Annotated in this window: 50 protein-coding genes, 2 tRNA genes and 1 riboswitch (1 of these 53 running past the window's edge); of the genes, 19 read left to right on the top strand and 33 right to left on the bottom strand. The window is 71.5% G+C overall.

Features of this window, described 5'->3' with window-relative positions:
- The 4 genes from rplK to ABD093_RS16410 form a co-directional block, all read right to left on the bottom strand.
- On the bottom strand, positions 1-383 hold the 5' portion of the coding sequence (gene rplK, locus ABD093_RS16425; protein ID WP_193116776.1) for a 50S ribosomal protein L11. 49 nt of this gene lie to the left of the window's left edge; the window shows 383 of its 432 coding nt (coding positions 1-383); its start codon is at positions 381-383; the stop codon falls past the left edge of the window.
- A 197-nt stretch (positions 384-580) separates the two neighbouring features.
- A complete protein-coding gene (nusG, locus tag ABD093_RS16420) occupies positions 581-1,555 on the bottom strand; it encodes a transcription termination/antitermination protein NusG (protein WP_193116775.1) in 975 nt (324 codons plus the stop codon).
- A gap of 73 nt (positions 1,556-1,628) precedes the next feature.
- Positions 1,629-1,901, bottom strand: coding sequence for a preprotein translocase subunit SecE (gene secE, locus ABD093_RS16415; RefSeq protein WP_193116774.1), 273 nt, complete (start codon positions 1,899-1,901; stop codon positions 1,629-1,631).
- A gap of 63 nt (positions 1,902-1,964) precedes the next feature.
- Positions 1,965-2,037: transfer RNA gene (locus ABD093_RS16410), tRNA-Trp, on the bottom strand.
- A 475-nt stretch (positions 2,038-2,512) separates the two neighbouring features.
- Between ABD093_RS16410 and ABD093_RS16405 the strand changes: the two genes are divergently transcribed.
- Complete coding sequence (locus ABD093_RS16405; RefSeq protein WP_193116773.1) at positions 2,513-3,757, top strand: pyridoxal phosphate-dependent aminotransferase; 1,245 nt, start codon at positions 2,513-2,515, stop codon at positions 3,755-3,757.
- A gap of 39 nt (positions 3,758-3,796) precedes the next feature.
- On the top strand, positions 3,797-4,873 hold the full coding sequence (locus ABD093_RS16400; RefSeq protein ID WP_193116772.1) for an adenosine deaminase: 1,077 nt from the start codon (positions 3,797-3,799) through the stop codon (positions 4,871-4,873).
- Here ABD093_RS16400 and galK read toward each other — a convergent pair.
- From galK to ABD093_RS16380, 4 genes are all read right to left on the bottom strand, one after another.
- Positions 4,815-6,086, bottom strand: a complete 1,272-nt coding sequence (gene galK, locus ABD093_RS16395; protein ID WP_343925862.1) for a galactokinase — start codon at positions 6,084-6,086, stop codon at positions 4,815-4,817. The genes ABD093_RS16400 and galK overlap by 59 nt on opposite strands.
- Before the next feature lie 154 nt (positions 6,087-6,240).
- A complete protein-coding gene (locus ABD093_RS16390; RefSeq protein ID WP_343925860.1) occupies positions 6,241-7,323 on the bottom strand; it encodes a lactonase family protein in 1,083 nt (360 codons plus the stop codon).
- Between the two features lie 29 nt (positions 7,324-7,352).
- The gene (locus ABD093_RS16385) at positions 7,353-8,798 is read right to left on the bottom strand and encodes a threonine/serine exporter family protein (protein ID WP_193116769.1); all 1,446 of its coding nucleotides are present in this window, start codon (positions 8,796-8,798) and stop codon (positions 7,353-7,355) included.
- A gap of 219 nt (positions 8,799-9,017) precedes the next feature.
- Entirely contained in the window at positions 9,018-9,317 is a 300-nt protein-coding gene (locus ABD093_RS16380) for a DUF3017 domain-containing protein (RefSeq protein WP_193116768.1), read from the bottom strand.
- Between the two features lie 79 nt (positions 9,318-9,396).
- Between ABD093_RS16380 and ABD093_RS16375 the strand changes: the two genes are divergently transcribed.
- The gene (locus ABD093_RS16375; RefSeq protein ID WP_193116767.1) at positions 9,397-10,911 is read left to right on the top strand and encodes an aspartate ammonia-lyase; all 1,515 of its coding nucleotides are present in this window, start codon (positions 9,397-9,399) and stop codon (positions 10,909-10,911) included.
- 464 nt (positions 10,912-11,375) lie between these two features.
- Here ABD093_RS16375 and ppk2 read toward each other — a convergent pair whose 3' ends face one another.
- The 3 genes from ppk2 to purN form a co-directional block, all read right to left on the bottom strand.
- The gene (gene ppk2 / locus ABD093_RS16370; RefSeq protein WP_193116766.1) at positions 11,376-12,281 is read right to left on the bottom strand and encodes a polyphosphate kinase 2; all 906 of its coding nucleotides are present in this window, start codon (positions 12,279-12,281) and stop codon (positions 11,376-11,378) included.
- Between the two features lie 372 nt (positions 12,282-12,653).
- The gene (gene purH, locus ABD093_RS16365; protein WP_193116765.1) at positions 12,654-14,327 is read right to left on the bottom strand and encodes a bifunctional phosphoribosylaminoimidazolecarboxamide formyltransferase/IMP cyclohydrolase; all 1,674 of its coding nucleotides are present in this window, start codon (positions 14,325-14,327) and stop codon (positions 12,654-12,656) included.
- Between the two features lie 32 nt (positions 14,328-14,359).
- Positions 14,360-14,436, bottom strand: a riboswitch (ZMP/ZTP riboswitch).
- Between the two features lie 123 nt (positions 14,437-14,559).
- A complete protein-coding gene (gene purN / locus ABD093_RS16360; RefSeq protein ID WP_343925857.1) occupies positions 14,560-15,156 on the bottom strand; it encodes a phosphoribosylglycinamide formyltransferase in 597 nt (198 codons plus the stop codon).
- 120 nt (positions 15,157-15,276) lie between these two features.
- Here purN and ABD093_RS16355 point away from each other — a divergent pair, with 120 nt between their 5' ends.
- Complete coding sequence (locus tag ABD093_RS16355; protein WP_343925855.1) at positions 15,277-15,708, top strand: hypothetical protein; 432 nt, start codon at positions 15,277-15,279, stop codon at positions 15,706-15,708.
- Here ABD093_RS16355 and ABD093_RS16350 read toward each other — a convergent pair.
- Complete coding sequence (locus ABD093_RS16350) at positions 15,686-17,305, bottom strand: cell division protein PerM (protein WP_343925853.1); 1,620 nt, start codon at positions 17,303-17,305, stop codon at positions 15,686-15,688. The two genes, ABD093_RS16355 and ABD093_RS16350, sit on opposite strands and share 23 nt — an antisense overlap.
- Positions 17,306-17,475: 170 nt before the next feature.
- Here ABD093_RS16350 and ABD093_RS16345 point away from each other — a divergent pair, with 170 nt between their 5' ends.
- On the top strand, positions 17,476-18,858 hold the full coding sequence (locus tag ABD093_RS16345) for an isochorismate synthase (RefSeq protein ID WP_343925852.1): 1,383 nt from the start codon (positions 17,476-17,478) through the stop codon (positions 18,856-18,858).
- A 63-nt stretch (positions 18,859-18,921) separates the two neighbouring features.
- On the opposite strand, the gene ABD093_RS16340 is transcribed toward ABD093_RS16345, so the two are convergent.
- The 3 genes from ABD093_RS16340 to ABD093_RS16330 form a co-directional block, all read right to left on the bottom strand.
- The gene (locus ABD093_RS16340) at positions 18,922-20,475 is read right to left on the bottom strand and encodes a trypsin-like peptidase domain-containing protein (protein WP_343925851.1); all 1,554 of its coding nucleotides are present in this window, start codon (positions 20,473-20,475) and stop codon (positions 18,922-18,924) included.
- Complete coding sequence (gene menD, locus ABD093_RS16335) at positions 20,463-22,337, bottom strand: 2-succinyl-5-enolpyruvyl-6-hydroxy-3-cyclohexene-1-carboxylic-acid synthase (RefSeq protein ID WP_343925850.1); 1,875 nt, start codon at positions 22,335-22,337, stop codon at positions 20,463-20,465. The genes ABD093_RS16340 and menD overlap by 13 nt, the downstream gene beginning before the upstream one ends.
- A 72-nt stretch (positions 22,338-22,409) precedes the next feature.
- Complete coding sequence (locus tag ABD093_RS16330; protein WP_193116758.1) at positions 22,410-23,387, bottom strand: o-succinylbenzoate synthase; 978 nt, start codon at positions 23,385-23,387, stop codon at positions 22,410-22,412.
- A gap of 78 nt (positions 23,388-23,465) precedes the next feature.
- Here ABD093_RS16330 and ABD093_RS16325 point away from each other — a divergent pair, with 78 nt between their 5' ends.
- From ABD093_RS16325 to ABD093_RS16310, 4 genes are all read left to right on the top strand, one after another.
- On the top strand, positions 23,466-24,104 hold the full coding sequence (locus ABD093_RS16325) for a GNAT family N-acetyltransferase (protein WP_193116757.1): 639 nt from the start codon (positions 23,466-23,468) through the stop codon (positions 24,102-24,104).
- A gap of 52 nt (positions 24,105-24,156) precedes the next feature.
- Entirely contained in the window at positions 24,157-25,152 is a 996-nt protein-coding gene (locus ABD093_RS16320; RefSeq protein WP_193116756.1) for a 1,4-dihydroxy-2-naphthoyl-CoA synthase, read from the top strand.
- A gap of 3 nt (positions 25,153-25,155) precedes the next feature.
- Positions 25,156-26,532, top strand: coding sequence for an AMP-binding protein (locus ABD093_RS16315; protein WP_319021526.1), 1,377 nt, complete (start codon positions 25,156-25,158; stop codon positions 26,530-26,532).
- Between the two features lie 129 nt (positions 26,533-26,661).
- Entirely contained in the window at positions 26,662-27,564 is a 903-nt protein-coding gene (locus tag ABD093_RS16310) for a 1,4-dihydroxy-2-naphthoate polyprenyltransferase (RefSeq protein WP_193116755.1), read from the top strand.
- Between the two features lie 4 nt (positions 27,565-27,568).
- Here ABD093_RS16310 and ABD093_RS16305 read toward each other — a convergent pair whose 3' ends face one another.
- Complete coding sequence (locus ABD093_RS16305) at positions 27,569-27,970, bottom strand: DUF4229 domain-containing protein (protein WP_193116754.1); 402 nt, start codon at positions 27,968-27,970, stop codon at positions 27,569-27,571.
- 220 nt (positions 27,971-28,190) lie between these two features.
- Here ABD093_RS16305 and ABD093_RS16300 point away from each other — a divergent pair, with 220 nt between their 5' ends.
- On the top strand, positions 28,191-28,532 hold the full coding sequence (locus ABD093_RS16300; protein ID WP_193116753.1) for a PLD nuclease N-terminal domain-containing protein: 342 nt from the start codon (positions 28,191-28,193) through the stop codon (positions 28,530-28,532).
- A gap of 94 nt (positions 28,533-28,626) precedes the next feature.
- Here ABD093_RS16300 and ccsB read toward each other — a convergent pair whose 3' ends face one another.
- The 6 genes from ccsB to ABD093_RS16270 all read right to left on the bottom strand — a co-directional run bounded on the left by ccsB (position 28,627) and on the right by ABD093_RS16270 (position 34,259).
- Entirely contained in the window at positions 28,627-29,739 is a 1,113-nt protein-coding gene (gene ccsB, locus ABD093_RS16295) for a c-type cytochrome biogenesis protein CcsB (protein ID WP_193116752.1), read from the bottom strand.
- Complete coding sequence (resB, locus tag ABD093_RS16290) at positions 29,736-31,529, bottom strand: cytochrome c biogenesis protein ResB (protein ID WP_343925846.1); 1,794 nt, start codon at positions 31,527-31,529, stop codon at positions 29,736-29,738. Before resB ends, ccsB begins: the two co-directional genes overlap by 4 nt.
- A complete protein-coding gene (locus tag ABD093_RS16285) occupies positions 31,529-32,347 on the bottom strand; it encodes a cytochrome c biogenesis CcdA family protein (RefSeq protein ID WP_343925844.1) in 819 nt (272 codons plus the stop codon). Before ABD093_RS16285 ends, resB begins: the two co-directional genes overlap by 1 nt.
- Positions 32,344-32,940: a TlpA family protein disulfide reductase gene (locus ABD093_RS16280; protein WP_343925842.1), complete on the bottom strand. Its 597-nt coding sequence runs from the start codon at positions 32,938-32,940 to the stop codon at positions 32,344-32,346. Before ABD093_RS16280 ends, ABD093_RS16285 begins: the two co-directional genes overlap by 4 nt.
- Positions 32,937-33,584, bottom strand: coding sequence for a histidine phosphatase family protein (locus ABD093_RS16275; RefSeq protein WP_193116749.1), 648 nt, complete (start codon positions 33,582-33,584; stop codon positions 32,937-32,939). The genes ABD093_RS16280 and ABD093_RS16275 overlap by 4 nt, the downstream gene beginning before the upstream one ends.
- A gap of 102 nt (positions 33,585-33,686) precedes the next feature.
- Complete coding sequence (locus ABD093_RS16270) at positions 33,687-34,259, bottom strand: MarR family winged helix-turn-helix transcriptional regulator (protein ID WP_193116748.1); 573 nt, start codon at positions 34,257-34,259, stop codon at positions 33,687-33,689.
- 126 nt (positions 34,260-34,385) lie between these two features.
- Here ABD093_RS16270 and ABD093_RS16265 point away from each other — a divergent pair, with 126 nt between their 5' ends.
- On the top strand, positions 34,386-34,916 hold the full coding sequence (locus tag ABD093_RS16265) for a YceI family protein (protein WP_343925840.1): 531 nt from the start codon (positions 34,386-34,388) through the stop codon (positions 34,914-34,916).
- Positions 34,917-35,112: 196 nt separating this feature from the next.
- Positions 35,113-35,418 carry a glutaredoxin family protein gene (locus ABD093_RS16260; protein WP_343925838.1) on the top strand — a complete coding sequence of 102 codons (306 nt, stop codon included), beginning with the start codon at positions 35,113-35,115 and terminating at the stop codon, positions 35,416-35,418.
- Between the two features lie 176 nt (positions 35,419-35,594).
- On the opposite strand, the gene ABD093_RS16255 is transcribed toward ABD093_RS16260, so the two are convergent.
- The 4 genes from ABD093_RS16255 to ABD093_RS16240 form a co-directional block, all read right to left on the bottom strand.
- Entirely contained in the window at positions 35,595-35,693 is a 99-nt protein-coding gene (locus tag ABD093_RS16255) for a 30S ribosomal protein bS22 (RefSeq protein ID WP_074712200.1), read from the bottom strand.
- Between the two features lie 153 nt (positions 35,694-35,846).
- Positions 35,847-37,547, bottom strand: a complete 1,701-nt coding sequence (locus ABD093_RS16250) for a GTPase family protein (protein WP_193116745.1) — start codon at positions 37,545-37,547, stop codon at positions 35,847-35,849.
- Positions 37,544-39,298 (bottom strand): dynamin family protein, encoded by a 1,755-nt coding sequence (locus tag ABD093_RS16245; RefSeq protein WP_193116744.1) that lies wholly within the window; start codon positions 39,296-39,298, stop codon positions 37,544-37,546. Before ABD093_RS16245 ends, ABD093_RS16250 begins: the two co-directional genes overlap by 4 nt.
- Before the next feature lie 101 nt (positions 39,299-39,399).
- On the bottom strand, positions 39,400-40,668 hold the full coding sequence (locus ABD093_RS16240; protein ID WP_343925835.1) for an acetoin utilization protein AcuC: 1,269 nt from the start codon (positions 40,666-40,668) through the stop codon (positions 39,400-39,402).
- A 149-nt stretch (positions 40,669-40,817) separates the two neighbouring features.
- Between ABD093_RS16240 and ABD093_RS16235 the strand changes: the two genes are divergently transcribed.
- Together ABD093_RS16235 and ABD093_RS16230 are read left to right on the top strand one after the other, a co-directional pair.
- Positions 40,818-42,233, top strand: coding sequence for a TrkH family potassium uptake protein (locus tag ABD093_RS16235; protein ID WP_193116742.1), 1,416 nt, complete (start codon positions 40,818-40,820; stop codon positions 42,231-42,233).
- A gap of 89 nt (positions 42,234-42,322) precedes the next feature.
- Positions 42,323-42,988 (top strand): potassium channel family protein, encoded by a 666-nt coding sequence (locus ABD093_RS16230; RefSeq protein WP_343925833.1) that lies wholly within the window; start codon positions 42,323-42,325, stop codon positions 42,986-42,988.
- Between the two features lie 59 nt (positions 42,989-43,047).
- On the opposite strand, the gene proC is transcribed toward ABD093_RS16230, so the two are convergent.
- Both proC and ABD093_RS16220 read right to left on the bottom strand, forming a co-directional pair.
- Positions 43,048-43,938 (bottom strand): pyrroline-5-carboxylate reductase, encoded by an 891-nt coding sequence (gene proC, locus ABD093_RS16225; protein ID WP_343925831.1) that lies wholly within the window; start codon positions 43,936-43,938, stop codon positions 43,048-43,050.
- A gap of 55 nt (positions 43,939-43,993) precedes the next feature.
- Positions 43,994-45,022, bottom strand: coding sequence for a DUF368 domain-containing protein (locus tag ABD093_RS16220; RefSeq protein WP_343925829.1), 1,029 nt, complete (start codon positions 45,020-45,022; stop codon positions 43,994-43,996).
- Between the two features lie 49 nt (positions 45,023-45,071).
- Here ABD093_RS16220 and ABD093_RS16215 point away from each other — a divergent pair, with 49 nt between their 5' ends.
- A complete protein-coding gene (locus tag ABD093_RS16215; protein ID WP_343925827.1) occupies positions 45,072-45,551 on the top strand; it encodes a P-loop nucleotide/nucleoside kinase family protein in 480 nt (159 codons plus the stop codon).
- Between the two features lie 35 nt (positions 45,552-45,586).
- Here ABD093_RS16215 and ABD093_RS16210 read toward each other — a convergent pair whose 3' ends face one another.
- The 3 genes from ABD093_RS16210 to ABD093_RS16200 form a co-directional block, all read right to left on the bottom strand.
- Positions 45,587-45,877 (bottom strand): hypothetical protein, encoded by a 291-nt coding sequence (locus ABD093_RS16210; RefSeq protein ID WP_343925825.1) that lies wholly within the window; start codon positions 45,875-45,877, stop codon positions 45,587-45,589.
- Complete coding sequence (locus ABD093_RS16205) at positions 45,874-50,796, bottom strand: hypothetical protein (protein WP_343925823.1); 4,923 nt, start codon at positions 50,794-50,796, stop codon at positions 45,874-45,876. The genes ABD093_RS16210 and ABD093_RS16205 overlap by 4 nt, the downstream gene beginning before the upstream one ends.
- A gap of 92 nt (positions 50,797-50,888) precedes the next feature.
- Positions 50,889-51,779 carry a DeoR/GlpR family DNA-binding transcription regulator gene (locus ABD093_RS16200; protein ID WP_343925821.1) on the bottom strand — a complete coding sequence of 297 codons (891 nt, stop codon included), beginning with the start codon at positions 51,777-51,779 and terminating at the stop codon, positions 50,889-50,891.
- Positions 51,780-51,942: 163 nt separating this feature from the next.
- On the opposite strand from ABD093_RS16200, the gene ABD093_RS16195 reads away from it, so the two are divergent.
- Positions 51,943-52,149 (top strand): antitoxin, encoded by a 207-nt coding sequence (locus ABD093_RS16195; protein WP_343925819.1) that lies wholly within the window; start codon positions 51,943-51,945, stop codon positions 52,147-52,149.
- Between the two features lie 78 nt (positions 52,150-52,227).
- On the opposite strand, the gene ABD093_RS16190 is transcribed toward ABD093_RS16195, so the two are convergent.
- Positions 52,228-52,920, bottom strand: coding sequence for a copper resistance CopC family protein (locus ABD093_RS16190; protein ID WP_343925999.1), 693 nt, complete (start codon positions 52,918-52,920; stop codon positions 52,228-52,230).
- 84 nt (positions 52,921-53,004) lie between these two features.
- Positions 53,005-54,552: a nitrilase-related carbon-nitrogen hydrolase gene (locus ABD093_RS16185; RefSeq protein ID WP_343925817.1), complete on the bottom strand. Its 1,548-nt coding sequence runs from the start codon at positions 54,550-54,552 to the stop codon at positions 53,005-53,007.
- A gap of 74 nt (positions 54,553-54,626) precedes the next feature.
- Between ABD093_RS16185 and ABD093_RS16180 the strand changes: the two genes are divergently transcribed.
- The 3 genes from ABD093_RS16180 to ABD093_RS16170 all read left to right on the top strand — a co-directional run.
- Positions 54,627-54,699: transfer RNA gene (locus ABD093_RS16180), tRNA-Arg, on the top strand.
- A 148-nt stretch (positions 54,700-54,847) separates the two neighbouring features.
- On the top strand, positions 54,848-56,137 hold the full coding sequence (locus tag ABD093_RS16175; protein WP_343925815.1) for a YibE/F family protein: 1,290 nt from the start codon (positions 54,848-54,850) through the stop codon (positions 56,135-56,137).
- A gap of 50 nt (positions 56,138-56,187) precedes the next feature.
- The coding region (locus tag ABD093_RS16170) for a TolB family protein (protein ID WP_377802344.1) at positions 56,188-56,912 on the top strand (725 nt) is incomplete at its 3' end.

Below are 56,912 nucleotides of genomic sequence, written 5' to 3'. Positions count from 1 at the left end.
TTCGACGCGGCCTCCATGTCGTTCGCGTTCAGATCAGGCATCTTCGTCTCCGCGATCTCGCGGACCTGAGCCTGGGTGATCTTTCCGACCTTGTCGGTGTGCGGCGTCGCGGAGCCCTTCTGAAGGCCAGCGGCCTTCTTGATGAGCTCAGCGGCCGGCGGGGTCTTCGTGATGAAGGTGAACGAGCGATCCTCGTAGACCGTGATCTCGACCGGGACGATGTTGCCACGCTGATCGGCGGTGCGATCGTTGTAGGCCTTCACGAACTCCATCATGTTCACGCCGGCAGCGCCGAGCGCGGGACCCACGGGCGGCGCAGGTGTGGCCTGGCCGGCCTGGATCTGGAGCTTGATGACGCTCGCGATCTTCTTCTTGGGAGCCATTGCTCTTCCTCATTCTGTCGTGGTTCGGGCAGAACTCATCATGCGTTCCTCCCACTGCAGGACCTCAGTCGCCCGAAGGCGGAAACAGGTCCGATGCGACGCTACCTGCACGTCGCGTCGGCGTCGACCGGGATCAAGGGTGATCCTGGTCGTATTCCCCCGGCCCGAAGGCCGCGGCGCCGATCAGTTCTGGGGGATCAGATCTTGGCGACCTGATCGAAGGCGAGCTCGACGGGAGTCTCGCGGCCGAAGATCGACACGAGGACCTGCAGCTTCTGCGACTCCGTGTGGATCTCGGAGATCGAGGCCGGCATGGTCTCGAAGGGCCCGTCCATGACCGTGACGGATTCACCGACCTGGAAGTCGGGCATCTTCTGTGCGGTCGACTTCGCCGGGGTGCCCCCGGTGGAGCGCTTCTTCTCGGGCAGGCCGACGGACGGCTCGAGCATCGAGTAGATCTCGTCGAAGTTCAGCGGGGTGGGCTCTGTGGCGTTGCCGACGAATCCGGTCACACCCGGGGTGTCGCGCACGACTCGCCAGGACTCCGTGGTCAGGTCCATGCGCACCAGCACGTAGCCGGGGATGCGCACTCGGCGGACGATCTTCTTCTGGCCGTTCTTGACCTCGGTCGCGTCCTCCATCGGGACCTGGACCTCGAAGATGTAGTCCTCCATGTCCTGAGTCTCGGTACGCGTCGCGAGCTGCGTCTTCACGCGGTTCTCGTGACCGGAGTAGGAATGGATGACGTACCACTCGCCGAGCGCGGAGCGCAGGTGCATCTTGAGCTGGAGGAGCGGGTCCTCCTCGGAGTCGTCGGACTCCTCAGAATCGCCGGACTCGTCGGAGTCTGCGGGCTCGACGCCCTCGGAGTCGTCGGCCTCGACGGCGGCAGAATCGCCTGCCTCCGTGGTGGAGGGCTCCACGTCGTCGGCCTGCTCGGCATCGTCGCCCTGCTCGGCGGAGTCCGTCAGCTCGGCATCGTCCGTCTGCTCGGAATCTGCCTGCTCGACGTCATCGGCGCCCTCGAGGGAGCTGCCCTCGGCGCTCTGCGACTCGAGGTCGGACGCGGCACCCTCGGGTGCCGCCGTCTCGGCCTGGGGCGACGACGAGAACGACAGGGAGTCGTCGACGTCCTGGTAGGGCTCTTCGGGGGATGAGGTCTGATCGCTCATCAGCGGGAACCTGCCTTCCTGGCGGCTGTGGGACTGATCGGGCACGGTGCGGCGTACGACGGCACGGCCGGACTCAGAGTCCCGCGCCGGGATCCGTGAAAGCGATCCGGGACAGCCAGCTGAATGCGGCGTCGAGGCCGAAGATCAACAGGATCATCACGATGACGAACGCGAGGACGATGGCCGAGTACGAGACCAGCTCCTTGCGGGTCGGGACGACGACCTTCTTGAGCTCTGCGATGACCTGGCGGACGAACAGACCGATGGCCACGAACGGGTTCCGGGACCCGGTGCCCGGCGCTTCGCCACTGGTGGGCGTCGACGGGGCGTTCTGGCTGGAATTCACGTCTGAGCTGTCCGATCTCGTCGAGGTCAACCGCATCCGATCGGGTGAACCCGATCGGACCGGCAGGGCAGACAGGGCTCGAACCTGCAACCTGCGGTTTTGGAGACCGCTGCGCTACCAATTGCGCCACTGCCCTTCACGAGGGAGAACCCTCGAGAGGTTGATCTGCGGAGCCGTTGCCGACATCCGCTCTTCTGACCAGCGACCAGCATACAAGCCGTGAGGACCTGGTGCGAATCCGCTGGCGGCAGATCACATCGACTCCTGCACGGCCCTGGGACCTGCCCGATGCCGACCGGAGTCGAGAGTACCCCCTCCGAGACCGTCCGACGTCCGCATCGCGATCCCCTGGGACCTCACATGATGCCTTTTCCGGCGTTTCTGGCCTTTCCTGGGCTGTTCTCGCCGTTCTGAGCTGCCCTGGGCTGTCCTGGGCCGTTCTGGGCTGTTCTGGGCTGTTCTGGGCAGTTCTCGGCGGTCCTGGGCCTCCCTTAGGGCGTTCCGAGCCGCTCACAGCCCGTCAGGCTGCGCACGCGGGCCGATCGCCCGGAGCAGGTGTCCGCTGGCGGGTCGATCTGGCAGAGAGACGAGACCTCTGCCACGATAGGCGGGTGACCACCGACGACGCATCCCCCGCCACCAGCACCGCCCAGACCGCCGAGCGCGCCCGCATCTCGACGCGGATCGGCTCGATCGCTCCCTCTGCGACCCTCGCGGTCGACGCCACCGCGAAAGCTCTGAAGGCGGCCGGCCGTCCCGTGATCGGCTTCGGTGCCGGCGAGCCCGACTTCCCGACGCCGCAGCACATCGTCGACGCCGCGATCGAGGCCGCGTCCGTCCCGGCGAACCATCGCTACTCCCCCACCGGTGGCCTTCCGGAGCTGCGTCTGGCCCTCGCCGAGACGGTCTCGAGGTCGACCGGGCTCGCGATCGAGCCGACGCAGGTGCTGGTCACCAACGGCGGCAAGCAGGCCGTGTACCAGACCTTCGCAACGCTGCTGGACCCGGGCGACGAGGTCCTGCTGCCGGCCCCGTACTGGACCACCTACCCCGAGGCGATCCGCCTGGCGGGGGCCACCGAGGTGCCGGTCCTGGCCGGAGTCGACCAGGGCTACGTGCCCACGATCGAGCAGCTCGAGGCGGCACGCACCGAGCGCACCCGCGCGATCCTGATCTGCTCCCCCTCGAACCCGACGGGCGTGGTGCTCACGGCGGAGCAGCTGCGCGAGGTGGGCCGCTGGGCCCATGAGCACGGGATCTGGGTGGTCACCGACGAGATCTACCAGCACCTCACCTACGACGGGGTGCCGTTCACGTCGATCCTCGCCGAGGTCCCCGAGCTCGCGGAGACCACGGTGCTGCTGGGCGGCGTGGCGAAGTCCTTCGCGATGACCGGCTGGCGCGTGGGCTGGATGGTGGGCCCCAAGGACGTCATCGCTGCGGCGAGCAACCTCCAGTCCCACCTCACCTCGCACGTGAACAACATCGCCCAGCGCGCCGCGATCGCCGCGGTGACCGGGCCGATGGAGCCGGTCGACGCCATGCGCGAGGCCTTCGACCGCCGCCGACGCACCATGGTCGAGAAGCTCTCCGCCGTTCCGGGCTTCACCGTCCCCACGCCCACCGGCGCGTTCTACGCCTTCCCGGACGTCTCCGGCGCGCTGGGACGGGAGATCCGCGGCACGACGGTCTCCACCTCGGTCGAGCTGGCCGCCGTGATCCTGCAGGAGGCCGAGGTCGCAGCGGTCCCGGGCGAAGCATTCGGCGCTCCCGGGCACCTGCGGTTCTCCTACGCCCTCAACGATGACGAGCTCGCCGAGGGCATCGACCGTGTGGCGGCCCTGCTCTCCGAGTGAGGCCGTGCGCCGCGGCCCACGGCGCGAGGTGACACCACGATGAGCTCCGCCTTCCCGGCGAGCCCTGGCCGTGACCTCGCGGCGCTGCCCAAGGCGCATCTCCACCTGCACTTCACGGGGTCGATGCGCCCGTCGACGCTGCGTCAGCTCGCCGAGGAGCGGGGCATCCGGCTGCCGCGGTCCCTCACCGACGACGTCGCCCTGCAGGTGGAGCCGACGCGGCGCGGCTGGTTCCGCTTCCAGCGGCAGTACGACGCGGCGCGCGCCGTGGTCGACTCCGAATCGGCGATGCGGCGCATCGTCCACGAGGCGGCGCTCGACGATGCGGCGGAGGGCTCCGGACGGCTCGAGCTGCAGGTCGACCCGACCAGCTATGCACCCTTCGTCGGCGGGCTCACCCCTGCCCTCGAGATCGTCGTGGACCAGGCGACGCGCTCCGAGGCGGAGACCGGTGTGAGCATCGGCCTCATCGTCGCCGCTTCCCGGACACGACATCCGCTCGATGCCCGGACCCTCGCGCGCCTCGCGGCCCGGCATGCGGGCCGCGTCATCGGCTTCGGCCTGTCCAACGACGAGCGCCGCGGCGTGACCGCCGAGTACGGGCCAGCCTTCACGATCGCCCGTCGGGCCGGACTGCTCTCGGTCCCGCACGGGGGCGAGCTGCTGGGCCCGACCCACGTCGAGGACGTCGTGGAGCATCTGGCGCCGACCCGGCTCGGGCACGGGGTGCGCGCGGCCGACGACCCGGAGCTGCTGGACCGGATCGTGGAGGCCGGCATCGGGCTCGAGGTGTGCCCCGCCTCCAACGCCTCGCTCGGTGTGGTCGCCGACCCCGCCGACATCCCGCTGCGCCAGCTGGTCGACGCCGGCGCCCAGATCGCGCTCGGCGCCGACGATCCGCTGCTGTTCGGATCACGCCTGGTGGACCAGTACGAGACCGCACGGGCCATCGGCTTCAGCGATGCCGAGCTCGCGGGCCTCGCCGCCTCCTCGATCAGGATCTCCGCCGCGGACGAGACGACGAAGCACCGGCTCCTGGCCGGCGTGGAGGACTGGCTCAGCGGTCCTGTCCAGCACCCTCCGACGGCAGGGCGAGGAAGAACTCCGGCGCCGTGAACCCGCGCTCGGAGAAGGCGGCGGCGATGGCCGTGGCCACGTGCTCCGCCTGGTCCGCCTCGACGAGGGCGATCGTGGAGCCACCGAAGCCACCACCGGTCATGCGGGCGCCGTGGGCACCCGCCTGGCGTGCGGCGTCGACCGCCGTGTCGAGCTGAGGGACGGTCACCTCGTAGTCGTCGCGCAGCGAATCGTGCGAGGCGTTCAGCAGGTCCCCGAGCTCCCGGACGTTATCCCGCACGGTGCCCGCGGCGAGCAGTGCATCGAAGTCCTTCACCCGCTGGATCTCGCTGATCGCGTGGCGGGCACGTCGGCGCACGACCTCGTCCTCCAGGCTCGCCGGCAGCGTGTCGAGCTGGGCGGCATCCGCGTCGCGGAGCGTCGCCACGCCCAGGGCGGCGGCGGCGCGCTCGCTGTCTGCCCGTCGGGCCGTGTACTCGCCATCGACGTGGGAGTGCTCGGCGCGGGTATCGGTGATCAGCAGCGCGAGTCCCTGGGAGGCGAGGTCCCACGGGACCGCGCGGGTCGAGAAGTCGCGGCAGTCCAGGAACAGCGCATGCCCGGCGCGCGAGAGCACCGAGGCGGACTGGTCCAACCCTCCGGTCGAGGCACCGGCGAAGTCGGTCTCGGCCGTGATCGCGGCGCGGACCCGCTGAAGAGGCGTGGTGCCCAGCGACAGCAGGGCCTCGATCGCCTCCGCCGCGGAGCACTCGAGAGCGGCGGAGCTGGAGAGCCCGGCGCCGAGCGGCACCTGGCCGTCGATCATGATGTCCATGCCCTGGGTGGTGGCACCGGAGATGTGCGCCCGCAGCGCCCACAGCACCCCGGCCACATACGCGGGCCAGCCGTCGACGGCCCCGGGCTCGAGGTCGCCGGCATGGATCTCCAGGACCTGGTCGTCCTGGGCGGACCGCAGGCGGACGAGGTCGGTGGGCGTGCGCGCGGCGGCCGCGAAGCACCGATGGGAGATCGCCATCGGCAGGCACAGGCCGTCCTGGTAGTCGACGTGCTCGCCGATGATGTTCACGCGTCCCGGGGCGGACCACACACCGTCGGGGGCGTAGCCGAACGACTCGGCGAACAGCGACTCGACTCGCTCGGCGGCCTCACCGCGATCCGGCGCCGAGGACAGCGTCACGGCAGGGGTCGCGGTGACCGGGGCGCCAGAGCGTCCGGTGTCTGCGGCGGCGCCGGCGTCTGCGGCAGTGGTCATGGTGTTCCTCCCGAACGGTCGAAGGCCGGCGCACGGGGCAGAGCCCCATGGCAACATCCGGCACGGCGTCAGCGAGTCTAACCGTCAGCGCGACAAGAGCGCAGATCAGTTCTTCAGGACGGGCGGCGGAGCCGCGCCAGGAACCAGCGGGACCTCAGGGACGCACGGCGAGGCAGGACACCGACGGGGCGGGGATCGGGTCCGCGGCGATCGAGAGAGTCTCGTCCTTCCGCCGCAGCACATCGATGCGATCGCCCTCCTGGGCCGCCACCAGGACCAGATCTCCCAGCTGCGTGAAGTGGCGGGGATGGGCACCCACCTCGATCTCGGCGACGATCTGCGGTCGCATCATCGTCAGCGACAGCAGGGAGATCGTGTCCGGTCCGCGGTTGGCGACCAGCAGCATCCCGTCATCGTCGGCGAGCTCGATATGGGAGAGCGCGTTGTCCCCCTCCCGGCCGCTGGCCGGGATCATGGAGCGCACGCTCCAGCTCAGCGCGGTTCCGTTCAGCGCGGTCGGTGCCGTGCGCGAGGTCTCCACGGACCGTCGTGCCGCCGTGGCCACCATCCCGGAGAGCTCGCAGGAGATGTGCAGCTGCTCGGACTCGTGGTCCGGCGCGAGATGCCGAGGCCCGCTCCCCCTGCTCAGAGGGATCTCGCCGGTCAGGCCCATCTGGCCGGCCGAGTCCTGCCGGTAGAGGAACACGCGGTCCAGGCCGAGATCCGGCACCGCCAGCGCCTCGGTGCCGGGCAGGGCGACCACCTGGTGCGGGTGGGGATCCTGCCCCTCGCTGCGGTCGTGGTGGTCGTCGACGTCGATGAGCTCGACCGGCACACCGTCGTCGTCCAGGCGCACGGTCTCCACGGTGCCCGAGCCGTAGTCGGCGACCAGCAGGGTCCCCGCGCTGCGCCCCGGAGCCAAGTGACAGCCGCCCGATCCGTCCAGCGCGAGGTCACCGACGATCTCCGCCGAGGAGCCGTCGGCCGTGATCCGGACGGCGACGACTCGCGTCGGGGACGTCTCCAGCACCGCGTAGAGCAGAGAGCCGTCGGCGCTCCAGAGCACGAAGGACGGATCCGGCAGATCGACCGTGGCGAGCCGCTCCACGGTCGGCGCCGTGCCGGAAGGACCGCCTGCGTCGTGGCCCGTGGTGAGCCTCAGCAGCTCGAGCCCCGGGCCGCGGCCGCTGCCGCTGCGTGAATAGCCGCCGGCGGCGATCAGTGCGGATGTGCTCATGGGGTCTCCTCGGGATCGGTTCGCGGTCCCTAGCCGTCCGACGGAGGGTCGAGGTCATCGAGCTCGTCGAAGAGGGCGGGCGACAGCGCTGTCATCTCGCCCGTCATCGTAGACGGCTCGACCACCGGAGTGCCGGTGCGACGCCGGAAGCTGCGCGATCCCATCGTGAGCCGACGACGGCGCAGCGTGGTGAACGGCAGGGAGATGCTCGGGGTGTAGGCGATGTCGCTGCGGCGGAAGTACGGCAGGATGCGCGAGGCCAGCAGCTGGCCGAGCACGGCTCCGGCGGCGATGCCCACGGCGATCTCACCCGCCCCGAACAACTCGCTGGCGCCGGAGCTGACGTCGTCCCCCAGCCCCAGGAGTCCCCGGTAGATGAGGCTGCCGGGCACCAGCGGGATGATCCCGCCCATCACGAAGAGCAGGGTCGGCACCCGCAGGCGGTCCCCGAGCACCACCGCGATCAGCCCGGTGAAGAGCCCGGCGAGCGTCACCGCGTACAGACGCTCCATGAACAGCCCGGTGACGAGGTGGGAGATCAGCGCCGAGATCAGCGCGACCAGCGCCATCCAGGGGAGCACCTTCCACGGCACCTGGGTGCCCACGCCGAAGCCGATCCCCATCCCGATGCCGGAGACCACCACCCACAGCACGGTGATCAGGGAGATCGGGATCGAGGCGCTCACGGAGATGTCCGCGCCGATCGCTTCGGCCAGCAGCATTCCGCCCCGCACCCCGGCGACGAGGCCCACGGTGAGCATGAGAGTCTCCAGGATGCGGCCGGCTGCGGTCACGTACCAGCCGGTCACGGCGTCCTGCACCGCGGCGATCGAGGAGAGGCCGCACAGCTGCACGATGATGCAGGAGACCACGACGATCGAGGAGTTCACGGCCGGGTTGATGAGGTGCACGGCCAGTGCGGCACCCACGGCGAGGAAGCCGCCGATCGCCTGTCCGTAGAAGGGCGGGATGTGCTTGCGGGCCAGGAACTCCCCGGAGGCGATCAGCAGTCCCGCCGCGAACGTCGCGGCGACCACCACGAGGGATCCCGCTCCGAAGCTGAGCGCCGCGGAGCCGCCCATCACGGCGAAGCCGAGCACCACCAGCGGGAGTTTGTACAACGGGGGCGACTGGACCACGGCGCCCGCCATCCGTCGGGCCTCCTCGAGCGGGAACTCGCCGGAGATATAGCCGTGCGTGATGTCCTCATAGGCCGCCAGACGGGCGAAGTCCTGGACGCGTGCCGCGGCGGAGCGCACTCTCGTGAACGGGGTGGCCCCCTCGTCCTCGAGGTACGAGATGACGACTTCGTCGAAGGTCACCTGCACGGAGACGTTGCGCAGTCCCGACGAGCTGGTGATCCGCAGAACGGTCGCCGTCACCTCGGAGGCGGCCGCTCCGTTCGTGAGCAGGCCTTCTCCGATCCTCATGGCGAGGTCGAACACGGCATGGAGCCGGATGGAATCGGTGGGCACGAGATGATCGTGCCACACGGGGGATCATGGAAAACAGCGCTCGGCGACCTGGCACTCGTCACACTCCGCGGCAGGGGCCCGAGACGACAACCGACGAGGTCGCACGGGGGCCTTCGAGGCGTCGCGGAGGGGTGGCGTCGGGGCCTGGAGTGGTGTCCGAAAGGGCCCTGCGGAAGGGGTCCGGGGGCGCCTCAGAGGGGGTGCCTCAGAGGGGGTGCCTCAGAGATTGGGCGAGACGGACAGCACACCCAGGCCGATCGCCAGCAGTGCGAGCACCCCGGCGTCCACGCCCCGGGACCGTACCGCGAGGGCTCCGACCGCCCGGACCGGCAGCACGGCGCGGAGCAGTGCGAGCAGGCCCAGCAGCACCGCGAACAGGAGCCCTGCCAGCGGCGCACCCACCACGATCCCCGTGATGATGATCGCCGCGACGGCGGGCAGCGTCAGCACCAGCACGACCTGGCGTCGGCAGGCCGCGCCGACGGAGAAGGGCGATCGTTCATCGGGCACGGGGCCCATGCTACGGGTCGGTCCCGGCTACGCTGGCCGTGGCCGGCAACGACGTCGGCCATCAGAGCGACCTGGAGGACTCCTTCACATGACCAGCCCCGGTTCGACGCCCGGCACCGCGACCCGTTCCGAGCATGATCTGCTCGGCGACCGCGACGTCCCCGCCGACGCCTATTACGGCATCCAGACCCTGCGCGCGCAGGAGAACTTCCACATCACGGACCTTCCCCTGAGCCACTTCCCGCGTTTGATCGAGGCGCTGGCCCAGGTCAAGCGGGCCACGGCCCGCGCCAATCACGGGCTCGGCGCACTCGACGACGAGCGGGCGGCAGCCATCGAGCAGGCCTGCACGGAGATCGTCGGCGGCGAGCTCCACGAGCACTTCGTCGTGGACATGATCCAGGGAGGTGCCGGCACCAGCACCAACATGAACGCCAACGAGGTGATCGCCAACCGCGGACTGGAGATCCTGGGCAGGCAGAAGGGCGAGTACGAGCACCTGCACCCCAACAACCACGTCAATCTCGCGCAGTCCACGAACGACGTGTACCCCACGTCCCTGCGCCTGGGGATCCTGCTGACCTTCCCGGCGCTGGTGGAGTCGATGGACCACCTGATCACCACTCTCCGCGCCAAGGGCGCGGAGTACTCCCGGGTGCTGAAGATGGGCCGTACGCAGATGCAGGACGCGGTCCCGATGACCGTGGGCCAGGAGTTCAACGCCTGGGCCACCACCATCGAGGAGGACGTCGTGCGCCTCACCCGAACCGCGGCCGCGTTCCAGGAGATCAACCTCGGGGCGACCGCGATCGGTACCGGCATCACCACCGATCCCCGCTACGCACAGCTCGCCACCCAGGAGCTCTCCGACCTCACCGGGATCGATTTCGTGGTCTCCGCCGATCTGGTCGAGGCCACCAGCGACACCGGCGCCTTCGTGACCTTCTCAGGGATCCTGCGCCGCATCGCCGTCAAGATCTCGAAGATCTGCAACGACCTGCGGCTGCTCTCCTCCGGCCCTCGGGCCGGCTTCCACGAGATCAACCTGCCCGCGGTGCAGCCGGGCAGCTCGATCATGCCGGGCAAGGTGAACCCGGTGATCCCCGAGGTCGTCAACCAGGTCGCCTTCGAGGTCATCGGCAACGACCTCACGGTGGCCTTCGCCGCGGAGGGCGGCCAGCTGCAGCTGAACGCCTTCGAGCCGGTGATCGCCTTCAACATCCTCGAGTCCACCCGCATCATGACGCGGGCGATGAACACCCTGGCCGATCGCTGCATCGCCGGGATCACGTTGAACGAGGACACCCTGGAGGACAACCTGCGCCGCTCGATCGGCGTGGTCACCGCGCTGGTGCCGGTGATCGGCTACGCCGCCGCCACCGACGTCGCCTCGACGGCTCTGGAGACCGGTCGCCCGGTCGCCGACCTGGTGCTCGAGCGGGGCCTGCTGGACGAGAGCCGGCTCAAGTCGCTGCTCTCCCCCGAGTCGATGACCAGCCCGCATCGCGCGACCCCCACCGGCACCATGCCCGATCTGTCGAACGAATGGCTGGACTCCGGGGAGATCACGCGGCTCCCCCTCGAGCCCGACACCGAGGGCTGAGCGCGCCCTCGAAATCCGGACACGGCGCCCCTCATCCTCCGAGTCGGACGATGAGGGGCGCCTCTCGTGCAGGACGGGCCGCCGTCTCGTCCAAGATCGGCAGTCGTCTCGTCCGAGATCGGCAGTCGTCTCGTCCAGGACAGGCAGCCTTCCGATTCCCCCGAAACGGCCCACCAGCGCCACGAACCCGAGGAATCCGGCGCCGTCCGCGACGCAACCGGGACACCGCCACCCCACGAGTCACCGATTCCCTCGAAACGGCCCACCAGCGCCACGAATCCGAGGAATCCGCGACGGCCGCGACTGCGGATGCGGTTACGGAACCAAGCTCGGCTCCGCTTGGCTCGGCTCCGCTTGGCTCGGCTTGGCTCGGCTCGGCTTGGCTCGGCTTGGCTCGGCTCCGCTTGGCCCCGCTCGGCTCGGCTCCGCTCGGCTCCGCTTGGCTCGACTCGAGGAGCGTCAGCTCACTCGTCGGCCTCTTCCATCTTGCCGCGCATGACGAGCTTCGGATCGGGGACGCCGACGACCTCGTGGTCCTTGTCCTCGTACTCGAACTGGGAGAGGAAGTAGCGCATCGCGTTCAGCCGCGCCCGCTTCTTGTCGTTGGAGCGGATGATCGTCCACGGCGCGTACTTCTTGTCCGTGCGGCGGAACATCTCCTCCTTGGCCTGCGTGTACGACTCCCAGCGGTCGAGGGACTCGAGGTCCATCGGGGAGAGCTTCCAGCGGCGCACCGGGTCCAGCTGACGGATCGCGAAGCGGGTGCGCTGCTCCTTCTGGGACACGGAGAACCAGAACTTGGTGACGAAGATGCCGGAGTCCACGAGCATCCGCTCGAAGTAGGGCACCTGGTTCATGAACGTCTCGTACTCCTCCGGGGAGGCGAAGCCCATCACCCGCTCCACGCCGGCGCGGTTGTACCAGGACCGGTCGAACAGCACCATCTCGCCCTCGGTGGGCAGGTGCTGGATGTAGCGCTGGAAATACCACTGGCCGCGCTCGCGGTCGCTGGGCTTGTTCAGCGCGACCACACGAGCGGTGCGGGGGTTCAGATGCTCGGTGAAGCGCTTGATGGTGCCGCCCTTGCCGGCGGCATCGCGTCCCTCGAAGATGATGATCGACTTCTGGTCGTTGTCCTCGAGCCAGTACTGGTACTTCAGCAGCTCCACCTGGAGCTTGTACTTCTCGCGCTCGTACTCGTCGCGATCCATGCGCGTCTCGTACGGGTACCCCTCCTGCCAGGTGTACACGGGGTTGCCCTGAGGGTCGATCAGGTCCGGGTCCGGGGTATGCCCGTCCTTGACCGAGTAGCCCTCCTCGCGCAGATGCTCGATGTACTCGCGCAGGCTCTGGTTGTCGGGGATTCTCACGGCCACTCCTTCGGGCGTCACGCTGGTGTATGGCCCCAACTCTAGAGGGCCGGGGTGTCGAGCCGGTGAACGCCGGCCCGATGTGTCGTGCTGGAGATGCCTCTCGGCTGACGGGACGGCGACCGCTCGGCTGACGGTGCGGTGATCGCCCCGCGTCCGCAGAGGCAGCGGGGCGTTCGACCGAGGTCGGCACCTGCCGGGTGCCGTGGCGGGCCGCCCGTCGGGTCGCCTGAGTGCAGGAGACCCGACTGACGGCGATCAGACGGACGGTGATCCGTCGGCAGACGATCCGCCGGCCGAGCTTCCCGGGAGCCGCGGGGCGGCGGTCCAGGCCGCTCAGCGCTCAGAGCGCGACGTGGCGGGCCGGTGCGCTCAGTGCGCGAAGTGGCGGGTACCGGTGAGGTAGAGGGTCGCACCGGCGGCACGGCACGCCTCGATGACCTCCTCGTCGCGGATGGAGCCGCCGGGCTGCACGATCGCCCGCACGCCCGCGTCGAGCAGGATCTGCGCGCCGTCGGCGAAGGGGAAGAAGGCGTCCGACGCGGCGACCGCGCCGCGGGCGCGCTCCGGAGCGGCCTCGCCCTCGGCGTGCTCGCCCAGCGAGTTCGCGCGGGACACGGCCAGGCGGCAGGAGTCCAGGCGGTTGACCTGACCCATTCCGATGCCCACAGCGGCTCCGTCCCCGGCGAGCAGGATCGCGTTGGACTTCACCGCGCGCACGGAGCGCCAGGCGAAGGCGAGGTCCGCGAGGGTCGCCTCGTCGGCGGCGTCCCCGGCGGCAAGGGTCCAGTTCGCGGGGTCATCGCCCTCGGCGTCGACGGCGTCGGAGTCCTGGACGAGCATGCCGCCCCAGATCTCGCGCATCTCGACCTCGCGGGAGTACTCGCCCTCCAGGCGCAGGATCCGCAGGTTCTTCTTGGTGCGCAGCAGCTCGAGCGCCTCGTCCTCGTAGGCCGGGGCCAGGATGACCTCGGTGAAGATCGGCTTGACCTGCTGGGCCATGGCGAGCGTGACGGGACGGTTGGTGGCGATCACGCCGCCGTACGCGGACAGCGGGTCGGTGCCGTGGGCGCGCAGATGGGCGACGGCGATGTCCTCGCCCTCGCCCGCCACGGCGATGCCGCAGGGGTTGTTGTGCTTGACCACTGCGACGCAGGGTCGCTCATGGTCGAAGGCGGCGCGCACGGCGGCGTCGGCGTCCACGTAGTTGTTGTAGCTCATCGCCTTGCCGCCCAGCTGCTCGGCGCCGGCGATGCCGGGGACCTCGGGGTCGGTCACGGCCAGGCGGGCCCGCTGGTGGGGGTTCTCGCCGTAGCGCAGCGTGGCGGTGAAGCCGAGCTGAGCGGCGTCCTCGTCGCTGAGGTCGAGGATGCTCCGGGGGGCGTCCGCATCCAGCGCGTCGTCCTCCTGCGAGCTGTCGCCCGTCTCGTCGTCCCCCTCGACCTCGGGCAGCTGGTCCAGCATCCAGTCGCTGATCGCATCGTCGTACTCGGCGGTGCGGGTGAAGGCGATGGTGGCGAGCTCCTGGCGCTCGGCGAGGGTGAAGCCGCCTGCCTCCGCGGCCTCGGCGGCCGTCGGGTAGACCTCGGGATCCACGACCACGGCGACGGAGGCGAAGTTCTTCGCGGCGCCGCGCACCATGGAGGGTCCGCCGATGTCGATCTTCTCGATGATCTCGTCGAAGCTGCCGCCGGCGCCGACGGTCTCGCTGAACGGGTAGAGGTTCACCACGACCAGGTCGAAGGGCTCGATGCCGTGCTCGGCGAGCTGCGCACGGTGGCTGTCGAGGCGCTGATCGGCCAGCAGGCCGCCGTGCACACGGGGGTGGAGGGTCTTGACGCGGCCGTCGAGCATCTCGGGGAAGCCGGTCACCGACGCGACGTCGGTGACGTCGATGCCGGCGTCACGGATGGTCGAGCCGGTGGAACCGGTCGAGACGATCTCGACGCCGTTCTCGGAGAGGGTGCGGGCGAGATCGACGATCCCCGTCTTGTCGAAGACGGAGATGAGGGCGCGGCGGATCGGGCGGCGCTGGGTGGTGGTCACGAGGCGTGCTCCTGTTCGGATCGGGTCCTTGCGTCGAGCACCCAGGCGGTCGATGCTCGTGTTGTCACTCCCCGGTGGTCGCCCACCTTCGCCAGTCGTGTGGGGCCATTCTAGCCGGGAGCCCCTGACAGCGGGAGCCTGCTCCGCCCAGCGGTCCGCGGCAGTCCGCACGCGACCGCGCAACAGGGCGGCGGTCCGTGCCCGACCGAGCGCCCGCCCCGTCAGTTCACGCTTAGCTCGCGGTCGCGGAACCGTCCTGCCGGTCAGCGGTCAGCTCGCTGACCACCTCGACGAGCAGGGGCTGCTCGACGGCTTTGATCCGTTCGTGGAGATCATGCTCGGTGTCCTCGGCGCGGACCTCGACGGCGACCTGGGCGAGGATGCGCCCGGTGTCGACGCCGGCGTCGACCTCGATGACAGTCGCACCGGTGATCTTCACCCCGTGGGCGAGGGCGTCACGGACCCCGTGGGCACCGGGGAAGGAGGGCAGCAGGGCTGGATGCGTGTTGACGATGCGCCCGCCGAACGCCTCCAGCAAGGGCGGGCCCACGAGCTTCATGAACCCGGCGAGCACGACCAGCTGCGGCTCGAGACGGGCCACGGAGTCGGCGAGCGCCTGGTCCCAGGCGGCGCGGTCCGCGTGGTCTGCGAGGCGGATCACCTCGGTGGGGATCCCGGCGGCGCGGGCGTGCTCGAGGCCGGAGGCGTCACGGTCGGCGATCACCCCGACCACGACGAAGGGGCTCGAGGGCTCCTCGCTGCTGCGCAGAAGGGCGGCAAGGTTCGAGCCGGTACCGGAGATGAGGACGGCGATGGGGGTGGGGGTCACCGCCTCAGCGTAGTCGGAGCATCGCAGACCTCCAGAGTCACCAGGCATCCGGGGACACGGCGTCCAGGGATGCGACGTCCAGAGGCACGACGTCCAGGCGGACCAGGCACACTAGGAACGATGAGCAGCGAACACGACACCGAGGGGACCGGGGCGACAGCCTCCGGGACCGATGCAGCCTCCCGTCACCGACGACTGGTGCGCGCCCTGCTGCTGACGATGCTCGCCTCCTGGCTGCTGCTCCTGACCCCGCTGCCGTTCTCCCTGGCCGCCGGGATCGGCGCTCTCGTGGCCCTGGTGCTGCTGGTGCTGCTCGCGGTGCAGGCGTTCCGGCAGGGCCGCCCGGGCATGGCCGTGATCTCGCTGATCATCGGCGTGCCGGCCACCTTGATGATCACCGCGGGATCCTTCCTGAGCCTGCTGTTCTACGGCCCGATGGCGGAGATCGAGGAATGCCGCGCCACCGCGCTCACCGAGCAGGCACGTGTGCAGTGCGACGTGGAGGCCCAGGACTCGATGGCGAGCTGGATCAGCGACCTGATGGGCGGCTGACGCCGCCGTCGATCCCCGTCGTCCGGCTGTCGGGATCAAGACCGCCGTGGTCGCCCTCGGCAGCATGGTCGTCGCCAGCAGCGCGGTCGTCGTCAGCGTGGGCGTCCTCGTCACCGTCGCCGTCGCCGTCATCGCCAGCACGGTCGCCGTCAGCACGGTCGTCGTCGGCACGGTCATCGTCGGCACGGTCATCGTCGGCACGGTCATCGTCGGCACGGTCATCGTCGGAGGACACCTCATCGGCGGTGCCGTCGGCCCCCTCGTCCGCGCGCGCCCCTGACGCCTCTCCCCTGCCGGACCGACCCGAGAACTCTGCATCCTCCGAGCCCTCTGCGCTCTCAGCGCTCTCGACCCGGGCCCGCAGCGCGGCGGTCTGCGCGCGCACCCACGGCACCACCGGTGAGGCGAGCGCCACGAGCACCACGCCGGTGCTGACCACGACGACGCCCAGCAGCGGGAGGATGAGGGAACTCATCTGGGGACCGAGATGCACCAGACGGCCCTCCCCGATGCCACCGGTCGACAGCCCCGCGAGCAGCAGCACGCCGACCACCACCGCCACGGGATAGGCGATCCACGCCGTGATCCGGTCGCGCCGCTCCAGATCCTCGACGTCCCGGACAAGTCGCAGGGCGCCGACAACGACCGGGACGGCCGGCACCACCAGGAGCAGCCAGAGCCAGGCGGAGAAATCGCCGGGACCGGGGAACGCGCCCAGCAGCGGAAGCGCGGGCATCACTCCCGTCGCGGAGCCGTCGAGCGAGATCGAGGAGGAGGTCCCGACCCCGACCGTGCCGCCGAGGAGGACCACGAGCGCCCAGACCGCCAGCAGCGGCAGCAGCGCCAGCTGGACGAGCGTGAGGACGATCCCCCCGACGATCCCGGGATCGAGCGCGTCGAACAGGGAGGACTGCTCGGGCACGGAGACGACCATCATCACGACGCTCAGGAGCATGCCCACGCCCAGCAGGCCGACCAGCGCGAGGAGCACGGAGCGAGCGACGTCGCCGAACGGGGCGGGAAGCAGCTCGAGCACCCGCACCCCGGGAATGGTGGAGGTCGCCTCACGACGCAGGGACCACAGGATCCCCAGCACGCCGCCGAGCACCGCCACCATCGCCCCGGACACGATCGCCGAGGTCACCACGGGGCTGGAGTCGGTGCTGCGGCCGATCCCGGCGAGCACCGCCATACCGATCGCATAGACCCCGGCGTAGGCACCGAGCGCACTGCCGGCGTCCCGGAGCGCGCGCAGGCGCAGCACGCCGTCATCCCGCACGAGCTGCAGCGCTCGACCCACCCGGCGCATGCCCAGGATGGAGATGAGCAGCAGCAGCCCCAGCAGGCCGAACGGGGTGAGGGTGACGGCGCCGTCGATGACACCGGTGCTCAGCACGATGCCGCCGCCATGGCCGAGGACCAGGACGTTCAGGGCGATGATGATCGCATCCAGGGCGGTCGCGCTGGAACGCGTTCCGGCGACCTGAGCGGCCAGCGCGGGCACGACGACGAGGGCGATCACGGTGCCGAGCGAGAGCGCGGCGGCGATCATGCCGCGGACCAGAGGCGTCGCGATGCTGTCGCCGGTGCTGTTCACGAACTGCTCCTTGAGCGGGTCACGACGGGGAAGCGGGCCCAGGTTCCGGCCCGACGCCACCTCGGAGGGGGCGCCGGTCCATGGTCGCATTTCAGCGGCGCCCGATCATGCATCCCGGGACGGGACGCGGGTCACGGCGCGAGGCGCTCCGGTGTCGCATAATGACACGGATGTCCGATCCGATCCTGCCCCCTGAGACTGCCGAGCCCGCTGAGTCCGTCGAGACCCCTGGGTCCGGTGGAACGGCATCTGCCGTGCCGTCGCTGATCGTGCGCACCCTGCGCCTCGACGAGACCGTCGACCTCCTCGGCCATATCCCTCTGGCGGTGAGCGGTGCCTGGCTGCGCCACGGCCAGGGGATGGTCGCGCTCGGGACCGCCTGGAGCGTGCAGACCATCGGGCCCCATCGGTTCGCGGCGGCGAGCGCCGCCTTCCAGGCCGTGGCCGCGGCCGCGCGGGTGGACGACGAGGTGCGCACGCGCACCAGCGGTCTGATCGCGCTGGGCAGCTTCTCCTACGCCGACACCTCGCAGCGGAGCTCCCGCCTGATGGTGCCGAGCGCGCTGCTGGGCGTGCACGACGGCGAGTCGTTCCTGACGGTGGTGGGTGTGGACGAGGAGCCGGTGGTCCCGACGTCCTGGCGCGACCTGTTCCCGTCCACGCCCCTCCAGCCGTCCCCGTCGGACGAGCTGGAGGTCGAGGCGGACCACACGCCCGACGAGTACCAGGCCCTGGTCCAGGAGGCCGTGACGGAGATCCGCGCCGGTCGCGCCGAGAAGGTCGTCCTCTCCGAGCGCACCACGGTCACGGCCGAGCACCGCATCGAGCCGGCGGTGCTGCTGGCCAACCTCGCCCGTGACTACCCGAGCACCTGGGTCTACCACCTCGACGACGTGATCGGGGCGAGCCCCGAGATGCTCGCCCAGACCGAGACCGGGCGCGTCTTCTCCCGGGTGCTGGCCGGGACGCGGCCGGTCGCCGACGACGGCGAGCTCGACGAGGTGGATCGTCGCGCCTTCCGCTCCGACGCGAAGGAGCTCTCCGAGCACGCCTTCGCCGTGGATTCCGTCGTCGAGCGCCTCGCGGGGCTGGCCGAGGACATCGACGTCTCCCCCGAACCCTTCGTGCTGCGGCTGCCCGGGCTGGAGCACCTCGCCTCCGATGTCTCCGCGCGCCTGCGCTCCGGGACCACCAGTGTGGACGTCGCGTCCCGCCTGCATCCGTCGGCCGCCGTGTCGGGGACGCCGCGGGAGGCCGCCGACGAGATCATCGCCCGCCTCGAGCCGCATGACCGCGGCGGGTACGCCTCACCGGTGGGCTGGATGGATGCCGCCGGGGACGGACAGTGGGCGATCGCCCTGCGGATGGCGCACCTGAACGCCCAGAGGGTCGTCACGCTGCAGGCGGGCGGCGGCCTGGTCGCCGCCTCGGACCCGGTCTCCGAGCACGCCGAGGTGCTCGCGAAGTGCCGCCCGATGCTGCGTGCCCTGCGCGGCACGCCCACGGCGAGCGAGATCGAGGAGACCCCGCCCGAGCCTCTCCTCGGCGCCTGACCCCCGAGCCCGGCCCCCGGCCGCGGAGGACGATCCGGATCGGGCCGGGACGTCGGGCGGCGCTCAGGTGGGCTGACTGCCCAGGGTGATGTCGATGCTCTGCACCGACTGGTCCCGCACCACGGTGAGCGTGTGGTCGGACCCGACGGGGAGACCGCGCACCACGCCGGTCAGCGCGGCCGCGCTGCCCACGGGGGTGTCGTCGATCTTGGTGATCAGGTCGCCCTCCCGCAGCCCTGCCGCAGCGGCCGGGCTGTCGGGCTCGATGCCGACCACCTCGGCGCCGTGATAGGCGACGTCGCCGACGGGCTGTGACCCGTCCCTGCTGGTCACCCCGACGAACGCGTGCTCTGCTGTGCCGTCCTCCTGGAGCTGGTCCGCGATGAGCGTCGCGGTGTTCGACGGGATCGCGAAGCCGAGCCCGATGCTTCCCGCCTGCCCGGAGGCGCTCGGGATCCCCGCGATGGAGGAGTTGATCCCGATCACCTGCCCGGCGGCGTCCACGAGCGGGCCACCGGAGTTGCCGGGATTGATCGCGGCGTCGGTCTGGATCGCGGAGGTGTAGGTCGTGTCCGAGCCGCCCGGGTCCTCGCCGGTGGCTGTCACGGGCCGGTCCACCGCGGAGACGATCCCGGTGGTGACGGTGTTCTCGAGACCCAGCGGGGTGCCCAGCGCCATCACGGGCTGTCCCACGGCGATGGAGGAGGAATCGGCGAAGGTGGCCGGTTGCAGATCGTCGGGGGGAGAGTCCAGACGCAGCACGGCGAGATCCGTGGTCGGATCGGCGCCGACGACGGAGGCGGCATAGCTGAGTCCGTCGCTGGTGGTGACCTGGACGGTCTTCGCCCCGTCGATGACGTGGTTGTTGGTGAGGATCGTGCCCTTCTCGTCGAGGACGACCCCGGTGCCCAGGCTCGTCCCGGAGCCGGTGCTCACCTGGATCGCGACGGCGCTGGGAGCGACCTGGTCGGCGACCGTGGCCCAATCAGGATCATCCACCGTGGACACCGACGCCGGGTGCGCGGGCTCCTCGGGAGCGGCCTGCGCAGTGCTCGTGGCGGCGGGCTGGGGGGCCAGGAGCTGGTCATAGGCGACCACCCCGCCCAGGGTCAGACCACCGGAGACCAGCATGCCGAGGGCGACCAGACCCGTCACGCCGCCCCATCCCGGTCCGTGAGCCCGGGCCGGTGGCCCGGCGGCGCCCGGCGCCGACGGGGGCACCGACGTGCCCGCGGAGGGATCCTGTCCGTACGGAGCCGAGTAGGCGGAGGGCGCGGAGAAGGCCGACGACGAGGCAGACGGGACGGGCGAGGTGGAGGGCTCAGAGGACGGGTAGGCGGGGTAGGCCGGGTACGCCTGCGCGGTGCCGGCCGGGGCGCTGCTCGCCCCGGCCCAGCCGGCATCCCCCTGCCCCGCAGCGCCCCAGGGCCAGGCTGGCTGCTCGGGTTGGCCGTGCGGTGCCGACTGACCGTGCTGACTGTTCTGGCCGTCCTGCGGGACCTGGCCGTGCTGACCGGCCTGGCCGTGCTGGCTGTTCTGGCCGTGCTGACTGGGCTGGCCGTTCTGGCCGTTCTGACCGTTCCGGGACGGGTCGTACGCATCGTTCACGTCGTGCATGAGTCCACCTCCGCCTGCTGCTCCAGCGCCGCTGCGCTGATCTCCTGGTGAACAATGAACACCCGCAAGCCGGAGCCGCGCTGTGCGAGAGCTGTGCCCAGGCTGGCCCCGGTGACGGTCCGGGACGTCGCCCCCAGTGCCGTCGCCGCCGCGTCGAGGTCCGTGCCGTGAGGGGTGGTGAAGAAGCGTCGCAGCAGCTCAGGGGGCGCTGCGACGTGCTCGAGACCGGAGAAGATCCGACCACCGCCGTCGTCGACGATCACGATATCGAGATCGGGAACCTGCTCCAGCGGACCGATGACCAGTCCGGTGAGATCGTGCAGCGCGGTGAGGTCCCCCACCAGGAGCCGCACCCGTCCTGCTCCCGGCTCTGCTCCCTGCCCAGCTTCCCGACCGGTTTCCTGCTGAGCTCTCTGCTCGGCACTCTGCCCGGCTCCGCGGCCTGCCTCCTGGTGGGCCAGAGCGATCCCACCGGCGAGGGACGTGGTGCCGTCGATCCCGGCGAGTCCCCGGTTCGCGATCACCCGGCCCGCCGTCGGCCCCGCATGCTGTTCGAGGTCGCGCACGAGGCTCGAGGAGCCGAGCACCAGGAGGTCGTCCTCCCCCGTCGCCGCCCAGACGGCGAGCGCCGCCTCCTGCTGCCAGGTGGACGTCAGCTCAGCCGTCACCCGGGAGGCGGCCCTCTGCCAGGCCACCAGCTGCTGCCGGCGCCGCTCGAGCTCTGCCCCGTCGGCGTCGTCGTCTCCGTGCACGGCAGGCACCACGAGCCGTGCCCGGCGGGCCGCATCGGCGAAGTCCAGCTGCGGGTCCACGACCACCACGTCCACGTCCGGAGCTCCCAGCAGGCGCCCGATCACCGGCCGCGAGAGCGTCGGATGCCCCAGCACGATCGCGCGGTCCGGGCGCAGCGGATGCTGAGGATCCGCCATGACCTCCGCGAGGAGGGCCGGGTAGCCGGGGATGAGGGACGGGCCGGCATGCGCTCCGGAGCTCGGCTCGGCCAGCAGCGGCAGGGCATGGCGTTCGGCGAGCTCGCGGGCGGCCGCTCCTGCCCCGTCGCCCGCGACCACCACGGTGCGCGCGGAGATCGGGACGGGATGGGGCTGCGGCGGCAAGGGGCGCGACCGCCGGGTGAGCACGATCTGCGGGCGCTGCGCTGAGGACCTCTCCTGCCCTGCGGGCGCAGCCTGCACTGGCGGCGCGTCCGTGTCCGTGTCCATGCCCGGGTCCATGTCCGGGCGGGGCACGAGCGGGTCCCGGAAGGAGAGGTTCACGTGCACGGGGCCGGGGTGCTCGCCGGTCGCGGCGGCGACGGCCCGCGCCATCGTCGAGACCGCGGTGCGCAGCTCGGTGGCCGTGGCGGCCTCGGCGGTCGGGGCGGGGAGGTCGGCGTCCAGGCGCACGAGGGAGCGGAACATCCCCGCCTGCCGTGTGGTCTGGTTCGCGCCGACGTCCCGCAGCTCGGCCGGACGGTCCGCGGTGAGCACGATCAGCGGGATCCGCGAGTGGTGGGCCTCCATCACCGCGGCGTGCAGATGCGCGGTCGCCGTGCCGGAGGTCGTGACCACCACCGCAGGATGCTCGGGGTCGAACCGGGACAGGCCCAGCGCGGTGAAGGCGGCGGCGCGCTCGTCGATCCGCACGTGGGCACGGACCGCTCCCGCGAGCTGCGGGCCGGCGAGCCCGTAGACCAGCGGGGCGCTGCGGGACCCCGGCGCGAGCACCGCATCGGTGACCCCGAGCTCGGCGAGCGCGCTCCAGATCGCGATCGCCTGATCGACCGCCCCGGACCCGGTCGGAGCAGGAGCGGGGATCCCCCGGGAGATCCCGGAGGCGGGGGCGGCGGCTGCGATCTCAGGCATGCCGCCAGGGTAATGCGCCCGACGGGACCCGGCCTCCGCACCGGCCATCGCGGCTCGGGGCGACGAGTCAGCTCACAGGGCGTCGAGGCAGGCTGCCAGGCGCTCCTCCCAGCGAGCGGCGAGCTCTGCCGGCGCCGCATGGCGATCCATGAGCTCCTCCCGCGGCTCGGGCCGCGCCACCGGCAGGGTCCCGGTCCGGGGGTGCAGGGCATCGGCCACGAGATCCCCGGTGAGCAGCGACGCGGTTGCCATCCCGCAGGCGTAGGGCAGCTCCGGAAGGGCTGCGGCGAGCGCGAGGCCGGCGCTGAGGCCCACGCTGGACTCCAGGGCGGAGGACACCACCACGGGCAGGCCGGCCTGGTCGGCGAGGTCCAGGCACCTCTGCACACCGCCGAGGGGCTGCACCTTCATGACCAGGACGTCGGCCGCCTCGGCCCGGGCCACGCGCAGCGGGTCCTCGGCGCGGCGCACGGACTCGTCGGCCGCGATCGGGATGTCGACGGCACGGCGCAGGGCCGCGAGGTCCTCGATCGAGGCGCAGGGCTGCTCGGCGTACTCGAGGCCGCCGGCGGCGCGGTCCAGGAGCGGCAGGGCCTCCTTCGCCTGGTCGAGGGTCCAGGCCGCATTGGCGTCGATGCGGATCCGGCCGGTCGGGCCCAGCGCGTCGCGCACCGCCTCGACCCGATCCGTGTCCTCGGCGAGCGAGGAGGTGGGATCGGCGACCTTGATCTTGGCCGTGCGGGCACCGCCGACGGTCGCGATGCGATGGGCGAGCACGGCGGGCACCACCGGGATGGTGGCGTTGACGGCGATCTCCTCGCGGCGCGGGGCGGGGCGGGCCGCGGTCGCGTCGGCGAGCGCCGCCCGCAGCCACGCCGCGGACTCCGCGGCGTCGTAGTCCCAGAACGGGGAGAACTCCGCCCATCCGGCGGGGCCGTGCAGCAGCAGGCCGTCACGCTCGGTGATGCCGCGGAAACGGGTGGTCATGGGGATGGTCCACGCGAGCACGCGGTCGATGCCGCGCTCGCGCAGTGCGGAAGGGATGAGCATTCCCCGAGGCTAGCGGGCGGTGCCGTCGGAGGAAGAATTCTCGGGATGCCCTCGGCGGGCCTCGCTATCGTGACCGTGATGAGCACCCCATCCCACCTGCTGCGACCCGTTCGCCCGGACGACGGCCCGGCCGTACTGGCCGCCTTCGCCTCCTCCCCGGACATGGCCCGCCAGGGCGACGTCACCTCGCTCCCGCAGGCCCAGGAGATGATCGCCTGGCTCGACGCACCCTCCCGTCGGGGCGTCGCGATCGTGGCTGGGGAGCCCCGGGGGATGGACCGCGGCGAGCCGGCCGGGACCGTGCGTGCCGGGAGCGCAACGGTCGGCGGCGAGCTGGTCGACGATGAGCTGGTCGACGACGAGCTGATCGGTCTCATCGGCGTGAGCATCGAGGAGCCCCACCGATCGGGCTGGTTCTTCTACTGGCAGCACGCCGGCTCCCGCGGCCGGGGCCTGACCTCGCGGGCCGCGGCGACCGTCGCCAACCGTGCGCTGCGCCCCGTGGCCGACGGCGGCTGGGGGCTCGAGCGGCTCGAGCTCGGCCACCGGGTGAACAACCCGGCCTCCGGGGCCGTGGCCCGCGCCGCCGGCTTCGTGCAGGAGGGCATCGAGCGCCAGAAGTTCCTCCTCGACGGCGAGCGGCACGACGTGCTCATCTACGGCCGCCTGCGCAGCGATCCGGTGCCGGCGACCTCCGAGCTGCCGTGGAGTCGCTGACCTCACCCCATCGGAACCCTCCACCGCCGCGGCCCGGACTACCCTGAGCACCATGACGTCCGCTCCTGATCCGCTGCCCCACCAGGTCTCCGAGACCTTCGATCCGCGCCTGTGGCGCGAGGTCCCCGCCACCGAGCACGGCGGGGAGGCCTTCACCGACATCACCTACCACCGGGCCGTCGACCGCATCGAGTCCCCCGACGGCGAGCGGACAGGCCACGACCTGCCGACGGTGCGCATCGCCTTCGACCGCCCCGAGGTGCGCAACGCCTTCCGCCCGCACACGGTCGACGAGCTGTACCGCGCGCTGGACCATGCCCGCCTGGACACCGGCGTGGGCATCATCCTGCTCACCGGCAACGGCCCCTCCCCCAAGGACGGCGGCCGCTCCTTCTGCTCCGGCGGCGACCAGCGTATCCGGGGTCGCGCCGGCTACGAGTACTCCGAGCAGGAGGACCTCGGCGAGACCACCCAGGTGCGCAGCGGCTCCAGCGGCCGCCTGCACATCCTCGAGGTGCAGCGCCTGATCCGCACCATGGGCAAGGTCGTGATCGCCGTGGTGAACGGCTGGGCCGCCGGCGGCGGTCACTCCCTGCACGTGGTCGCGGACCTCTCGATCGCCTCGCGCGAGCATGCGCGGTTCAAGCAGACCGACGCGAACGTGGGCTCCTTCGACGGCGGCTACGGCTCGGCCTATCTCGCCAAGCAGGTCGGGCAGAAGCGGGCCCGGGAGATCTTCTTCCTCGCCGAGGAGTACTCGGCGCAGGATGCCTACGACTGGGGCGCGGTGAACCGCGTCGTGGACCACGCGGATCTCGAGACCGAGGCGCTCGCGATGGCCAGCACGATCGCCACCAAGTCGCCGCAGGCGATCCGCATGCTGAAGTTCGCCTTCAACCTGGCCGACGACGGGCTCATGGGCCAGCAGGTCTTCGCCGGGGAGGCGACCCGCCTGGCGTACATGACCGACGAGGCCGTCGAAGGTCGCGACGCCTTCCTCGGCAAGCGCGAGCCCGACTGGTCGCAGTTCCCCCACCCGCAGGGCTGAGCCGTGGCCCTCTCCTCCTCCGAGCAGCCGGATCTCGCAGCCCGGCCCTGGCTCGTGCCGCCTGCCCACGACTCCTCCGCCGCCTCGCTCGACGCGCACTCCCGAGCGATCGGGCAGCTGATGGCGGGCACCTCGCGGCTGTGGCTGGGGCCGTTCCCGGCGCCGTCCGCCCTGCCGGCCGGCTTCGAGGACACCGCCCTGGTGGTCCCCACCTCCGGGTCCACCGGCACGGCGAAGGCGGTCGCGCTGTCCCGCTCGGCCCTGCTCGCCTCCCAGGACGCGACCGCTGCGCTGTTCGCGGCCGACGGCACCGCCCCGGACACCCAGGGCCACGGCTTCTGGCTGCCCCTGCTGCCGCCCACCCACATCGCCGGCGTGCAGGTGATCGCCCGGGCGCATCGCACCGCCCAGGTGCTGGGCCTGGCCGCGCCGGCCCTCCCGGATCCGCTGCCGGACCTGCGCGGGCACTTCGACGCCGCGGCGTTCGTAGCGCTCGCCGAGCCCGCCCTCGCGCAGGCCGAGGACGCAGGGCTCCCGGCATTCACCTCCCTGGTGCCCACCCAGCTCACCCGCATCATCACCGGGACGACCGGGGCCGACGCCCGCGCCCGCGGGGTGCTCCGGCGCTTCGCCGCCGTGCTCGTGGGCGGGGCCGCAACGCGTCCCGAGGTGCTCGCGAAGGCCCGCGCCCAGCGCATCGCCGTGCGCACCACCTACGGCTCCTCGGAGACTGCCGGCGGCTGCGTGTACGACCGGACCGCGCTCCCCGGGGTGCAGCTGCACCTCGAGGCGCCCGACGCGTCCGGTGCCGGCCGCCTCGTGATCGCCTCGCCGACCCTCGCCCTGGGCTATCTCACGGCCCACGGCGGCACCGACACGACGCCGTTCACGTCGGCCTCCGCGCCGAGCACCGGGTCCAGCACCGAGACCAGCACCAGGTCCAGCACCGCAACGAGCGCCGCGTCGAGCACCACCCAGCGCACCTTCACCACGTCAGACCTCGCCGAGCTGGGCGTGGACTGGACGCTGAGCGTGCTGGGCCGGGCCGATGACGTCATCAACACCGGCGGTCGCAAGGTGCTCCCGCAGGACGTGGAACGAGCCATCGAGCGCTCCCTCATGCTGCAGGGCCTGATCCGCACGAGCGTGGTCGTCGGGGTCGAGGACCCGGAGTGGGGCCAGCGTGTCGACGCCCTCGTCACCCTCGAGCCGGGGACCGATCCTGCCGAGGCGTCGGCTCTGGTCCGGGCCGCGCTGCGCACCAGCGAGGTGCCCGCGCACATGATCCCCAAGCGGGTCCATGTGGTCGAGGAGCTCCCGCTGCTGGGGATCGGCAAGGTGGACCGGGCCGCAGCCCGCCGCCTCGCCGCCGCGGGCTGAGCCTCCTCCTCGAGGCAGGGTGTGCGGTCCGCCACGGGGTCGGAACGCCCTCGGGCCGGAACGCGCCAGGGCCACCGCGTATCCTCGATGAGGCCGTGATCCGTCGGCCACGACCTGTCGAGGAGCACCATGGCCAGCCTGTCGCAGTGGGTGCAGGGCGCCCGACCCCGCACCCTCCCCGCCGCCTTCGCCCCGGTCGCCGCCGGCACCGGCGTCGCGATCTGGCAGCTGGCCCAGCAGCCCGGGGGTGTGGACTGGGCACTGGTCGTCCCGCGAGCGCTGCTCGCCCTCGCCGTGGCCCTGTGTCTGCAGATCGGCGTGAACTACGCCAACGACTACTCCGACGGCATCCGCGGCACCGACGACGACCGGGTGGGCCCCTTCCGCCTCACCGGATCCCGCGCCGCCGCCCCGAAGACCGTCAAGGCCGCCGCGATCGGCGCCCTGGCGGCCGGAGCACTGTTCGGCATCGTCCTCATCGCCCTCGCCCAGATCTGGCTGACTCTCCTCGTCGGGGCGGCCGCCGTCGCCGCCGCCTGGTTCTACACCGGCGGGAAGAAGCCCTACGGGTACCTGGGCCTCGGCGAGCTGTTCGTGTTCGTCTTCTTCGGCCTGGTCGCCGTCAACCTCACCGCCTACGCGATCACGCCCCACCCCAACTGGGTCGCTCTGCTCGCCTCGATCGCGATCGGTCTGCTGGCCGTGGCGATCATGCTGACCAACAACCTGCGCGACATCCCCACCGACTCGATCGCCGGCAAGCACACCCTCGCGGTGCGGCTCGGCGATCGCAGGACCCGTGCCCTGTTCGCGGTGACGCAGCTGGCACCGTTCGTGCTCATGGTGCCGGTGATGGTGGTGCAGTGGCCGGTGGTCGTGGTGCTGCTCGCCCTGCCGCTGGCGATCTCCCCGCTGCGCATCGTGCTGCGCGGCGCGGGTGGGCGCGACCTGATCCCGGTCCTCGGCGCCTCCGGGCGGCTCGAGCTGGTGTTCTCGCTGCTGCTGCTGCTCGGCCTGTGCCTGTGCCTGTGAGGGCTCAGCGTCCGTCGGCCGACGGGCTCGCCGGATCCTCGGCCGGGAGCTCGGGCAGCTGACCGGGGCCGGCAGGTGACGCCGTGGTCGAGCCGGACTCCTCGGTGACGTCGGTGCCATGGGCGCCGTCCGCCGCGGCGGCCTCGGCATCCAGGAACGAGTCCTCCGCCTCGGCATCTTCATCGACGTCATCGGCGTGACGCTCACGGCGCCTGTCGTCGGCGGCCTTCCAGCGCATCGCGGCGGCATCGCGCACCCGGTTGAGGAAGAGGATCGAGATCAGCATCGCGATCAGAGCGGCGAGCACGCCGGCGAGCATCACCCCGACGTCGAACAGGGTGAGCACCCACCAGATCCCGGCCCACAGGACCAGTCGGATGACGGCGAACAAGACCATTTCTCGCATGCTCCCAGAGTAGTTCGCCCGCCTGGGTGCTCACCCGCCCGGCGGGCTGCGATCGGTCGCCCCTGCCCGGCGCCGCGGGCCCGCTCGTCGAGCACTGCGGGTCCGCTCGTCGAGCTCCGCGCTCCGCCTCGCGCCTCGAGGCGCCGCCCGCACGCTGTGCTCACCCCTCTGCTCGCCCCCTCTGCCGCTGGGGTTCAGGTGGGGTCACTACACTCCGAGCATGCTCCGCGGTCTTGTCGCAGTCCTCTCCATCGCCCTCACCGTCTTCGCGCTCGCCGATTGCGTGCAGACGGAGGACGACAAGATCCGAGGGATCCCCAAATGGGCGTGGATCGTGCTGATCGTGCTGCTGCCCTGGGTGGGACCGATCACCTGGCTGGTCGTCGGCAAGGACCGCACCGGCCCGGCCCCGAAGCGCCCGCAGCGGCGCGGGCCGTCCGCCCCGGACGAGGACCCCGACTTCCTGCGCAAGCTCGACGAGGACATCCGCCGGGAGCGCCGGGAGCGCGGCCAGAACGGCTCGGGCGAGGGCCCGGCCGACCCGGACACGCCTCGCAGCTGAGCTCGCACGCCAGATCCTGTACGACGCACGCGGCCCCGTATGGACTTGAGTCCACACGGGGCCGCGTGCTGTTGGTGGGTGCTGCCTGCGCTGCTCAGAGACCCGAGTACGAGTGCAGGCCGTTGATGATCGTGTTGACGATCGTGTAGTTGAAGACCACGGCCAGGAAGCCCACGAGGGCGAGGCCGGCCGCACGGCTGCCGCGGAAGCCCCCGGTGGCGCGTGCGTGCAGGTAGGCCGCGTAGACCACCCAGATGATGAAGGTCCAGACCTCCTTGGGGTCCCAGCCCCAGTAGCGGCCCCAGGCATCGCGGCCCCAGATCGCCCCGAAGATCAGGGTGAAGGTCCAGCCCACGAAGGCCACCGAGTGGATCCGGAAGCTCAGCGCCTCCAGCACCGTGGAGCTGGGCAGCCGGTCCAGCACGTGGCCGAAACGACCCCAGTGCTCGGGGAACTGGTCGTCATCGGACACCCGCTCGACCAGTGCGCGCTCGTGGCGGGCCTGCAGCAGCTGCAGGGAGGCGACGACGGCGCCGAGGATCGACAGGGCCGTGGACATGATCGCGACGGAGATGTGGATGTAGAGCCAGTGGGAGTTCTGCAGGCTCGGGGTCAGCTCCGCGGCCGGCACGATCCACAGCGTCTGGGCCAGCAGCAGCACCAGCAGCACCGGCCCGATCACGAAGGTGCCCAGGATCCGCAGCTCGGCGCGCTTGATCGAGAAGATCAGGAAGGCCACCATCACCACGGCGGTGCTCGTCGTCGCGAACTCGTACATGTTCGTCCAGGGCACCCGCTGGGTGGCCGCCGCGCGCGTGGCCACGCCGAAGATGTGCAGGACCGTGGCCGCGACGGCGAGGATGAAGGCGAAGGTCTGCGCCGTCATCGAGCTCGAGCTCGCGGCAGATGACCGTGCGCCGGTCGCTCCGGCGTCCTCACCCGCACCCGCCGGGGCCGCTCCCGCGGCCGCGGCCGGGGAGTCGGTGCCTGCGGGCCCGGCCGTACCGGTCGCACCGGCCGCGCCGGCCGTCACGGACTGCTTCGCGCGGGCTGCCTCGTGCGCCTCGCGGGCGGCCAGTCGTTCGTCGCTGCGCTTCTGCGAGGTGGAGGCGAGATCGGCCGAGAAGCCGATCAGCGCGAGCACGTACAGCACGATCGTTACCACGATGGCGAGATTCGAGATCTCCGCCAGCTGCTGGTCAATCACTGTGCACTTCCTTCGTGGTGGTCATCGGTGGTGTCGTCGATCTGAACAGGGTCCGCGGGCGATGGTCCGGCGGGCCCGCCCGTCCCATCCTGCGCCTCGGAGAGCTTCGTGGCGAGTGCCCGCACGTCATCGGGCAGCGCCGGGTCGTCGCTCCGGGAGAGACCGGCGACCTCGAGCACGACGGTGCCGTCGGGCCCGGACCGGTCCCCGACCCGCACCCACAGGCGCCGGCGGGGCACGAACAGCGACAGGATCAAGCCGCCCACAGCGGTCAGGGCGCTCACGAGCACCCAGCGCTCGAAGGGGTCATGGGCGACATCGAACGCGGCGTAGCGCTTGACGCCGTCGAAGCTGATCGTGGTGCCGTCCGGGAGCTCGAAGATCTGACCGGGGGCGAGGCTGATCAGCACGGGCGTGCCGTCGTCCCCGGTGACCGGCGTCAGCGTGGAGACGTCGACCTCGTAGGCGTTCTGCGGGATGCCGGAGTCGAGGCCGAGATCGCCCTTGTGAACGGTGAGCGCGAGCTGGGGATCCGCGAGATCGGGGTAGATCGAGTGCGGGCCCTCCTCGTCGATGACGCCGGTGGGCAGGAAGAAGCCGACGACGGCGAGCTGGTCGGGTCGGGCGTCGGGCGCCTTGATCACGAGCTGGGAGGTGTATCCGACGTCGCCCATCGGCACGGTGATGACCGGGCCCTGGGCCACGACGTTGCCCTCCGGGTCCGTCACGGTGACGTCGGGCGCGTAGCCGTTGCCGAGCAGGTACATGGAGGTGCCGTCGACGTGCAGGGGCTTGTTGACCTGCAGCGTGCGCTGCTCCTGTTTCTCGCCCGGCGTCGTCACGTCGATGTCGGCCTCGAAGGACAGGGGCTGGCCCACCCGGCTCTCGTCGGCGCCCTCGAGCACGTACTCCGCCCGGAACTCGTCCAGCGTGAACTGGAAGGGGGAGAGCTCGGAGGTGTCGAACCAGGCCCCGGACTCGAAGGAGTCGTACTGGGTCAGCGAGTTGGTGAAGCCCTGACCCTCGATCACGGTGATCTGGCCGCGATAGCTCGTCAGCTGCCCGCCGGCGACGCAGATCAGCACCCCCACCAGAGCGATGTGGAACAGGAGGTTACCGCTCTCGCGCAGCAGCCCGCGCTCGGCGCTGACGGATCGTGATCCCGTCTCCTCGCGGACATCGGTGCGATAGCGCGAGCGCCGCAGCGACCGGCGCGCGGTCTCCAGCAGGGCGTCGGCGTCGGCTCCCGGGAGCTCGACGCGGGTGTAGCCGGTGAAGCGGGTCAGGCGCGACGGGGTGCGCGGGGGCTTCGCGCGCACCTGACGCAGGTGCACGCCCACCCGCGGGATGATGCAGCCGATCAGGGAGATGAACAGCAGCAGGTAGATGGCCGAGAACCACGGCGAGGAGAAGACCTCGAAGAAACCCAGCGTGTCCAGGAGCTTCCCCCAGCGGCCGTTCTCCTCGAGGAACTGGTCGGTCAGCGCGGGGTTCACGCTGCGCTGCGGGTACAGCGAGCCGGGCACGGCGGCGATCGCGAGCAGCATCAGCAGGATCAGTGCGGTCTGCATGCTGGTCAGCTGGCGCCACAGGAACAGGAGCGTTCCGCGCAGTCCGAGCGCCGGGGCGTTCACCCCCCGCGGTGGGCGCCGGGGACCGTCCTTGTCGCGCTTGCTGCTCCAGGTGTCGACGCTCGCGGAGTGCGGCGCGCTGTCGGAGTTCGGTGTCCTGCTCAGAGTCTCGTCCGTCCCATCGGAGGGGTGCGTGCGGTCTGCGTCGTCGGGGGCCATCACACGACCGTCTCGTAGGTCGCGATGAGGCCCTGCAGCTGGCTCATCCAGGTCGACCAGACGCCGGTCATGAGCAGCACACCGATCGCGATGAGCAGGGCGCCCGAGAGCAGCCCGATCGTGCGGCGGTGGGCCGAGAGCTTCTTGGACAACCCCAGGGCACGGTCGAAGAGGAGGGCGAACAGCACGAACGGGATGCCCAGGCCGAGCGAGTACGCGAGGGCCAGGATACCGCCGCGCAGCGCGGCGCCGGAGCCGCCGCCATCGAGCGACAGGGCCACGATCGCGGCGTAGGTGGGGCCGATGCAGGGCGTCCAGCTGAGCCCGAAGATCAGGCCCATCAGCGGCGCGCCGAGCAGTCCGGCGTCGGGGCGCTTGCTGGTCACGGGCCGATTGGACCCCAGGCCCGGGAAGACGCCCATGAAGACCAGGCCCATCAGCAGCACGATCGCACCGGCCACCCGGTTGATCCAGACGGCGTACTCCTGCAGAAGGAAGCCCAGGGCTCCGGCGAAGCCGCCGAGCACCATGAACACCACGGCGAAGCCGGCCACGAAGAGCAGGCTCCCGGCGAGCATCCGGCCCATTCCGGGCCGCTTGGCGCTGGGCCGCCGGCCCGCCGTGGCTCCGACGCCGGCGGTCACGGCGCTCTGGCCGGCCAGCCCGGAGACGTATCCGAGGTAGCCGGGGACCACCGGGAGCACGCACGGGGACAGGAAGGCCACGAGGCCCGCTGCCGCGGCGACGGCGACGGCGAGCAGGAGGGATCCGGACAGCGCTGTCGCCTGGAACGCGGCGCCCATGTCGGCAGTGATCATTCGGCCAGCACCCTGTCGATCATGGCGCGCAGGGTCGAGGGGTCGGCGCCGCCGGAGATGCGGGCGGCGACACGGCCCTCGCGGTCCAGCACGAGCGTGGAGGGCACGGCGTTCGGGGCGACCTGCCCGCGCAGCGCGTACATGATCTGTGCATCGGGGTCCGGCAGCGAGGGGTAGGTGATCCCGTAGTTCTCCTCGAAGGCCTTCGCGGGGCCTGCGGAGTCGCGCACGTTGACGCCGACGAACGAGACGCCCTGATCGGCGTAGTCCTCATGGATGGCCTGCAGGTCCGGGGCCTCCTTCCGGCACGGCGGGCAGGAGGCGTACCAGACGTTGACCACGAGCAGCTCGCCGCGCAGGTCCACGGAGGAGAAGTCCTCGTCCTCGAAGGTGGTGCCGGCGATCTCGAGCGGGTCGGTGCGCTCCGCGGCCGGGATCTCGGTGGTCACGCCGTCGCCGGAGACGTATCCGGAGTCGTAGCGGGAGCTGGTGTCGGAGCCGCAGGCGGCCAGGAGAAGCGCTGCCGGCAGTGTTCCGCCCAGGCCGAGCAGGCGACGGCGGGAGAGCCGCGCCGGGGTGTTCCTCGCGTTCACGTCAGCCTGCCTCCGGTGGCATCGACCGCCCCGGCGTAGAGCTCGGCCGCCGGTTCGGCGTAGCCGACGTCAGCCAGGTGGGGGCCGACGAAACGCAGGCTGGTCACCGAGCACAGCCCGCACTGCCGGCGACGGGGGTCATGGAACAGGGGCTTGCCCTCGGCGCTGCGGCGGGTCACCCAGATCGGCAGCTGGTGGAGCACCAGCACGGCCTCGTGGCCCTCGGCCGCGGCGCGCGCATCGTGCACGGCGGCGATCACGCGGGCCACCTGCTCGCGGTAGGGCTCCCCCCACGAGGGGCGCAGCGGATTGCGGAACCAGCGCCAGTTGCGCGGATCGCTGAGCTTCGCCTCGCCGTGCCCCATCCGGTGGCCCTCGAAGTGGTTCCCGGACTCGATGATCCGCGGGTCCGAGGTGACCTCGAGGCCGTGGGCGGCGGCGATGGGCGCCGCGGTCTGCTGCGCGCGCAGGAGGGGCGAGGAGCGCACCAGGGCGATGTCGGAGTCCGCCAGGTGGTCGGCGACCCGGCCGGCCATCTGCACTCCACGATCGCTCAGCCGGTAACCGGGCATGCGGCCGTACAGGATGCGATCGGGGTTGTGCACCTCGCCGTGGCGGACGAGGTGGACGGTGGTGGTGCTCACGAGTGCGCGGTCCTCCCTCAGGAGATCAGCAGGCTCGGCGGCGCCGAGGGGTTCTGCAGCCGATGGGGTCAGCCGCCACACGGTACCAACCCAACCTCCGGATCAGCTCTGAGGATCGGCCTCGACGTGAGGTGCCGGACTCCCCAGGCCGATCGGAGCGTCCTCGGGCACCGCGCGGCCCAGGATCCGACCCAGCTCGAGGAAGTCGTCATGGCCGACGACATCCAGCAGCAGCTCCCTCACCGAGCGCACATGCGTGGGGGCGGCCCGCTCCAGGAGCTCCCGGCCGGCGGCGGTCAGCTGCGCCTGCCGTCCGCGTCCGTCGCTCGAGCAGCGCACCCGCTCCACGATCCCGCGCTTCTCCATCCGGGAGATGGTGTGCGTCAGGCGCGACCGGGAGTGGACCACCCGATCCGCGAGCTCCGACATGCGCAGGAACTGGTCCGATGCCTCGGACAGGCGCACGAGGATCTCGTACTCCCCCAGCGTCAGGTCGATCTCCGCATCCGCCTGCAGCGCGTCGGAGAGCCGGTCGTTCAGCAGCGTGCTCGCGTAGAGGAAGCTGCGCCACGCCTTCTGCTCCGGCTGGCTCAGCCAGAGCCCCTCGGGCGTCGACACGGGGTTCTCCGTGGTCGCGTCGCCCTCACCGTCATCACTTGACTGTATGTCCTGCATCACTGTCTCCTTGGTCCTGAGCGGAAGTCCCTTGCATCGCTCTCGAGTATAGTTTATGTTTCAAGCAACAGCGTGGTGATCGACCGTCGATCACAGTCGCACCAGTCGACCTCAAGGAGACATCACATGAACGACCTCACCCCCGGCACCTGGACCCTCGACGCCAGCCACACCTCCGCGAGCTTCACCGTGCGTCACGCCGGCATCTCCAAGGCCCGCGGCCAGTTCACCGACGTCGACGGCGTCCTCGAGGTGGGCGAGGGCGGCCAGAACCTCTCCTTCCGCACCTCGCTGAAGACCGCCTCGGTCAACACCTCCAACACCGACCGTGACAACCACCTCCGCAGCGGCGACTTCTTCGACGCGGAGACCTTCCCGGAGATCACCTTCGTCTCCACCGAGGTCAAGGGCGACAAGCTCGTGGGCGATCTGACCATCCGTGACACCACGAAGCAGGTCGAGCTCGACTTCGCCTACGAGGGCTCCGCGACCGACCCCTTCGGCATCTACCGCGCGGGCTTCACCGGCGAGACCAAGATCTCCCGCAAGGACTTCGGCCTGACCTGGAACGCGGCCCTCGAAGCCGGTGGCGTGCTGGTCGCCGACGACGTCAAGATCTCCATCGAGGCGGAGTTCACGGCGCCCACCGCCGCCTGATCTCACCCTCCACTCCCCCGGGCGCCTGCACCGCGCCCCGGGGAACTGACGAGCCGTCCGCCGAGCGCGGGCGGCTCGTCGTCGTGTCCGCCCCTGCCCCTGCTTCTGCGTCTGCGTTCGTGCTGCGTGCACGATGCCCCACTTCCCGATCTCCGCGACCCCTGCCGGGGACTGCCGTCCCGCTAAGGTTCCTCTCATGACCAGCCAGCGCATCCCCACCCCCACGGACCCGGATGCCCGGGTCCTGTACCTGACCCGAGAGGGCTGCCATCTGTGCGACGACGCCCTGCCGGTGGTCCGGGCCGAGGCCGATCGCGTCGGCTCCACGGTCGAGGTGCGGGACATCGACGAGGACGAGGCGCTGCGCGAGGACTGGGACTACGACGTCCCCGTGGTCATCGTCGACGGCGCCGTCCACACCAAGTATCGCGTGGATGCCGAGCTGCTGCGGGCCGCTCTGGCGAAGCGCCCCTGGTGGCGCCGCCTCACCGGTCGCGCCTGACGAGCCGCCCTCGAGCCGCCCGTCAGGCGGAGACCCCACCCTTCCAGCGGAGACCCCGCCCGCCAGGCGTCGATCCCGCCCGTCAGCCGGCGACCCCGCCCGTCAGCCGGCGACTCCGCCCCGAACGTGCAACGGCCCCCACCTCGCGGTGGGGGCCGTTGCGCATCACACAGTGCTCACTTCTTGTTGCGGCGCTGGTGGCGGGTCTTGCGAAGCTGCTTGCGGTGCTTCTTCTTGGACATGCGCTTGCGTCGCTTCTTGACGACAGAACCCATAGGTTGCCTCTTGTTCTGCAGGCCAACGCCTGCGGGATGGTCCAGCTGATCAGGAGTGCGCGGCCCGCGAGGACTGCTCTGGAGCAGTCCAGCGATACTGCGCGGGCCCGACGCCACGGTCGACCAATCATTCTACACGGGACTTCTGGATCCTCATCCGCGAGCGAATGCGATATCCCTCGCAACGGAGTCCGCGCGCGAGAGCGTCTCCTCCACCTCGGCGACCACATGGGTCAGCGCGACCTCCCGCACCCGGCCCAGCAGCACTCCTCGTGCCCGGCGCCGGTACCAGGACGCGGTGACCGCGGCGAGGGCCCCGCCCAGGAGCCCGAGGAGGATCCCCACGGCGATCCCGAGCACGAGCAGCGCCGTGGGCAACGGGATGGGGATCCACAGCTCCTGGATCATCGGCATCGGCGGCGGCGGGATCTGGAAGAACACCAGGACGACGTTCAGAGCCAGCCACCCCAGCCCCACCACCCAGACGAGCATCGCCAGCCACTGGAGCACGTCGAGCACCGGCCACCACCAGGAGGTGCTCCGGGCCCGCAGATCGGCGCCGGCGACCGCCTGGTCGAGGGCGTCGGGGAGATCGTCCTCCCGGGACCGTGCGGCGTCGCGCACCGCGGACCGCCAGGCATCCCCACCGCCCTCCGAGGCGGCGTCGGCGAAGTGCCGGACCCCGCCGGAGGCGCGAGCCCGGGCGGCGGCGTCCGGCTCCGGCAGGGAGGTGCGCTCCACCTGCGCCCCGTCTCGCTCCTGACCGATGCCCAGACGTCGCAGCGGGTCGGGGCGCACCGTCCGCAGCCAGCGCAGCGGAGGCCAGCCCACCCGACCGGCGGCCCGGTGGCGGTAGGAGGCGCCCACGGCCTGGGCGACAGGTTCCACCCGGGCGGCCGCCGCGAGGTCCTCGACCAGGGCGTCGATCTCGCCGTCCTCCGCTGCGGCGGGGAGCCCTGACGGGTCCGCGGCCTGCTGCAGCAGCTCCGCCCCGCCGCGCACATCGGCGCGCTGGCGATCGGCGGCCGCCTCCCGGGTGTGGGCGAGGGAGATGAGGTGCCAGCGCAGCTCCTCGACCCCTTCACCGGTGGTGGCGGAGGTCGCGAAGACCGGCGCCTGGTCGAGTCCGTCGGCCCGCGCGATGGACTCCAGGGACTCGAGCACCCCCGCGCGCTCGTCCTCCCGGATCCGATCGATCTGGTTGAGCACCAGCAGGGTGACGGCGTCATGGCCGGCGAAGGGCTGCACGAACTCCTGGTGGAGCACCGCATCGGCGTACTTCTGCGGGTCGGTGACCCACACGATCACGTCGACCATGCCGGTCATGCGTTCGGCGATCTCACGGTTCGCGCTCTCGACGGAGTCGAGGTCCGGCAGGTCCAGCAGCACGATGCCGGGCGGGGCCGCCGGCTCCGAGCGCCGGGCGCGGCGGCCGCTCGCCGTCGGGACGGCCGCGGTCTCGAGGGCTGCCCCGGTGCCCTCGAGGGCGTGGCGGTCCTCCACCTCCAGCCAGTCCAGCAGGGCGTCGCTGCCGGTCGCCCCGAGCACGGCGGCGACCGGTCTCGACGTGGTGGGCCGTCGCACCGCGGCCTGGGTGATATCGACCCCGACCAGGGCGTTGACCAAGGAGGACTTCCCCGAGCCGGTGGCTCCGAACAGGCCGATCACCGTGTGCTCGGCGGAGAGCGCACGCCGCCGGTCGATCCGCGAGAGCAGGTCGCGGACCTCGTCCACGTCATGGCTCGGGGCGACGCCGTCCAGGCCGTCTGCCGCGCGATCCAGCGCCTCGATCCGCTCGGCCAGCGGGGCCGTGCCGGCGCCGGAGCGCTTCGAACGGGTCAGCAGCGGGCTCATGAGTCCTCCCGGATCTCTCGGGCGAGCTGGTCCAGGGCGTCGGCATCGGCGACGAGGTCCTGCGAGTTCGTGGTCCCCCCGAGGGCGTCGAGCCGGTCCAGGAAGGGCCTGGAGCGTTCCGAGACCAGGGCGTCGAGGCGTTCGGTGAGGCGCTCACGGGCCACCCGCGCCATCCGGCGCACCGCCTCGTCCCCGAAGATGGTCTCCAGCAGCTTCTGGCCGACGACCGCGGTCGCCGCGCCCGCTCCGACCTCGAGGCCGGTGGGGACGAAGGCGGTGGAGGCGAAGACGACGACCATGAGCGCCACGCCGACGGCGTTCACGCCGAGGGAGAGCAGGCGGGCCTTGGTGCGACGGTCCGCGCCCTCCTGGCGCACGAGGTCGAGCACATCGCCCTGCCAGGCACGGATCGCGGCGGAGACGTCCTCGCGGTAGCCCTCGGGGATCCGGGAGAGGTCCTCGCCCTCGGCGAGCACGCGCCCGGCGGGGGCGGCGCGCCAGGCGGCCTCGGCCCGTTCGGCGCCGCGCGCGGTCTCGTCGATCACGACGTGCACGAGGCCGGTGCCGAGGGCCTGCTCGGCGGCGACCGAGGGGGCGGGCTTGCCGCTGATCGCGAGTCCCACCCGATCGCGGACCCTGGTGAACAGGCCCTCGACGCTGCGGAAGAACTCGCCCGTGCCGACCACGTCCTGCCAGCGGGCGAGCACCTCGCCGCGCAGCAGGGAGCCGTCGCCGAGGGCGTCGTCGATCCGTTCGCGGGAGCCGGAGAAGGCGGCGATCGCCTCCTCCCGCAGCCGCTGGCGCTCGGCCTCCTGGCTCTGCGCATGCTCGGCGATGCTGCGGGTGGAGCCGGCCAGCCCGGAGACGGCACCGGCGAGGGTGCGGCGGGCGATCCGGCTGCGGCCGTCGGCGTCCGCCGCGAGGTGATCGAAATGCTCCTGGAGCTCGGAGATCGCGGCCGGGGGCAGCATCCCGGAGGCGTCGAGCTCCGTCTCGGCCACCAGGAACAGCCTGGTGACCTCGATGCCGTTGCGCTCGAGCATGGCGCGCAGGTCCTCGGCGAGCTCCTCGGAGACGCCCTCGCGATCGGGGATGCGGTTCATGACCACGTCGACGGTGACATCGCGCTCGGCGGCGGTGCGCAGCACGTCCCACGGCACGGCGTCCGCATAGCGGTTCGCGGTGGTCACGAACAGCCAGAGATCTGCGGCGCGCAGCAGCTGCCGGGCCAGCTCCCGGTTGCCCGTCGCCACCGAGTCGATGTCCGGGGCGTCGAGCAGGGCCAGGCCCTGGGGGATGCGCTCCTCGGCGTGGAGCTCGAGGCTCGTCGCGGGGTCGACGTCCCCCGTGGTGTCGCCGGCGTGGGGTGCCTCGGCGTCGCGCGCGGCGCCGACGTGGACCCGGGCGAGCCCGGGCAGGATGCGGCTGCCGGCGAACCAGGCCTCGTCCGCAGGATGGTGCAGCAGCACGGGCCGACGGGTCGTGGGCCGGATCGCGCCGGAGCGGCTCACCATCTCGCCCACCAGGGCGTTGACCAGGGTGGACTTCCCGGCACCCGTGGAGCCTCCGATGACCACGAGCAGCGGGGCGTCGAGCGACTCCAGACGCGGGACGACATGGTCCCCGAGCTGCGAGAGCGCCGCGCCCACCTCGTCACGGGCCTGCTGCGCGCCGTCCACCGGGAGCGGAAGCTCCACCGCGCGCAGATGCTCGGCGAAGGTGTCGAGCACTCCTGTCGACAGTGACGTCATGGTTCCCCCGAAAGTTCTGATGTTCAGCCCGGACTCGCGCCGCCCGGGCCCTATTGTCTCAGGGCCGGTCCGGGCGCGGGCGCGGACCGGCATCCCCGTCCTCAGTCGAGGAACGGGTCCAGCCCCCATTCGGGGAAGGCGACCCGGCGGGCGGCCTGGACCGCTCGGTCGAGGTCGTCCTCGGGATCGAAGCCGTTCTCCCAGCTGCGCGCCGCGAGCGGCCGGCCGTCCCCGTAGGTCCGGATCGCAGGTTCGGGCGAGAGCCCGTGCTCGGCGCGGGCGCGGGCCTCGGCCTCGCGGTAGGCCTTGGGCAGCGGGGTCTGCGGGTCGATCGCCTCGCCGGTGGCGACGGCGAGCAGCTGTGCCCAGGAGCGCGGCACCACGTCGATCACGGCATAGCCGCCCCCGCCGAGGGCCAGCCAGCGGCCGTCGCACACCTCATCGGCCAGATCCCGCAGCATGACCATCACCTCGCGGTGCGCCTCGAGGGAGACGGAGAAATCGGCGAGCGGATCCACGCGATGCGTATCGGCGCCGTGCTGGGTGACCAGCAAGGTCGGCTTCACGGCCCTCACCAGGGCGGGGACGACGGCGCGGAGGGCCCGTACCCAGCCGTCGGCGGTGGTGCGCGGAGGCAGCGGCACGTTGATCGCGGAGCCCTGGGCGCCCGCTCCCCCGGTGTCCTGCACGAAGCCGGTGCCCGGGAACAGCCGTTCGCCGGTCTCGTGCACGGACAGGGTGATCGCACGGGGCTCGTCCCACAGCGCCAGCTCGACGCCGTCGCCGTGGTGCACATCGGTGTCGATGTACATCACGCGCTCCTCCCCCTGCGCAAGGGCATGACGGATCGCGACCGCGGCGTCGTTGTAGACGCAGAACCCCGAGGCGCTGGCCGGGCGGGCGTGGTGCATCCCCCCAGCGATGTTCACGGCTCGCCGCACCGTGCCGGCGCGGATCGCGTCGACCGCGGCGAGGGAGCCTCCGACGATGCGCGAGGAGGCGGTGTGCATGCCGGGGAAGGGGGGAACATCCTCTCCGCCGATCCCGAAGCGGATCAGGTGCTCGGCGTCCCCGCCGTCCAGAGGTTCCGACGCCCGGCGCACCGCGGCGAGATAGTCCTCATCGTGCACGGTGCCGAGCTGCTCGTCGGAGGCGACGTACGGGGCGATGGTGCGCACTCCAGGACGGTCCAGGATCCCGGAGGCCCGGGCCAGCTCGCGGGTCAGGGTCAGTCGCACCGGCGACATCGGGTGGTACGGGCCGAAGTCGTACTCGCACAGGTCGTCGGACCAGACGATCCCGCACTCACCGGGCACGCCGGTCTCGTCGACCGCGGCGGCGGGAACAGGGGCGGGAGAGTCGTCGGGCATGGGTCGAAGCGTACCCAGAGCCGCGTCGCACCGCTCGGAGCTCCGCCCCGATGGCCGCGCACGACAGATCCTGGCAACCGTGCCACGGCCCGACGGTCGTAGACTTCCGCGGACGCGGCCGCTGGTCGCCACACGACGGAGGGCCGGAGATGATCGATCGCGAGGCGAAGGCCGAGAGGCGCCGGGCGCTGCCCTCGCAGCGCCGTCCGGCACCGCCGAGCTGGCGGCTGCATCTTGCGTCGCTGACCAAGATCACCCCGGCCCGGCTCACCCTCGGGGTGTTCAGCCTGATGATCGCCCTGTTCACGGCGCTGCTCTCGCTGCCGGCCGCCACCACCTCCGGCCAGCGCACCGATCTCGTCGATGCGCTGTTCACCGCGGTCTCGGCGATCTGTGTGACCGGACTGGTGACGGTGGAGACCGCCACGCACTGGTCGACGTTCGGGCTGACCGTCCTCATGATCGCGATGAAGATGGGCGGCCTGGGCCTGCTCACGCTCGCCTCCCTGCTGAGCATGTCGGTGATGCACCGGCTCGGGCTCGCCCAGCGCATGATGACCGCCAACGAGACCAAGGCGGAGCGCCTCGCCGAGGTGGGTGGGGTGCTGCGAATCATCCTCATCACCTCCACCGCCTTCGAGGCGGCGACCTTCGTGGCCCTGACCCCGTACATGTTCTTCACCGAGCACGGCATCGGCGAGTCGATCTTCCTGGGCCTGTTCTACGCGATCAGCGCGTTCAACAACGCCGGTTTCGTTCCCGAGGCCCAGGGGGTCGAGCAGTACCTCGGCGACCCGTTCTTCTCCATCCCGATCGCCCTCGCGGTGTTCGTCGGCTCGCTCGGCTTCCCCGTGATCCTCGTGGTGGTCAAGAAGCTGCGCACCCCGCGCCGTTGGAGCCTGCACGCCAAGCTCACCCTCACCACCACCGGTCTGCTGCTGGTGCTCGCCTGGTTCGGCTACCTGGTCCTGGAGTGGACGAACGCCGCCACGCTCGGAGGCCAGCCCGTCCACACGAAGCTCCTGGCGGCCGGCTTCGCCGCCGTCATGCCCCGATCCGGGGGCTTCGCCACGCTCGACGTGGGGCTGCTGACCCCCGAGACGCGCCTGCTGACCGACGTCCTGATGTTCATCGGCGGCGGCTCGGGATCCACCAGCGGCGGCATCCGCGTGACCACCTTCGCCCTGCTCATGCTCTCGATCTGGGCGGAGATCCGCGGCAATCCGGACGTCGAGGTCTTCGGCCGACGGATCCCCCACGAGACCATCCGTCAGGCCATCGGCGTGCTGGTCATGAGTGCGACCGTGGTGCTGCTGGCGGTGTTCCTGCTGCTGCGGATGACCAGCTTCTCGCTGGACCAGCTGATGTTCGAGGTGCTCTCCGCCTTCGGCACCGTGGGGCTGTCCACCGGGATCACCGCGCATCTGCCCACGGAGGGGAAATGGGTGATCGCCGCGTGCATGTACAGCGGGCGCCTGGGGCCGATGACTCTCGGAGCGGCTCTCGCCCTGCGCCATCGCACCCGCATGATCCAGCTCCCGCGCGAACGCCCCATCGTCGGCTGATCCAGGCTCCCACCGGCCCGGCGCGACCGTAGACTGTGCCCGCCCGGCCCGCGGATCCCCGCGTGACCCGCCGGGACGGAGGAGGAGAGATGCCACGCGGTGCGCGCGACGAAGGGGTGCTCGTCATCGGTCTGGGCCGATTCGGTGCCTCGATCGCTCTGACGCTGGAGAAGCTGGGCACCGAGGTGCTCGCGATCGACACCAACGAGGAGCTGGTCCAGAAGTACTCCGGCCAGCTCACCCATGTGGTGCGGGCCGATGCCACCCAGCCCGAGGTGCTCGACCAGGTCGGCGGCGGCGACTTCTCCCTCGCCGTGGTGGGCGTGGGCACCTCCATCGAGGCCAGCGTGCTGATCGCCGCGAATCTCGTCGATTTCGGGAAGCCGGTGATCTGGGCGAAGGCCATCTCCGCCGCGCACGGGCGGATCCTGCAGCGTATCGGGTGCCATCACGTGGTCTATCCCGAGGCCGATGCCGGCAAGCGTGTCGCGCACCTGGTCAACGGCCGGCTGATGGACTTCATCGAGTTCGACGACGGCTTCGCGATCGTCAAGATGCGGCCGCCGCGCGAGGTGCAGGGCAAGACGCTCGCCGAGTCCGACATCCGCGCGAAGTTCGGGGTCACCGTCGTGGGCGTGAAGTCACCGGGCAAGGACTTCACCTATGCCGTGCCGGAGACCATGGTCGCCGCGCACGATCTGGTGATCGTCTCGGGCCACACCCATCTGATCGAGAAGTTCTCCAACCGCCCCTGACGGCAACGGCGACGACGACAGGCACGGGAGCGGCCGACGATGATCCGCCGGCCGGGCCCTCAGCCCTTGCTCATCTCCCGCGACGTCTCGGCGGCGGCGGCCATCGCGGCGGCGACGCCGGAGCGCACACCCTCCCGTTCGAGGGCCGCGAGGCCCTGCACCGTGGTGCCGCCCGGGCTGGAGACGCCGTTCTTCGCGACGGCCGCGTGCATCCCGCTCTCCAGCAGCATGGTCGCGGCGCCGCGCACGGTCTGCTGCACCAGGGAGTCGGCCAGATCCCGCTTCAGCCCCAGGCGCACGGCCTCATCGGTCATGGCCTCGATGATCGCGAACACGAACGCCGAGAGGGAGCCCGCGGCGCCGATGAAGGCGTGCACCTGCTCCTCGGTGATGTCGACGACGACTCCCGCGCGGGAGAACAGGGCGCGGACGAGCTCGTGCTGCTGATCGGTCACGGCGCTGCCGCGCATCAGGCCCACGGCCCCCTCCCCCACGGAGATCGGGGTGTTGGGCATCGCACGGAAAACGACGGCACCGTCCGGCAGCGCCGCCTCGATCCGGTCCAGGGTGGTGCCGGCGGCGAGTGAGATCACGAGGGCGCCCTCGGGCAGCTGGTCGCCGATCTCGGCCGCCAGGTCGAGGATCTGGTAGGGCTTCACCCCGAGCACGACCACGTCGGCCCCCTCGAGCGCCTCGGCGCGTGTCGCGGAGCTCGCTCCGAGCTCCTGGGCCGCGCGGTCGCTGCTGGCCGCGGTGGAGTTCGTGATCTGCAGATCCTCGCTGCGCACCCCGGCCGCGAGGAAGCTGCGGACCACGGGCCCGCCCATGTTGCCGGCCCCGATGACGGCGACGCGCACTCCGGCGACGTCGGGGGCAGAGGGACGTGCAGCGTCCTGCGCTGTGTCCTGCGCGGTGGCGGTGGAGGGGGTCTGCGGCGTGGAGTCGTTCATGCCGCCCAGCGTACGGCCCACCCGGTCGGGACGAGAGATGGGGCCCGGAGGCCGATCAGGCGGTCGTGGCCGGCCGGGCGATCTTTCGGCCCTCGACGAGGACCAGCAGCTGGACGGCGAGCACCCCGAGAACGGCGATGCCCAGCAGCAGCGGCCAGTCGCTCGCAGGGGCGCTCAGCGCGCCGGAGCTCTCCTGCCAGGGCCAGAGACTGCGCAGCGCGCCCACCATGACCCCGGCGAGCACCACCATGGTGCCGCGGTGGTGGCGGGTCAGCAGGCGGCGCATGAGCTTCACGATCACGACGAGACCCACGCAGGCCCACAGTCCGAACCAGGCGATGTAGCCGAGGTCGCGCTCGTCGACGGCCTGCAGGGTGGGCTGGTAGAGCCCGAGGCTGAGGAGGATGAAGGACCCGGACATCCCCGGCAGCACGAGGGCGCAGATCGCGATCGCCGCGGCCGGGGCGATGATCCACGGGCTCGGCTCGAGGGCCGAGGTGGGCAGGGAGGTGATCGCCAGCCCGGCGGCCGCGCCGAGGGCGAAGCGCCACAGCTCGGGGACGCGCCAGGACCCGTCGGACAGACGGATCGGGACGAGCACCGAGCCGAGCACGAGACCGAGGAACAGGGCGCGCATGGTCTGCGGATGGGTCTCGACCAGGCGGGCGACGGGGCCGGCGACGGTGAGCACCGCGGTGCCCATCCCGATCACCAGCGGAATCACGAGGATCCAGGGGATCGCGCCGAGGTGCTCACGCAGCCCCGCCCGACGATCCGGGCCCAGCAGAAGTCGTGCCATCGCGCGGGTGAGGTGGTGACCGGCGTCGATCAGCTCGTCGTAGATGCCGGTGACCAGCGCGACGGTGCCTCCACTGACTCCGGGAACCGTCTCGACCACCCCGATGAGGGCGCCGCGCAGCAGGTTCCCCAGCGGGTTGCGGTGACGCGGCAGGGCAAGGGGCTCCGCCGGTTCCGCCGCGTGGGCCCCCGGCGTGCGGGTTTCCGTGACGCGGGGCTCCGATGCGGTCCCGGCGGGGTGATCCGGTGTGCGGTCGGGTGCGACGTTCGGGGAGGCATCCGTCATGGTGGACAGCCTACGAACCCACCGGCAGAACACCTCTAGGATCACGGCCATGAGTGGTCGCCTTCACCTGCTGTACGGACTGTCCGGCTCCGGGAAGTCCACGCTGGCCCGGCAGCTCCAGAAGCAGAGCCCGGCGGTGCGCTTCACCCTCGACGAATGGATGCTGCGCCTGCACCCGGAGCTCTCGATCGACGACCCTGCCTACGGTGACCGCGCAGAGGTGGTGCAGGAGCTGATCTGGTCCATCGCCGAGCAGACGCTGCGCTCGGAGGTGGATGCCGTGCTGGACTGGAACTCCTGGTCGCGTGCCCGTCGGGCCTGGGCCCGGGAGCGCGCGGGGACCGTGGGTGCGGAGGTCGTGCTGCATCGGCTGTCGACCTCCCTCGAGGAGTCGACCCGGCGCGCGCAGCTCCGGGAGGAGTCACAGGCCTCGTTCGCCCATCGCATCAACCTCGAGGGGAACCAGCACCTCACTGGGCTCCTCGAGGAGCCGACCGCCGACGAGGGCCTCACGATCCTCGAGCACTGAGCATTGCCTGGACGGCCCCCATTCCCGCGGGACATTCAGCGTCCGCGACCCCAGTGCGGAGGCACATCGCCGGCGATGCGGGCGTCGTTGGACTCGTCGGTGCCGGGTTCCGGGGCATCCTCCGCGACCCGGTTCGGCAGGACCGGCCGACGCTCCTTCGAGGTCGCCGGCCGCTCGGCCGGGCTCTCGTCGTCCCAGGGGAACGGTTTGCCGGTCACCGAGGAGATCACGACCCGCCTGCTGGACCCGGAACCGGAGGCGCGCCGGGAATCAGCGCCCCGCGGGGCCTCCGGCGTCTCCGCGCTCCCGGCGCCCTGCTCGGTCACTGCCGCTCCTGGTAACGGCGGATCGCGCTCGAGACCGAGACGTCCAGCAGCACGGAGCGCTGCTCGAAGCCGAGGAAGCTGCGCACCTCGGTGGCCAGGTGCTCCTCGAGGCGAGCACGGCCGTCGGAGCAGATGTACTCCACGATCGCGTCGAAGTCCTCGCTCGAGTAGAACGAGAGCTGGTGGCCGGCAGGGATCTGCGGGCGCGGCAGGCGGTGCCGCACGGTCCCGACGCCCTTCGGGGACTCGGAGAGCTCCTCGGACTGGACCAGGCGCAGTGCCCGCTCGACAGCCCGGCGGATCCGCTCGGCCTCGCCGTCGGGGTCGATGAACAGTGCCCAGGACCAGACTCGTTCGGTCGCCCAGCCGGCCGCCTCGAGCCGCTCGGCCCGCAGACGGTCACGCTCGCGCTGGCTGGCGGTGCCCACATAGCGGGCGCCGTCGGTGTCGACCGCGACCAGGAGCCTGCCCGGCATATCCGGGTGGCCGAGAGCGAGCTCGATGCGGTCGGAGGAGAGCCCGAAGTCGCTCTCCACGAGCAGCCCGAGCCGCCACAGCCGGTCGGCGAGATCGCGCACCAGGGCGTCGGTCTCCAGCTGGCGCGGGGCGACGGGCTCCGGGATCTCGTCGGCAGGAACGCTCTCGGCATCGGGCAGGTTCTCATCGCCTGCCGGGTTCTCAGCGTCCGACGGGCTCTCGCCCTCCCTCGCGCTCTCACCGTTCGCCACCTGGTGGGATCCGGATCCTGACCCAACGCGCTCGGGGTCCTCGACGGGCGTCTCCGCAGCAGGGTCTGCACTGTCCGGGGAGTCGGCGGACTTGCGGGCCATGGCCGCAGCGATGGCCGCGTCCAGGTCCTCGTCGGAAAGGTCCGACGTGGTGTCCTGCGTCGGTGCAGAGCCGTCGGCGGAAGCGAGGGAGCCGTCAGCGGAAGGGTTGGAGCCATCAGCAGGAGCGGCGGCTCCTGTCCGTGTGGCGTCGACCGTCGGGGCCGTGGCTGCGGGCGACTGTCTGGGCTGCTCGGGCTCGGGCGGGTCGATCGGGTCCTCGCGGCCGGTCAGCGCAGCGACGTGCGGGACGACGGCGACGTCGGCTCCCCCGCGCAGCACCCAGAACATGGCGCGGAGATCGCGTGCCCCTTCGCTGCGCAGACGGGCGTGGTCGAGGTCCTGCACGTCGATCGAGGACACCACGGTGGTGCGTCCGCGTGCCCGGGTGATCACGGTGGCGAGCGCCTTGCGGCCGCCGGCCTCGGAGAGCGGGCCGAAGCGGTGCAGGAGGCGTCCGTGTGGGGTCTTCCCGAAGCCGACGGAGACGATGATGTCGTCGCGCACCATCGAGGTGGCCTGCGCCGCCGGGAGCACGGTGAAGACCTCGCGGGCGGCGGGATCGAAGTAGTCCCGCAGCGCCGGGATCACGGAGACGGTGTTCATGATCCGCTCCATGAGCCGGCGTGCGTGCTCCTCCGTGAAGGTGAGCACGGCGAGAGAGCGCTCGGGCCGGGTACGGGCATGCTCGATGACGAGATCCGTCACGCGGCGCAGCTCCGCCTCGGTGCTCTCCACGTACTCCATGCCCTCGGTGACCGGGCCGCGGCCGTTCTCGACCACGATCAGCCGGTCCTGCTCGGGCACGACCGGGCTGGGCACTGCGGCGACCTCGCCCACCAGGGCCCGGCGCTGCGCGAAGCCGCGCAGTCCCTCGGTCGCGTGGTGCGCATCGCGCAGCAGCTCGATATGGGGCGCGATCCGCAGCATGTCGTCGAGCAGGCTCGGAGCGGCATCCCCGCCGTACTCGAGGGGGTCGCCGACCACGACGGTCTGCTCGGCGCGCACGATCGACGGCAGTGCGGCGGCGGTGGGCAGACGCCCGCCGTCGGCCACGATGAGCACGTCGAAGTGGCGTCCGCGCGGGAGCACCTGGGCGACCAGGTACGGGGAGGCGAGCCAGGTGGGGCGGGCCGCGAAGAGGATGTCCTCGTACTTCGCGGCGAGGTCCCGGATCGACACGGTCGAGGACCGGGCGAGCTCGGCGATCGCGGCGCGGGAGGTGTCCGGGTAGGACTTCATGGTCCGCACCCGGTTCTCGTCGGCCGCGGCATGCACGCGGGCCGATGCCCCCGCGAGGTCCTCGTGGTCCAGTCGGCGGAAGCGTTCGGCGACCTCCGACAGCGAGGTCCCGTCGTACTGGGAGATCGTGGGCTCGGCGCCGGCGATCAGCTCCAGGACGCTGCCCCACCAGCACAGCTCGAGCTCCGCGCCGACCTGCTCGGTCGGGACGCGGCGGGTGCGGAGGTCCTCCACGAGGTCCCCCAGCCCGTCGAAGCTGAGCCGACGCAGCAGCTCGGTGCGGCGCGGCAGGCTCTCCAGGTCGGCGCGGTCCGCGGCGAGGGCCTCGACCCGACGCTCGAGCTCGTCGAGGTCGGTCCGGGCCAGATCCGATCCCGTGGCGGTGCCGTCCAGCAGGACGGCCAGCTCGTCGAGGGTCTTCTGGGTGCGCTCGGCGATGCGGTGCGCCCGGTCCAGATCGGCCGGCAGCACCGGGGTCGACGGGGTGGCTGCGGGCGCTGAACCGGAAGCTGAGCCGGATGCTGAGCCGGCGGTGTCCGCCGAGGCAGCTGTGCTCGTGTCGGCAGCGGCCTCCGGCACGGCAGTGGTCCCCAGCTCAGCGGCGACACCCGGCTCGGCCGCGGTCCCGGGCTCGACGGCCGTCCCGGCCTCGGCAGTCGTCCCGGGCTCGGCAGCGCCGTCGGACATCGGGGAGATCCCGGCCGCGGCGGCGGGTGCGACGGGGGTCTCTGCCACCCGATGCCACTCGTCGGCGACACGGCGCGCTTCGCTGAGGTCCCGGTACAGGTCCGGGGACAGCGCCGCCGGGCGCTGCAGGGACGCGGCGTCCTTCCGCAGCCGACGACGCAGGCCGAAGCCCATCGTCACGCCGTGCTCGAGGCGCCAGGCCTTGTCGGCGGTGGCGGCGACGAGATCCGGCAGCGGGGCCCGGAACACGGCGGGCTGGAAGGTGCCCAGCAGGGCCCGCACCCGGTCGAGCAGGCCGAGCCGCTCCGTGAGCTGCTGGAGCGTGGCGGGCGCCGCCAGCCCGAGGTCGTCACCGGTCTGGGTCGTGACCTCGCGAAGCTTCGGCAGGATCTCCTCGCGGAGGTGGTCCACGAGCTCCTCGGCGCGGGCGGCCTGGGTGTCGGAGCTGATGGGGGCTCCGTACCAGGCGGTCTCCTCGGGGCCGGTGGTGAGCACGCCCACCTCGGCGGCCTCTCGCAGGGCGTCCGAGTACCGGTCCCGGTCGTCGCCGATCATCTGGGCGGCGACATCCGCACGGAGCCGCACCTGGGTTCGGGGTGAGGGGCGCAGACGGGTCAGAGCGGCGAGCGCGGAGATCGCGTCGTGCGCGGAGGCGTTCCAGGGCTGCTGGAGGCGGTGCATCGCCTCGACGTGGCCCACGAGGATGTCCCGCATCTCCGCGAGCTCCGCCGGCGGGGCGTCCTCGGGGCCCAGCGCATGGGACCCGGCGCGGCGCAGGCTGCGCAGCAGGGCCGCGGAGGCGTTGCGCTGCAGCGACGGGTCCGGGGAGAGGTCGAAGACGAGCTCCTCGAGGCCTCGGCGCTGCGCGGTCGCGACGAGCTGGGCCAGGTTCCGACGGCGCTGGGAGACGATCAGCACGCTGCGGCCGCGGGCGTTGAGCTCCTCGGCGAGGTCCACGACGAGATCGAGGCTGCCGTTGCCCGGGGGCGCCGCGACCGCGAGATCCTGACCGGCGAGCACCCGGGCGAGCACGGCGCGATGATCGGGATCGACCGCGGCGACCAGCTCGTGCTCGGGGACCTCGGGGACCTCCTGGTCCGCGTCGTCGCTGCGCACGACGGCCTGAGCCTCGGCGTCCCCGGCGAGGGCGGCGACCAGGGGCGAGGACACCCAGTCGGGCCGGTCGGCCGCGAGGTCCTCGCCGACGGAACCGGCGGCGTCCATGAGGTTGCCGACCACCAGGGCGTGGGTGATGCGGAACCCGGGCAGGGGCTGCCCCAGGGAGCGGAAGGCGTCGAGCACAGGATTGGGGTCGAACCCGTGGGAGCCGTCGGTGGTGGCCAGCAGGGCGCGGGCGTCGACGGCGACACCGGCCTCGCGCAGGGAACGCAGCAGCACCGGATTCAGATCCGCGGTCGTATCGACCTCGAGGTCGACGTCCTCGCGGGCGTTGCCGCGCAGGCTCAGGGTGATCGGACGCACCAGCACGGGGGCATGGATCGGCTCGGAGCCGTCCTCGGGGAACCAGGTGGCCTCACCGATCCCGAGATGGCAGGTGGTCAGCCCGATCTCCTCGGCATGCCGCTCGGCGATCTCGCGGATGGTCCGGGCATGGGCTCTCGCGTCGGCCAGGGCGCCGACCTCGCGGACCAGGGACGACAGGCGCGTCGGACCATGGCCGGCGAGCAGCTGGGCGAGCCCGGAAGGATGGGAGTGCGTGAGCTCGAGGACGGTCGAGCCGGCCCGGATCTGGGTGAGGAAGGACGGCGCGGTGACCCCGCCGGTGATCTGCTGGGCCCAGCTGTCCAGGGCGTCGGCGACCAGGTCCTCGCGGCTGAGCGGGCGGTGCTCGCGAGGCTCGGAGGGGAGGTCGTCCTCGTCCTGCTCGGGGGCGATCCCGGCGCCGACTTCGTCGAGATGAGGTTCGACGACCAGGTCGTAACGGCTCGTGCTCGGGGCGTCCGTCGCGCTCTCCGCAGCGGTTCCAGCGCCCTCGGCGCGGTCGCCGTGAAGGCGCCCGTCCGCCTCGTCCTCGGCCGCCTGCGCGGAGGTGCTCGCAGAGGCCCGACTCTCACGGGCCAGGTTCGACAGGGCGTCGTCGCGACGGCCCGCACCCTCGGCCGTGCTGGCAGGGCGCTTCTTGCCGCGCAGGAGATTCCACATAGTGCATCACGCTACCGGGAGGCGGGCATCTGCTCGCGCAGGCGTGCCGTGGCCGCCCGGGAGTCCTGGGCGTGCCTGCTCACACCTCCTCCTCACACCTCGTGCAGACGCACCGAGGTCTCCTCGAGATGAGCCCGCAGATCATCCGGGACCGGACCGGCGATGATGAGGTCGGTGAGGACCGAGACCGGGCAGATCCCGGCGAGGGCGCGGTGGCCGACCTTGTCCGCCGTCGCCAGACCGACCACGCGGCGGGAATGCCCGATCATGATGCGCGTGACACCGGCCTCGGCATCGGAGTTGCAGGTGAGCCCGGCGTGGATATCGAGGCCGACGGTGCCCACGAACATCGTGTCCAGCCAGAGGTCGCGCATCGTCGCCGTGGCGAGAGGGCCGGTGAGCTCGAAGGAGTACGGCTCGGCGACGCCGCCGAGCACGACCGTGCGCACCGAGGGCCGCAGCACGGCCTCCGTCGCGATGTTCAGCGCGGCGCAGACCACGGTGAGCCCCGGGGTCCCGTCCCGGGAGTCGATGTCCGGCCGGGCCACGGCACGCCGTGCGGTGGAGGTGGTGGTACGCCCCCCGTTGAAGCCGATGATCTGTCCGGGCTCGACCAGGCTCGCGGCGCGGCCCGCGACGCGTTCCCGCTGCGCCGAGCCCTCGTCGGTCGTGCGCGGCACCGTGGCCAGGGAATAGGCGACGTCGATCGCGATGATGCCGCCGTGGGTGCGACGGGCGAGCTGGGCACGCTCCATCTCCATGAAGTCACGACGCACCGTGGACTCGCTGATCCCGAGCTCCGCGGCGACCTCGGACACCGACAGCCGCTTGGTCGTCGACAGCAGCGTGAGCACGTGGTCCCAGCGCGCCGATCGGTCCTTGCGGTCCGCAGGCTGCCGGGCTCGAGGCGCTCCGGACTGCCCGTCCGGCCGCACGTCCGGCCGCCCGGACTTCTGGTCAGAATTGGAAATACGCAGGTTCACGCACCCAGTATTGCGCATCTCGTCCCGACTCTTCGGGCTTCCGGTCACTAACCGTCAGAGGAGAAGGGAATCAGGTGGTCACGTTTGAGACACGACCTGCCGGGACGTAAGTTGGCGATGTCGCCCCGCACGGGGCGAGACCGCGAACGAAAGGACACTGATCATGGGTTTCGATGACGCGCTCAACAAGGCCAAGGACTTCGCCGGAGACAACCCGGACAAGGTGAACCAGGGCCTGGACGCCGCGAGCGACCAGGTCAAGGAGCGCACCCCGGACAACCTCGACAAGCATGTCGACACCGGCGCCGACGCCGCTCGCGACCGCTTCGGTCTCGGCGGCGACGACAAGGGAGAGAAGAAGGGCAACTGATCGCCCCCTCCCCCGCGTGACTGCGAAACGCCCCCGACGCTACGGCGTCGGGGGCGTTTCCTTGCTCGCGCCGTCCGCTCAGCTGCGCTTGCGGAGGACGAAGAACGCTGCGGCAGCGGCTGCGACCACCACGATCCCGACGACGCCCAGCAGCAGCGGCATCGCGGAGCCGCTCTCCTCGGTGGCCCCGGAGTCCTCACCGGACTCGGCACCCGTGGCACCGGAGGAGCCCCCTGCGTCCGACGAGCCGGCGGCCTCCTCTGCACCCCCGGCGTCGCTCGACCCGGTCGCTGTACCCTCTCCACCACCGTCGCTCGGCGCGGCAGAGTCCTGGTCAGCTGAGTCCTCTCCTGCAGGGTCCTGCTCGACGGTGATGTCCACGGAGCCTTCGATCGGATGCCCGTCGCTGGAGACGACCCGCCACTGCACCGTGTAGTCGCCGGCAGGCAGCGGATCCGCGAGCTCGGCGGTCACCTCGGGGCCGTCCACGGTCGGCTCCATATCGGCCACGGTCTCGCCGGCCTCGTCGACGATCCGCACCGCGGGGCTCACTTCGAGGATGTCCGCGGAATAGGTCAGGGTGATCGACTCGGGCGACGTCTCCAGCGTGTCGCCGTCGGCCGGATCCGAGGAGATCAGGGTGTCGTGGGCGTAGGCCGGGATCGAGAGCATCGCGAAGGCGGCGAGCATCGTCGCTGCGCACAGCGCGAGCAGGGAGGCGGGACGGACAGAAGCGGGCAGAGCGGAGGCACGAGGGCCGGTCGAGAGCATCACGCGAGCAGGCTACGCCAGCGACCGGGAGCGATCCCTGGACGGCGACCGGGCAGTGAGCGACGTCGCAGCGGGTGCTGGAACTCAGTCCCGGGGCAGGGGAACGCCGTGCTCGAGGACCGGCAGCGCAGCCCTCGCGTCCCGGACCTCCTCGAGGTCGAGGTCCACCACCAGCAGGCCCGGCTCCCGACCGAGCTCCTGGCGGATCTGCCCGAGCGGACCGATCACCGCGCTCTGCCCGATCCCCCGCGCCGCCTTGCCGGTGTACTGCGCCGGCGGGGCCTGGTCCGCGGCGAGCACCACGGTCGTGGAGTCTAGGGCGCGAGCCTGCAGCAGCAGACGCAGCTGCTCGCTCTTCCCGGGGCCGTCGGCCCAGGCCAGCGGGAGCAGGATCGCCTGCGCGCCTCGCCGGGCGAGCGCCGAGAACTGTTCCGGGAAGCGCACGTCGTAACAGGTGGCGATCCCCAACCGGGCGCCACCGAGGTCGATCACGACCAGCTCCTCCCCCGGGGCGACGGTCTCGGACTCGCGGGAGCCGTAGGCATCGAACAGGTGGATCTTGCGGTACTCGGCCCGCACGGCACCCGGCTCGCCGATTGCCCCGGCCGCGTCGGCGGCAAGGGGCTCGTCGGCGGGACCGTTCTCGTCGGCAGGACCGTCCTCGTCGGCAGGACGGTTCTCGTCGTCAGGGCCGCGGGCGATCACCGTGTTGTGCACACGTCCGCCGTCTGCCGGGGTGAAGGAGCCGGCGACCACCACCAGGCGATGCGTGGTCGCGAGCTCCTGGATCAGCTGCTCGAAGGAGTCGTGGTGCGCGTCGGCGATGGCGTGCAGATCGGTGCCGAACGGGGTCAGCGTGGCCTCGGGCAGCAGCACGAGCTGCGCTCCGGCCGCTGCGGCCTCCGCCACCGCGGCGCGGACGGTTCTCCGCGTGACCTCGACGTCCTCGGAGACCTCGATCTGGGCGAGCGCGATGCGGGGACCAGCGGCGTCGCGCGCAGCGCCCAGCGCCTCGGGGGTGTCGATGTCGGAGTCCTCCGCCCCTGCGGCCCGTCGCGTGAGGAGCTCGTCGGCCCCGAGCTGGTCGTAGAGGCGGCGCAGGCTGAGGTTCGCCCAGCCGCCATCGGACTGCTCGAGGGCATCCAGTGCAGCGCGCAGTCGGGCGAGCGGCCAGGCGGCGCAGAGGTACTGCACGTGGCCGTCGGAGCCGGCGAGCGCCGCGACCTTCTGCTCGGAGGCGCTGGTCGACGTGAGCGCGGTGAGGGTCTCTGCGCGCAGCAGGGGCATATCCCCGCCGAGCACGAGTACCGTGGCACCGCCACCAGGGCCATCACTCAAGTCCCCAGAGATCTCCGCGACACCGCGGGCGAGCGCGGCGAGGGGCCCGGAGCGTGGCGGGTCCTCGAGCACGAAGCGTGCGCCGTGAATGCGTGCGAGATCCGGCCCGCCGTCCCCGGCAGGGCCGACGACGATCCGCTCATCGACGTGTGCGGACCGCAGCACCCGCTCGAGCGTCGTCGCCCCCGCAACCTCCATCCGCGTCTTGTCCGTGCCGCCGAGCCGGGAGGAGGCACCGCCCGCCAGCACGATCGCGAAGGTGGTGGCAGAGGTCTCGTGCGGCTGGCTCGACATGCTCCGATCCTGCCATGGGCGCTAGTATGAGCGCGCCCGTGCGACGTCGGATGACGAATCGGCCGGGCAGATTGGCCCCCGTAGCTCAGGGGATAGAGCACCGCTCTCCTAAAGCGGGTGTCGGACGTTCGAATCGTCTCGGGGGCACTGATCTGATGCGCAGGCGCGTGTCGCCACGCGGTCCGGTGCTGTCGGCGTGCATGCCGTCAGCATCGGGCGCGGCCGTCCGGTGCGGGCATACCGGGCACTCGACCGCCCGGTGCGGTGATCCCGAGAATCCTCCTAGAATTCGGCCATGACACCGGGACACACCCATTCCCACGGCGGCCGTGCTCCCGCAACCAACGCCTCTCGCGCCGTGCTCGTCGGCCTGACCATCGCGCTGCTCCTGGTCACCGTTCTCGGACTGATCGCCCTGTGGCCGAACCCTGATGCACGGCCCGAGCGCACCGCGCTGCTCGGGCCGGGCGTCGAGGTCCTCTCCGTGGAGGTGACCGCTCTGTCCAGCGGCGAGGATCCGACGATGCCGCGGACGGCCGAAGCGCTCGGACGATCTGCAGGGATCTCCGGGGAGACCGTGCAGGTCGAGATCCCGCCGGAGGTCGCAGCCGACGGGGTCCGCGTGGGCGACAAGCTCAAGGTCCTCTCGATCGAGGAGGCCGGTGAAGGCGCTCCGTACTACTACTTCGATCATGAGCGGGGACTCCCGCTGGGCATCCTCTTCGTGCTGTACCTGGTGCTCGTCGCCCTGGTGGCGCGGGGCAGCGGGCTGCGGGCGATGCTCGGGCTCGGCACCGGCGTCGCGATCGTCGTGTGGTTCATGATGCCGGCGATCCTCGCGGGGGAGCATCCGGTGCTGGTCGCCCTCGTGGCAGGTTCCGCCATGATCTTCCCCTGCGTCTATTTCGCGCACGGGATCTCGGTGCGGACGACCACAGCTGTGCTCGGCACCTTCGGCGGGATCGCGATCACGGTGCTCGCGGTGCTGGCCGCAGGGCGACCCACCGGGATGACGGGCACCGAGGGCGAGGCCGCGAAGTTCCTCGCCACGGGGTACCCGCAGATGTCGCTGTCCGCCGTGTTCCTGGCCGGGGTGATCATCTCCGGGCTGGGGGCGCTCAACGATGTGACGATCACCCAGGCATCGTCCGTGTGGGAGCTCCGGGCCGCGATGCCGACGGCCTCCCGCTGGTCGGTGTTCACCTCGGCGATGAGGATCGGCAAGGACCACATCGCGTCGACCGTCTACACCCTCGCCTACGCCTACATCGGCTCCGCACTGCCCACCCTGCTCTATGCATCCACCCTGGACCGCTCCCTCCTGGGCACCCTGACCACAGGAGAGATCGCGGCAGAGGTGTTCCGCACCCTGATCGCCTCGATCGGCCTCGTGCTCGCCATCCCCCTCACGACGGGCATCGCCACGCTGCTCGCCGCGAGCCGCGCCTCGAGCGGGCGGAGGGCGATGCGGGACGGTGCGGGATGGAGGGCGATGCGGGACGGTGCGGGATGGAGGGTGTTGCGGGGCGGCGCAGGGCGGCGTGCCGAGCAGGATCGTCGTCTCCGTCGTCTCGACGAACGCTGATCCTCGGGCGTCGTCCTCTCCCCTCGGAGGACACGCTGTAGCGTGATCGGATGCTCCCTGATCCCGCAGACGACGTCGCCCCGACCAGCCCCGCCGATGACCGCGGAGACGACGACCGCGGAGGCACTGACTCCTCTGGCTTCTCTGGCATCTCTGGCTTCTCTGGCTTCTCTGGCTTCTCCGACATCGACGGCTTCCTGCGCGTCCCCCGCCTCGCCGCGCTGACCACAGGGCCCGGGGGCCGCGTGGTCGCCGCGATCCAGGAGCCCGACGAGAACGGCGCGCAGCTCGTCTCCTCCCTGTGGGAGCTGGATCCGGCAGGCGAGGCTCCGGCCCGTCGGCTCACCTTCTCCGAGAAGGGCGAGAGCTCCCCGCGCTTCGCCCCGGACGGAAGTCTGCTGTTCAGCTCCGCGCGGCCGGACCCGCAGGGCGGGGCCGAGGACGACACCGCCGCGATCTGGCGATTGCCCCGCACCGGGGAGGCGCAGGTGGTGGCGTCGGCCGCGGGCGGTCTGACCCTGCTGGGCGTCGCCGAGGACGGCACCATGCTCGCCGCGACCAGCGTGCTGCCCGGCGGCGCCCTCGAGGACGACGCCGAGCGCCGTAAGGCCCGCAAGGACGCGAAGCAGACCACCATCTGGCACACCGGCATGCCGATCCGGCAGTGGGACCACGAGATCGGCGACCAGAGCCGACTGTCAGTCTCTATCTACCCGATCCCGCGAGGATGGGGTAGTCCCGGCCGACGCGGTCTGACCCTTGCTTATGACTGGCC

Origin of the sequence: Brachybacterium tyrofermentans (assembly GCF_039526165.1) — a bacterium.
Taxonomy (GTDB): Bacteria; Actinomycetota; Actinomycetes; order Actinomycetales; family Dermabacteraceae; genus Brachybacterium; species Brachybacterium tyrofermentans.
Note: the sequence above shows the minus strand (reverse complement) of the source record. Positions and strands in the feature narration are given on the sequence as shown.

Coding starts and splice junctions, on each gene's coding strand:
- nusG (WP_193116775.1), bottom strand. CDS start 1,555: ATGAGCGATCAGACCTCATCCCCCGAAGAGCCCTACCAGGACGTCGAC.
- ABD093_RS16400 (WP_193116772.1), top strand. CDS start 3,797: ATGAGCTCCGCCTTCCCGGCGAGCCCTGGCCGTGACCTCGCGGCGCTG.
- galK (WP_343925862.1), bottom strand. CDS start 6,086: ATGACCACTGCCGCAGACGCCGGCGCCGCCGCAGACACCGGACGCTCT.
- ABD093_RS16390 (WP_343925860.1), bottom strand. CDS start 7,323: ATGAGCACATCCGCACTGATCGCCGCCGGCGGCTATTCACGCAGCGGC.
- ABD093_RS16380 (WP_193116768.1), bottom strand. CDS start 9,317: ATGGGCCCCGTGCCCGATGAACGATCGCCCTTCTCCGTCGGCGCGGCC.
- ABD093_RS16375 (WP_193116767.1), top strand. CDS start 9,397: ATGACCAGCCCCGGTTCGACGCCCGGCACCGCGACCCGTTCCGAGCAT.
- ABD093_RS16355 (WP_343925855.1), top strand. CDS start 15,277: ATGAGCAGCGAACACGACACCGAGGGGACCGGGGCGACAGCCTCCGGG.
- ABD093_RS16345 (WP_343925852.1), top strand. CDS start 17,476: ATGTCCGATCCGATCCTGCCCCCTGAGACTGCCGAGCCCGCTGAGTCC.
- ABD093_RS16340 (WP_343925851.1), bottom strand. CDS start 20,475: ATGCACGACGTGAACGATGCGTACGACCCGTCCCGGAACGGTCAGAAC.
- menD (WP_343925850.1), bottom strand. CDS start 22,337: ATGCCTGAGATCGCAGCCGCCGCCCCCGCCTCCGGGATCTCCCGGGGG.
- ABD093_RS16330 (WP_193116758.1), bottom strand. CDS start 23,387: ATGCTCATCCCTTCCGCACTGCGCGAGCGCGGCATCGACCGCGTGCTC.
- ABD093_RS16325 (WP_193116757.1), top strand. CDS start 23,466: ATGAGCACCCCATCCCACCTGCTGCGACCCGTTCGCCCGGACGACGGC.
- ABD093_RS16320 (WP_193116756.1), top strand. CDS start 24,157: ATGACGTCCGCTCCTGATCCGCTGCCCCACCAGGTCTCCGAGACCTTC.
- ABD093_RS16310 (WP_193116755.1), top strand. CDS start 26,662: ATGGCCAGCCTGTCGCAGTGGGTGCAGGGCGCCCGACCCCGCACCCTC.
- ABD093_RS16305 (WP_193116754.1), bottom strand. CDS start 27,970: ATGCGAGAAATGGTCTTGTTCGCCGTCATCCGACTGGTCCTGTGGGCC.
- ABD093_RS16300 (WP_193116753.1), top strand. CDS start 28,191: ATGCTCCGCGGTCTTGTCGCAGTCCTCTCCATCGCCCTCACCGTCTTC.
- resB (WP_343925846.1), bottom strand. CDS start 31,529: ATGGCCCCCGACGACGCAGACCGCACGCACCCCTCCGATGGGACGGAC.
- ABD093_RS16285 (WP_343925844.1), bottom strand. CDS start 32,347: ATGATCACTGCCGACATGGGCGCCGCGTTCCAGGCGACAGCGCTGTCC.
- ABD093_RS16270 (WP_193116748.1), bottom strand. CDS start 34,259: ATGCAGGACATACAGTCAAGTGATGACGGTGAGGGCGACGCGACCACG.
- ABD093_RS16265 (WP_343925840.1), top strand. CDS start 34,386: ATGAACGACCTCACCCCCGGCACCTGGACCCTCGACGCCAGCCACACC.
- ABD093_RS16260 (WP_343925838.1), top strand. CDS start 35,113: ATGACCAGCCAGCGCATCCCCACCCCCACGGACCCGGATGCCCGGGTC.
- ABD093_RS16255 (WP_074712200.1), bottom strand. CDS start 35,693: ATGGGTTCTGTCGTCAAGAAGCGACGCAAGCGCATGTCCAAGAAGAAG.
- ABD093_RS16250 (WP_193116745.1), bottom strand. CDS start 37,547: ATGAGCCCGCTGCTGACCCGTTCGAAGCGCTCCGGCGCCGGCACGGCC.
- ABD093_RS16245 (WP_193116744.1), bottom strand. CDS start 39,298: ATGACGTCACTGTCGACAGGAGTGCTCGACACCTTCGCCGAGCATCTG.
- ABD093_RS16240 (WP_343925835.1), bottom strand. CDS start 40,668: ATGCCCGACGACTCTCCCGCCCCTGTTCCCGCCGCCGCGGTCGACGAG.
- ABD093_RS16235 (WP_193116742.1), top strand. CDS start 40,818: ATGATCGATCGCGAGGCGAAGGCCGAGAGGCGCCGGGCGCTGCCCTCG.
- ABD093_RS16230 (WP_343925833.1), top strand. CDS start 42,323: ATGCCACGCGGTGCGCGCGACGAAGGGGTGCTCGTCATCGGTCTGGGC.
- proC (WP_343925831.1), bottom strand. CDS start 43,938: ATGAACGACTCCACGCCGCAGACCCCCTCCACCGCCACCGCGCAGGAC.
- ABD093_RS16220 (WP_343925829.1), bottom strand. CDS start 45,022: ATGACGGATGCCTCCCCGAACGTCGCACCCGACCGCACACCGGATCAC.
- ABD093_RS16215 (WP_343925827.1), top strand. CDS start 45,072: ATGAGTGGTCGCCTTCACCTGCTGTACGGACTGTCCGGCTCCGGGAAG.
- ABD093_RS16205 (WP_343925823.1), bottom strand. CDS start 50,796: ATGTGGAATCTCCTGCGCGGCAAGAAGCGCCCTGCCAGCACGGCCGAG.
- ABD093_RS16195 (WP_343925819.1), top strand. CDS start 51,943: ATGGGTTTCGATGACGCGCTCAACAAGGCCAAGGACTTCGCCGGAGAC.
- ABD093_RS16190 (WP_343925999.1), bottom strand. CDS start 52,920: ATGCTCTCGACCGGCCCTCGTGCCTCCGCTCTGCCCGCTTCTGTCCGT.
- ABD093_RS16185 (WP_343925817.1), bottom strand. CDS start 54,552: ATGTCGAGCCAGCCGCACGAGACCTCTGCCACCACCTTCGCGATCGTG.
- ABD093_RS16175 (WP_343925815.1), top strand. CDS start 54,848: ATGACACCGGGACACACCCATTCCCACGGCGGCCGTGCTCCCGCAACC.